The following is a 57,671-nucleotide window of genomic DNA, read 5'->3' as shown; positions in this document are numbered from 1 at the left end:
CACTACACACATATCTTACTGATGCAATCGCTAAGTTACAATCACTCATTGCTTACACACATAGTGATATTGAAGATGTAAAAGCGGCAAATCATGAAGTAGTTTTTGAACGCGGTGCTTTAAAAGCTTCAACAATTAGAGAGTTTGAGCTTGCAAAAAGCATGATAGACCAAGAGATGTTGCAGCTTACACAAAACAATCCGCATTTAAAATTAACAGAGATTCTAGATGAGAGGGCAAATACACTTCTAGCAGATATGCGTAAAACATTAGAAGAGTTAAAAAGCATTAATACGCATTATGCACGCATGGTTTTTGCAGTAAGTGAATTCTACACTTCTATTGCTGATAGACTTATCCCGCGTGAAAAAGCAGATTATAAAAGTCGCGTAGAACAAAGCCAACTATTAAGAATCCAAGCGTAAGGGGGACATTATGGGCGGTATTTTATCATCATTACACACAAGCACAACGGGTTTGCATGCACATCAACTTATGGTTGATGTAACGGGCAATAACATTGCAAATGCAAGTGATGAGTTTTATACAAGACAAAGGGTTATAGTCCATCCTGAAGCACCGCTTTATTTTCCAGATTATAATCTTGGTCGTGGGGTTAATGTTGATTCTATACAAAGATTGCACGATGAGTTTGTATTCTCTCGCTATTCAAGGGCAGCAACAGAACATAACTTTTTTGATACAGAGTTTGTTACCTTGCGTGAGGCAAGCACATTTTTCCCTGATGTAGAAGGTGTGGGAATCTATAATGATTTAGAAGAGTATTTTAACTCATGGAAAGATATAGCACAAAACCCAAATGATACCGCACAAAAGCAGGTATTAGCAAAAAATGCGATGATTCTCACACGAAATCTTAATGATACAAAAGAAAAGCTTTTAATCTTACAACGCAAAAAAAGCGAAGAGATGGAAGCACAGATTAATGATGCCAACAAGCTTGGGGCTCAAATCGCTGAAATCAATAAGAAAATGAAAGAAATGGAAGATAGCCTTACTTTAAAACAAGCAAACGAATTGCGTGATAGAAGAGATGAGTTGGAGTTTCGTTTAAAAGAGATTCTAGGCGGTAATGTTTTTAAAGGTAAGCTAAAGGCAAATAACCTTGTAGGCTCTCAAGCAGCCGACTTTGATGAAGATTATAACTTTAGCGTAGGGCATGGCTTTAGCTTTATTGATGGGGCAAACTTTCACCCTATTGTGCTAAATAAAAGCAATAATGCAGCAGGGCTAAATAGGCTTTATATACGCGGTTATGACTTTAAAGATGTAGATATTACTGATCGCATGGACGAGGGAAAAGTCGGTGCTTTGATTGACTTATATAATAATGGCTATGAAGGGACAAAAGTCGGTAAATTGCAATATTATATGAATTTACTTGATAGCTTTGCTAGAGGACTTATAGAATCTACAAATACGATATACGCACAGAGCGGGACAGATTCTATAAAAAGCGATATTTTAGAAATTGGTAAAAATGAAGCTTTGCGTGATACAAACTATAATATAAAAATGGGTAAATTTACACTCTATGCGTATAACGCAAATGGCGAGGTATTAGCAAAAAAGGACATTCACATTGATGTGCCAACGACTATGCACGATATAGTCAAGCAAATAAATGCAAACACTGATGATAACAACAATAATAACGCCCTAGATGACTTTGATGACTACTTTCAAGCATATTATGATGATGATGCAAGGCAGTTTAAAATCACTTCAAAGTATCCAACAAAAGGGCTTTATGTCGGCTTAAAAGATGAAGGCACAAATTTTACAGGTGCATTTGGCATCAATCGCTTTTTCTCTGGTAATGATGCTTCTAGCATTAATCTTGAGAGAGAGTATAGAAAAGACCCAACAAAGATTCGCCCATGGCTTATGCCAGTTAGTGGTAACTTTGATATAGCAAATATGATGCAACAACTCCAATACGATGAGGTTGAGTTTTATCAAAATAAACTTGATAAAAAGCACATGAAGCTAAATGAATTTTATCAATACACAACAGGTGCAGTAGCTAATCAAACACAAGAGGTAAAAATCACACTTGATACAAAGAAAAGTGTATTAGAAGCGATTAAAAAAGAGCATTTAGCAATCTCACAAGTAAGTGTTGATGAAGAGATGGTAAATCTTATAAAGTTTCAAGGCGGCTATGCAGCAAACGCAAAGGTAATCACTACTATTGATAGAATGATTGAAACCTTACTTGGTATTAAACAATAGTGTTAAGCAGTAATTAATGCGGATTCTATTTACACTTCATAATGTTGCATGCAAAGGTGGGAGTGAGAGAGTTGTTATTAATCTTTGTAATGCTCTTTGTGAGATTAAGGGCTATGAAATAAGCATTGTCTCATACTATACCGATACAAGTGAAAAAGAGCCTTATGCCTATCCTATTAATCCAAAAGTAAGCGTAAGCTATCTACATAACTTTGATGATATACATAAGGGTTATCGCGGATTAAAGCGGATTTTATGGCGTTGGATAAAGCCTTTAGTGATTAATTATCGTATGAATAGATACAAGGATTATGATATTATTATAGAATCTGATTTTGCTTTTTTCTATCCACGATTTAGAGTTAAAAACACAAAATATATTAAAATCGTGCATTCTGTGATTAAAAAATGGAAAAAGAAAAATAATCTATTTGACTGCATTGTATTTTTAAACGAACAAGAATTGCTAAAATGGCAAAGAAGCGGTAAGCATGTTGTAAAAATACCAAATTTTATTCCTATCCTGCCTTTTGAAGATACATTGCCTAAAGTTTTAGAATCTGTTATGAAAAAAGATGATATAGATAGTAACCTGCATGCTTTAATAAAATCACATTATGAAAGTCTATTAAATAAATCTTTCTATAACGACACACAAAGTTTTATTATAGCAAGGTCTATATTAAAAGCATGGAAATTACAGAATCTAGATTCTATAAATTGCACCCTAAACTCCGCAGCCCACCCAAATTTGGCTAGGAATCTAGAATCTTGTCATGTTGAGCGTAGCGAAACATCTAGCATAGGATCTAAACAAAGCCTAGATTCTATAAACACAGATTCTAAACAAGATTTTTCGCCTATGGCTCAAAATGACAACATTCTAGAATCTCAACCATTTGGGCGGGTGCAGGGCGTAGGGGTGCAAGATAATGAGAATTTAGAATCTACTAAAACTACAGATTCCATAAATAGCACAAACCAAACAATACAGAATCTAGAATCTAACAACCCTCACACCAAACACAAACTCATAGCCGTTGGACGCATGGATGCAGTAAATAATCATAAAGGATTCCCACGATTAATTGATGCGTATAGTAAAATCGCACATAAATTCCCCTCATGGCAATTAGAGATTATAGGGCAAGACCAAGGACAAAAGGCTTTATTAGAAAAGCAGATTCTAGACTTACAAATGAAAGATTATATCCTTTTAAAACCTTTTACTAGCGATATGGAATCTGTGTATTTAAACGCCGATATTTTTGTAATGAGTAGTCATACAGAATCTATGCCTATGGTTTTAATCGAAGCGGCAAGCTATGGACTACCTATTGTGGCTTATGATATAGGCACGATTAGAGACTGCTTTCATGATAATGGAATCTTAGTAAAAGATAATGATGAAAAAGCATTTTGCAAAGCCTTAAGCACTCTTATGGAAAATGAAGAAAAACGCATAATCATGGGGCAAAATGGCATAAAACTCGCAAAAGATACTTTTTCAAAAGAGAGGATTTTAAAGCAGTGGTTAGAATTATTTCAAAGTCTTACTCACATAAAAAGCTAAAGGTAAAATATGAAAATTGTTTTAAGTATAAGAAATCTTGCCGCAACAAGTGGGGTAGAACGCGTAGTTGTGAATCTTGCAAGTGCTTTGTGTGATTTAGGACATGAAGTAGAGATTGCATGTTATTATAAAGACGAACAAGACAGAATATCTACTTTTCCCGTTGATCCTCGTGTAAAGATTAGCTATATTTATCCATATCCAGATAATCATACGCAAGATAAAGGCTTAAGAAAAGTATTGTGGAAGTGGTTTCGACATCTTATTGTAAATCTTGCTATTAATGCAAAATATACTGATGCAGATATCTTTATAGAATCTGATTTTTTTCTTTTATTCCCCTATATCAAACGCAAAAATATGAAATATATTAGAATCATTCATGTAGAAATAGCAAAGTGGAAAAGAAAAAATAATCTATTTGATAAAGTCGTTGTGTTAAGTTCTAGCGAATATGCAAAATGGCAACACAAATCAAACAAACTTATTAGAATCTTTAATTTCATTCCCATGCCTTTTGATACAAAACTGCCACAGATTCTCCACACAGATTCTAATCCTTATGAGAGTATAGAAAATTTACTCAATGCAAAAAAGACTCTACTAGCACATAATATGCAAACACATAAAGACACTCCGCAAAGCACACCAGATTCTAAAACTTGCAAGATAATCGCAGTAGGGCAAATGCAATCGCACCAAAAAGGATTTCCACGCATGGTAAGTGCATATAGCAAAATCGCTAGAGAGTTTCCTAACTGCACGCTTGAAATCACAGGCAAGGGACATAAAGAAAGCCCTATGAATGATACGATAAAAGAGCTTGGCTTACAAGATTATATCAAACTAAACGCTTTCCACAACAAATATAGAATCTGTATATTTGCAAGGCGATATTTATGCGATGACAAGCTATTTTGAGGGCTTACCTATGGCTTTAATAGAAGCAATGAGCTATGGACTACCTATTGTGGCTTATGATATAGGCACGATTAGAGATTGCTTTGCTCCAAATCCAGAGATAAAAAATGGTGTAGCCTATCATAAAAATGGAATCCTTGTGCCAGATGGAGATGAGAATCTTTTATGCGAAGCGATGAGAGAACTTCTAAGTAATGAAGCCATGCGATTAGAAATGGGTAGGCAAAGCCTTATTCTAGCAAAAGAGAGATTTAGTAAAGAAGTCATCATGCAAGAATGGCAAGATTTACTTACTGCGTTGAAGCGATAGAATCTAAAATGATTTATTTTAAAAAAGATGAGATGATATAGACAGATAAATCTAATTATTCTTATTGCTCAATGAAAACAAAAACTATGTGATAAAAATATAATGGTGGAGCTGTGGGGAATTGAACCCCAGTCCGAAAATCCTATCCTACAGAGATTTCTACATACTTAGCAATGTTTTGTTATCTTAACACACCCCTTAAAACATGCAAAATGGAATGTATCAAAGCCTATAATCTTTTTGAGTATCACTAGGCAAAAACACTCAAGCAATCGGATTGATGACAGATTCTAAAATCTCCCGATAAAGACAGAAGAATCTGGCTCCAAAAGGAGATTAAACTTACGCTACTTTTGCGTAAGCTGGAGCGTAATTCGCGTTGTTTGCGTTTATTGTTTGTTGATAGTTACAGGTATCAGCTGGTATGCTTAAACTGCTATAAAACTTCCGTCGAAAGCCAAAACAGCCCCAAATCACATAGCCTGAAATTATAGCAAATTATTTGCAAATTGTATATTTATCTACAATGTGCAAATATAAATTTTACCAAATAACATACATTTAAGAGTGGATATATACCGACCTTCTGTGTGTAATAAGTCATTTAGTTTGCACAGAACCCACATAGCTTTGTGTTACTATGCTTAAAATACAAATGTATAATAAATTTTATTTACCTTGAGAGAATAAAATATCAACTTTAATTGCGTATGCAAATAATTTTAAAGGAGTTTGTGTGATTAGAAAAATCGCAATGAGTATCTGCTGCATATTTGCATGTATGCACGCAGAACCTATAAGTAATAGCACATTTACCGCAACACCACAAAATACAACATTACAAAACAATATGCAAGAAAATGAAATCACCTTGCGTTTAGAGAATGTTTTACGCAATGATTCTGGTGGATTAAGCCTTAAGGAACTACTCAATAGTGCAAATAATAACTATGCCCTGCAAGCCCAAGACTTACTTGCTAGACAAGCCGATAAAGACCATTTAGTGCAAATCATGGCATTAATCCCAACGCTTGATGCAAAATACAACTTCAATCATTCAAGTGCGAGTGTGCCAATGAGCTACACCACGCAAAATGCACAACTTGCGTTTAACATGAAGCTTGATTATGCTGATTATAATGCCATTAGAGAAAAGGGTGCAACTGCAACAAAAGCAAGCTATGATAGCAAATACACAAAACAGAGCATTTATCTGCAAGTTGTGCAACAATACTATACTTATTTTAGCAATGAATCAAAGCTTTTAACGCTAGAGCAAAAGCTAGAGCAAATAAACTCCGATGTAGATAGAGTGCAAAAGCTTTATAATCAAGGCTTAAAAACCATCGCCGATTTAGAATCACTCAAATCACAAGCAGCATTAACACAATATCAAATCGATGATGCAAAGCTTGCCTTAGAGCAAAGCAAACTCATGTTAGAGTATCTCACAAACACAAAGATAGAATCTCTAAAACGCGTGCAGATAGAATCCCCTAGCTTCAAACTCCAAGATAGAGATGATATTAAATCGCTTGAATATCAAGTGCAAGCACAAAAATATTTAAATAAGCAATTACATTATTTTCCTGTGCTAAATATCCAAGATAGCTATACTTACAATATTCAGATTCCAGACTTTGCAAAAGGGCTAATAAACAGCGGGACTTTACCGCCAAGCTTTCTTATGTCGTATGCTGACCATCAAAATACATTTAGCGTTGTGGTGAGTTATGGCTTATTTGCAAAGATAGGGCAGAGTATGCAAAAGCAGTCATTTCGCCTAGCCCAACTTGCAACAGAAAAGAATCTTGCTTACAAAAAAAATGAGCAAAAAAAAGATGAAGAGCTATACAGAAAAGCCATTGAAGTCGCACAAAATCAAATAAAAAGCGCAAAAGCAAGTCTTATATCCGCAAATCTCTCTTATGACAACATGAAAAAGCGATATGATGCAAACCTAGTTACTTTTACAGAATACTTACAGGCTTTAAGCACAAAATATGATGCAGAATCTACTTTCATTCAAGCTTTGAATAACTATGAGATTCAAAAAGCAAACTATATCTTTTATAGCGGACAAGAGCTAGAGCAGTATATCCAATAGGCAATGCTATGCAAACTTTGCTTTAGACTAGAAGTTAAATTCTAGTATTCATGCCCTGCAGCACAATTTAAACTCACATAAATGAAATAGAATCTAAAGTTTGTTTTGTTGCCATATTGAGTCTCTGAAAAAGGTGACATATCTTTTCTGGAATCCCTGTTAGATATTTGTGCTAACACTCAATACGACAAAGTTGCTTTTAGAATCTCTAGTCCCACATCAACTCATATAAAATAGATTCCAAAAATAAAAACTAAAAATAGAAGCTAGCAAATATGTTGTGAATAGCTATAAATCATACACTACCTAGAATCACTCTCTTTAAGGCATATTTCTTGTAAATAGTTAATTGTCTTTTCAGGGTTTTTGAATATATCATTCTTGCTTAATTCTTTGTCTGTTAAGACTTTGCCATTAAGACATTTGCTGAATATAGTCTCGCCATATCGCTTTGTGATTATGGCAAAAAGCTTTTTATCTTCTGTGTAGAGTTTCGTATCTCCATGCAATATAAAATTTAAAGCTGATACTTCTGCTTGCAAGTTTCCACCTTCATCATACATTTTTATAACGCCGTCTTGCTTACCATTTTTATATATCGCTTCTCCCCCTATATTGCCATTCTCATAATACCACCTTCTTATTCCTTCTGGCTTGTCGTTTTTAAATGGCATTTCGACAAAAATACTCATATCGCCATGATACAATCTCTCTACACCCTCTTTTTTACCATTTTTATATGGCTTTTCCATCCAAAGACGCCCATTTGAATGATAAATTTTCTCTACACAACCGCTTATTCTATCCGCTTCATTTTTACATTCTTTTAGTGTATCTGCATATAAAGTAGAAAGTGAGAGAAAACCTATAAACGCACTTTTTAGTAACATATCCGCCCTTTTAAATTGAGATAATAAAGCTAGAATCTAGCTTTAAAAATGGATAATGTGAGTAACATAAAGATTCTAAAAGCCATTATTGTGGCAATTTCTCTTCTTTATAGTTTTTGAAAATATCTTGTGTGATTTTATAGCTACAAAATTTTGGACCACACATTGAGCAAAATTCAGCGTCTTTAAAGACTTCTTGTGGCAGGGCTTCATCGTGGTATTCTTGCGCTCTGTCGCCATCTAGGGCGAGTTCAAATTGTCTATTCCAATCAAAGCTATATCTTGCATCACTCATCGCATCATCTCTATCTCTTGCACCAACTCTCCCTCTTGCGATATCTGCTGCGTGTGCGGCGATTTTATAAGCGATAATGCCCTCTCTCACATCATTTGCGTTTGGTAACCCTAAATGCTCTTTTGGCGTTACATAGCATAGCATTGCCACACCTTTCCATGCGGCTACACACGCACCAATGGCACTTGCGATATGATCATATCCTGCGGCAATATCTGTAACAAGCGGTCCTAATACATAAAATGGTGCTTCATTGCAATACTCTTTTTGCAATTCTACATTTCGCTCTATTTGATTAAGCGGGACATGACCGGGACCCTCAATCATGACTTGCACATCGGCTTCATACGCTCTTTTTGCAAGTTCGCCCAATACCTTTAACTCGGCAAATTGTGCCTCATCACTCGCATCAGCTAAACAACCCGGGCGTAAAGAGTCGCCTAGAGATAAAGACACATCATATTCTTGACAGATTTTTAGAATCTCATCAAAATATTCATAAAAAGGATTCTCTTTGTGATAATGTAACATCCAACTTGCCATAAGGCTACCACCACGAGAGACTATACCCATTTTGCGTTTTGAAACTGCTGGCATGTGTGCGAGTAAAAAGCCACAATGTATAGTAAAGTAGCTTACCCCTTGCTTTGCTTGTTTTCGTAATACACTTAGCATAGTTTCAATATCTAGTTTTAACACATCATTTTTCACATCATGTAGAATCTGATACATAGGCACAGTGCCAATAGGCACACTTGATGCCTGTATAATAGCCTCTCTAATCTTGTCTAAATCGCCACCTGTGGATAGATCCATAACAGTGTCTGCACCATACTTGATTGAAGTCTTAAGCTTTGTTACCTCTTCATCAATGTCTTCTACGATTTGAGATGATCCAATGTTTGAGTTAATTTTTGTTTTTAAAGCTACACCTATACCCATAGGCTCTAGATTCTTATGATTGATATTTGCAGGGATTATAAGCCTACCTCTTGCGACTTCTTTTCTAATGAGTTCTGGGCTAAGATTCTCAACATTTGCAACATATCGCATTTCTTCTGTGATAATGCCCCTTTTTGCGTAATAAAGCTGTGTCCTGATTTTATCATTTGCCCTTTTTTCTATCCATGTATTTCGTAAATTCTCACTCATGCAAATCCTTTATAAATAGAGTAATTTCAGTCTAAGTGTAATGCAAACTTGTGTGATTTTATCTATATCCCAATATAATTTTGAATCTAGTAACGATAAAATAGAGTTTTTGTATAAAATGGTAACAAACTTTACAGATTTATTATATAATGATAAATGTTTTTTGTATCATATCGCACTGGAAAATGAGATATGGTAACATTAAGTAAAGTTATTAGCATGTGAGTGAAGTTTTATAAAGTGTTTATTTTTTTAAGGAAAAATGATGAAGGATATAACGCTTATTATCATGGCAGCTGGAGATTCTGTGCGATTTTGCAGTAGCAGGGCAAAAGGCACATTACATGCAAATACACACTTTAATCACACATTTCATAATGAAAATATAGAATCTAGCAATAAACCATCTACAAAGAAACAATGGCTAAGGCTTGGGGCTACGCCTTTGTGGTATTTTGTAACACATGATCTTGCTTCACAAATCTTAGAGACACTTAACATATTACAGCAAGAGAAAAATACAAGATATACAAATACTTATAAAAACGAAAATGACACAAAATGTAACAATAAAAATAGCAAATCTAATCCAAACAAGTCAATAACCGCTGATACACAGAATCTAATCCAAGATTCTCAAACGCATTACACACAAACACCTTTACAAAAGATAATCATCACAGCTTCTAAAAAAGATATATTTTATATGAAAAAACTCATATCAAATACCCTGTATTTTCATATCAATCATAAAGAGTATAAAATCCCGCTTGAAATAGTTTGCGGTGGTAACACTCGCTTTCAATCTCTAAAAAATGCCCTGCAACATGTAGAAAGCACGCATATAATTGTCAATGATTGTGCGAGATTTGATACAAAAAGGCATGTATTGCATGATATGTTATCTTTATTTATGAATGAAGATTTTGACTGCATTGTGCCGTATTTGCAAGTGAGTGATACAACACTCATGTATGATTCTACAAATAACACACATAAAGCAATAGAGAGAGAGAAACTAAAGCTTATCCAAACGCCTCAAATCACAAAAACACAAAAGATTCTAGAATCTTTTGCAAAAGAAATTGATTTTAGCGATGAAAGCAGTGCAATACTCTCACTTAAAGATTCTAAGCTTGGCTTTGTTATCGGCAGTAAAGACATGACAAAGCTTACATACCATGATGACTTGCATTTATTAAAAAAGCTATATCACGCAAACGCACATAATAAAAGCGACACTCTCATAGGCTATGGTAGCGATATACATGGCTTTATAGATTCTAAAGATATGTATCTGTGCGGGGTAAAGATAGAATCTAGCATGGGTTTCAAAGCCCATAGCGATGGCGATGTGGCTATACATGCGATTATAGATTCTATACTTGGGGCTATGAACTATGGCGATATAGGTGAGCTTTTCCCTGATAGTAAGGACGAGTTTAAAAACATAGATTCTAAAATTCTATTAAAAGAAGTTTATGATTATTGCTTAAGCGTTGGATTAGAACTCATTAACCTTGATATTACAATCACAGCTCAAACCCCTAGAATCTCGCCCTATAAAGCACAAATGCAAGAAGTCCTAGCTAATATTCTTTACTTACCAAAAATGTGTGTCAGCATAAAGGCTAGCACGGCAGAGGGCTTAGGCTTTGTGGGAAGAAAAGAAGGCGTGCTAGTAAATAGCATAGCCCAACTTAAAGCAAGGAAGCTATATTAAACCCATGAAATTAAATAAAGTTTAAGAAAGGAAAGTATGCAAGAAAGATTTTTATATGACAAAGATTCTAAATAACAAGAAATTTTAAGCAAAAAGAATCTTATTGCTAAGAAAGATCCCTAAAACTTTGAAAAAAGGATATGTATGAATGTTTTGATTATTGAGAGTGAAACCTATTTAGCCCAAAGTATAGCAAGTAAATTAGCAGATGGTGGGCATGTATCATTTATCACTTCTTCACTTGAAGAGGCAATAAATCGCACGGGATATGACATTGTGCTACTCTCTACAAGCACCGCAGATTATAGAGACATTATTGAAACACATAAAGATGCCATAATCATTCTTATGGTATCCTATGTCAGCGATGATACCGTGTCAAAGCCTCTTAAAATGGGAGCAAAAGACTATATTATTAAGCCTTTTATAATGGACGAGTTAGTAAGAAAAATCGAGCATTACAAAGGCTTTAAAGAACTTGCTGAAGACATTAGATTCTTTAAAAACTACTTCACTTTCATACAAAATGAATTACAAACGCCAACCCTGCCCCAATACAATCCGCCGATTCTAATCAAAGCAAGTTCGCAAAGAAGTGCGGATATTTATGCGATGAAATATGCGATTGAGAGAAAGCTAAGGTTTGAGTTTATAAGCCTGAAGAGTATCTCATGGAGTGATTATGAGTTTCAAAAAAATAAAGTCTATTACATTACAAATTGTGAGAATCTAAAAAAGCAAGAAAAAAAAGATTTTTTGGAAAAAATGGCAAACTATCGCCTTATTATCTCAATGATTTCTGATGATTTAGTATCCTTTCCGCATATTGTAGATATTACAAATATGGCTAATAATCTTGAAATTGGCAGTGAGATTCTATCCATTAAAGAATATGAAAGGATTGTGATTACAAAATTTGAGGGGCGATATCCAGATGTGGAGTTAGCAAAAAAACTTGGCATGAGCCGCAAAAGCTTATGGGAAAAAAGGAAGAAATATGGCATCTCAAGAAAAAAATAAACAACTCTATATCGATAAAGAAGCGATTTCAGTCCTAAATCTCGCACAAGAGGGCTTACTCTATCCTGTAACAGAGCTTATGAATGAAGCACAGATGAAAGCAGTCAATACAAGCGGTGTCTATAAAGACCAGAGCTATCCTTGCCCTTTTCTCTTAAGCCCTAGTGGCAGACGCAATAGTGAAGTCTTACAAAAGGCAAAAAAGGGCGATAAAATCGAGCTTATAACAGATGGCGAGACTTCAGGTAGCATTATCGTAGATTCTGTGTTTAGCATTAATAAGCAAGAGCGGATAAATAAGATAATGGGTGGTGATTTTGCCTCCAAACGCATACAAGATATAGAATCTAGGATAGGCGAAATTTGCGTTAGCGGTAAATACACACTCACAAATAACGACATTATAAAGCACAAAAAACGACTAGCCCAACGCATAGCTACACTGAGTGCGAAAAATATCGCAGGTATTGTAATGAGTGCTTCTCCCCTGCATAGAATCCATGAAAAAATCATGCGAGATGCCCTAGAAGAATGCGATCTATTAGTCGTATTCTTACTCAAACCACATAAAAGCGACTTAATAGAATATAACTTGCGTTTAAAATGTATGGAATTTTTGATAGATAATTATCTTATGAAAGAGCGGGTTATCATTATCCCGCATGATGATACCTATCTGTATGCAGGGCAGAATCGCATGATTATGAATGCCATTGTAGCAAGGAATTTTGGTTGCAATAAACTGCTTGTTGGTGAGAATAATCGCGGCTTATCTGTGTATTATTTAGATAATGAAGTGCATTCTATCTTTGATTCTCTTACCGGTATGAATATAGAAGTTGAGATTTTACCAGAATATGTATATTGTGATGTGTGTAAAACGCTTGTCTCAATCCATACTTGTCCGCATGGACATCATCATCATATTAACTATAATGCAGAATCTTTTGTCGAGTTCTTTAGACTAGGGCTTTTACCCCCTGCTATGCTTGTGAGAAGGCAGATTTCAGCAATATTGCTTTCATCTTTATTCCCACACAGATTCAAGGATTTAGATAGATTGTATTATGATATTTTACCATCAAGCGGGATTATACAAAATAGCGGTGAAGAGGAGTTTTACCTAAAGCTTATGCAGCTTTATCAAACAACCTCACTCAATTAATGTTGTTTCATTTATAAGGCATACAATGAGATTATTTCATCTTTATATTTTTGATAAGATAAAGCCTTTAGTATTGCAAAAAATCATTGTAAATATTTTGGGCTTTATTATTATTTATCCCATCACTTTGCATAATAAAGAGACCGCATTATTACTTAGTCTCTTTTTGGCAGTATATCTTTATAAAAATATGCAAGATTTAGAATCTAAACAAAATCTAGATTCTAAAACAGCTTGTCATGTTGAGCGTAGCGAAACATCTAAAAACTTAGAAATTAATCATAAGGACTCTAACCCAAACATAGATTCTAATCTTAACCCTACAAATAACACAGAATCTAATCCTATAAATAATGCCAACTTAACACAAGAATCCAGCAACACACAAGATTCCATAAACACAAACCAAGCTAAACCACTCATACCACACGACTTTGCTATAATCCAGCTTATGATAAGCCTTTTTTGTGCGTGTTTATTTGTCTTTGCAACATGGCAAATGTATATCTTAGAAGCCTTTATTGGCTGCATTTTTATACGAATTTATGATTATTACAAGCCAAGTTTAATAGGTAGATTCTATAACCTAAAGCCAAACAAAATACTAGGCAGCATTCTAGGGGCGATTTTGCATGGCGTATTAAGCGGTGCAAGTGTTATGATACTCTATTATATTTCAGTAAAATTTTCTTAATTTGCAAATATGCTAACTAAACTTTATTTTAAGCATGATTAAAAGACTAATATGTATTTATACACAAGATTCCGTGATTTGAGTAATTTTGTAAAAATATCATAGTTTTTACAAAAAATAGTTATAAATATTACATAAATCGTTTTTTTTTTTTGAGTTGTGTTACAATAATTCACGCATTTTACAACAAAATGCAAATATTTTAAGTGATTAAAAGGGGTTTATCATGTATAAACGATTTGGAAAAGTAGCAATAACACTAGCACTAATCTCTACGCCAAGCTTCATGTTGGCTGATGAGGGTGATGGCAATGGCTTTTTTGCTGGGATTAATACGGGCTATACCATTGGTTTTAGCAAGGCGGTAACAAATGAGCAAGGCAATCAAGGCACAACAACTGATACAACCACCGCACCAAGCCATATTAATATCGGCGTGCAGTTGGGTTATAACTATATGCTGACTGACTTCTTTGGTTTGCGTGGCTATTTGGATTATAACTATGGCTTTAACCACAATCATACAAAAACAACAACCACAGAAACAGGACAACAAAATCAAATCACCGATACAACCACACTGGATTCATCTCATGCGATTAGTGTAAATGTCGATGTTTTGCTTAATATCCTAAGCTCTGATACCTTTGCATTTGGAGCGTATGCGGGTATTGGACTTGGCTATGCGACAATGAATAGCACCAGCAAAGCAACTGATGGCGGTGTTATAACAAACACAACAACACCGCAAGGCGATGGCTTTATCCTACCTATAAATCTAGGGCTAAGTCTCACTGCAAATAATCATCATCGCTTTGAGTTGGGCTTTAAAATACCAACTTTAGGGATTAAGCAAATAGCCCCAGCTCAAAACGGCAATCAACAAAACAACAACGAAACAACCACGACACGAAATCTCATCACAACAATAGGATATAGCTACATTTTCTAGCATGTAGCCTTTGTGTGTGATACTCTTTGCAACCCACCGCATAAACACACACTACTATCTTTATGATAGTAGCTATATCTCTCACTCAAATCTATAGCAAATTTAATCAAACTGAGCATATCCCTTGCATAATAAAGAGACCACATTATTACTTAATCTTTTTTGGTGATACATATTTATGGGAATATACAAGATTTGAATTCTAATGAGTGGGCTGCAAGGTTAAAGCTATAGTTATTGGAAATTAGAACGACTTGTCGCACTAAGTCTTTAGATGAAGTTCTAGTATCGAATCCCAACAAGATATTTCGTGCCTACGCACTCAATATGACAAGATTCTAGATTCTTATCCAAATGGGTGGGTGCAGGGGCGTAGGGGTGCAAAATTGTAAGATTCTAGATTCCATAATCGCCTTGCAAGGCGACTAAAAATAGCATTAATTCACAATCAAACGATTAAAAATCTCTTGAGATGGACGCGCATTTGAACCTGTAATATCACGCATAGAATCAACTTGACTTTGCGTTATAGTCATCGTTTGCTTTAGCACAATCCATCTCACACCTTGTGAGCATGGTGGTGTTGTGAGTGAGCCATCAAACTGATATGAAGCGAGATCGCTTGGTAGTAGCTTATGAATATCAATATTTGCGATAAAGTTTGCTTTATCTGGTTGTGTAGGCAGGTTTTTCACCAAAGATTCAATGATAGGATTAGATCGCCCTTCCACAAAAAAAACGGCAAGTATCACCTTATGTCCCTTAGAATCTTCATGCAAAAATTGTGCTTCAAGTATGCCGCGAAGTGAATCGATCGCATTTTCACCGGGTGTTTTAAAATATATTTCTTTTAGCTGATAGCGATTGCCATTCATTTCTAAAAAGTTTCCTTGCGGATAAATCATCTTAAAGGTATAGTTAGAGAGCATGAGATTTACTCCCTTTGCCACGCTGTATTTAAGCTCAAATTGTGCTGCACCCTTGCTTACATTTTTTGTAACGATATTTATGGGTGATTGCTGATTGCCCTCCGCACAGCCCAAATAAAGTGGATTAAGATTTGCCCAATACTGCGGTGCAGTATTATCTTTATAACTCCAGTTTTGCTTGTTTTGTGCGTATATAAACTGCGTAAGCGATAAAAGCACAAGGATATAAAGTCTCATATTTACTCCTTATATAGAATCTCGTGTAGAATTATAAACTCTAAAAAAGAAGTTTTAGTCTTACCACACTTAGTTTCTACCCCTATCCTCCCCTATATTTCAAACTTCAGATTCTAAGATATCCCCTAAAACACAACCCTACCACCAATATTAAATCCTAAGCCAAAGTTTTTATCAAATACACTGCTTTGTAAGCTCAAACTTCCATTTAAATACCATCTACCAAAGCTATATTCTCCACCACCTGTAAGGAATACATAAGACTTATAGCCTTGAGCTTTATATCTCATATTAAAGTTATTTACAGAATCACCTATATTGCCTATACTTGTAGTTGTAGTCCCACTAGAATCTACATTATTTTGTAAAATGATTGCATCTTGTTTTAATTGTGCGACTATAAAGATATAGCTTTGATTTGCAAAGTATTTACGACCATCTATGCCTATATTTACACTTATAGTTTGTCTTATATTATCATCTGTATTCATAGCAAATATAGGTTTCGTATTATCATCTCTTTTAAAATTAGTTGAGCCTAATACATAATACGATAATCCTGCAAAAGGTTTTACTATATAGCCCTTTTTCATTAAAAAGGCATAACCATAAGTTGCATTTAACTCTACATTAGAAAGAGTATAAGCATATCCATCACCAAAGAGATTAAGTAAATCAAAGTTAGGAATTTGTGATCCTTGTCTCTCGTTTGTAAAGCTAAAGGCAGTATTAAGCGTTACATCTATCTCATGGTTTTCAATGAAAGTCCTTGTATAGATTCCAGCAAACACATTATTTGAGTTATTTGAAGTAAAGCCATTATTATTTCCATTAAATGTGCCATAGCCATAACCACCATACGCACCAAATGCAGTTTGGAGTTTATCTACAAAATAATCATATCCTGCATTAAAGCCATAAAGTTGGGCTGTCCCTGTTTTTGAGAAGTTAAGATTCCCTAGCATATTAACCCAAGCATGATTTGGATATTCTTCTCTATTATTAAATCTCATGATTAAATCTGCTAAGGTATCAAACCATACTTCATTTGAATTGTTATCAGTTGTTATATCACTTTGTATATCTGTTACTCCATTGTTTGCATTTTGTGTGTTTTGCATAGCATATTGTGTATTATTTTGCACCCCATGCCCTATGTCCGTTTGTATATCTGTTGCCCCTTTAGGATTTGAGCTACTTGCTAGAGTAGCTACACTGCTTCTATAAACTGCATTACTATTTGTATTACCACTTACTATATTATTAATAGCTGCTATTCTTGTGTTTGTATTAGAATCTAGACTTGCTAGTTTTAGTTTCTCTGCTTCCCTCAACGCTGCTTCTAAATTCTTTTGATAGTTCTGCATAGCAATATAGCTACTAGCACTCCCATGAATGCTAGCTACTCTTGCTAGACGATTTAGCTTTGCACTCTCCATTGATAGTGTAAGTGTATGAAGTGTTGATGCTTTATTCTCTAGGTTTGAGACATGATCTATTGCTGTATCTAGAGTCCTTCCTACTTCTAGGAAATAATCTAGATTTCTTGAAGCAGCTAGAGTTTGGTCTAGGTTTATTAAAAACACAAGTGAAGATTTATCATCATAGAATAGATTTTTTAGAATCTCATAGCTATTTGCACTCTCTTTTTTAATAGCATTTATCCATGAGTTATTCCCACCTGCTTCCATATACAAGGCACAATCAAATGTGCTAGATTCTGCATTACATAAAGGCTTTTCTGTATTGCCTTCTATAAAGTTATTAATATCTACTTTATTGATTTTAAAGCCTATCTCTTTATCTGTTACCACTTTTTCTATATCGATATATTTACCATCTATGCTACCACCTTTATAAGTGAGTGAAAAGCTATTTTTCATCTTTTGCTGTGCGTAGTCATAGCCTCTGTCTGCTTCAGTAGCATTCTTATCATTACCAAAGCCGCAATAACCATCTTTCTTGCATTCTTCTTGTTTATCTTGCTGGCTTGGCTTTTGTATGAGATTGCCTTCATTATCAGTAGAGCCTATGCCATTTTCTACTACATTGCCATTAGAATCTGTTTGGGCTTTATCCATATCCCATGGATTATCTTTGCCATTTGTTGTGAAGTCGGTTTCTTGTTTTGTATTGCCATTGCTTCCTGTTTGGCAGTTATTGTTCTTGCAACCGCTGTTGCCGTCTTTATGTGTTGTGCTTATGGTTGTTTTATCTTTGTCTTTTTCAAAAGTAGTCGTATAATCCCCTTGTGTGTAGGTGTAGCTTATGGATTCTGCTGTGATTAATTTGTATTCTACACCTTTGTCGCCTTTGTTATTAAGCTGACTGCTTATACTTGCTAAAGTCTTAGAATCTGCTATATCTGCTTGTAATGCCCCTGTGCTTCCGGGTGATATGTCTAGTGTTGCTTTACCAGTAATTTTCATACTTGCATTTTTTATTTCATTATTAGAATCACTTGGATTTGCTTGAATGCTAAAAAGGATTTTACCTTTGTTATTAAAGTTTCCTGTTACTTCTATATATGTCCATTTGCTCCCATATCTATTGTATTATAGTTATTGAGATTACCTGTGAGATAGAGTGTCGGTTTATTTCCATCTACAAAGCCATCATCTATGAGAATCTTTCCATAGTTATTTAATGCACCTTTTGTGAGTTCGGTTTGCTCTATTAAGATATTACCACCATTTGCAACTTGCCCTGTGCTATTTTGAATATTCTCATTTGTCATAATATCTGGTAAGACTAGATAATGTTTGCCATCACTTGTTGTGATATATGTGCCACTTGCGTTTTTGTAGTCTTCTGCTTTAGTGCCATTATTGTTTGCACCGCCGTTTGATTCGGCTTTTTTAATGATTTCAGCTATTTCACTCCCACTCATATTTTTTAAATCTTTAGAATCTATGCCAACATTTAGGTATTTGTCAAATTCCTGTTTTATCTCTTCACTGCCATTTAGCTCAATTTTCATAACACCACTATGCTTACTTGAGTCTTTTAAGTGTAAAAGCTCATTGACATTTAGGGCGTTAGCCGTGATTTTTGAAGCGCCGTTTGTGATGATTGTCTGTCCTTTTTTGTTTGTAATGGTGTTAAAGATACCGGTTTTCATGTAAATATCAGCTTCCATTGCACTCAGTTCATTGATATTTACTTGTTTAATATCCCCAAAGTTTATATAGCTTGTAGGTCTTGCAGCAACGAAGTTGATATTTAGGATATCACCGCCACCTTTAAACCACAAAGCCGCAGAATCTGCTGTATGACTTGTGCCTATTTCCATTGACAGATTATTGATGAAGCTTTTACCGATATTTTCACTCACGGTTGTATATGCACTGCCATCAGTTGGATGCTCAAAGCCTACACGATTTGCATTTGCTTTCCACACAGTGAAGTTATTAAAGTGAAAGTTTTTTGCTTTGAGTGTGCCATTTCTAAATTGCAAATCATCAATGAAAGTAGTGTTTTTTACACCTGTCAAGTCAAGATAGCTATTATTTAGCGAAGTAACCAAAGAGATTGCTTCCACTTTACCAGCATAGAAGTTATTGCCTTTGATTTGAAGTGTATTAAATGAGCCAATACCGCTTTCATTCGCTGTGCCACCAGTTACACTTTTTACGATGACATCACCCTCTTTACTATTTAGCTCTATCCAACCCGCACAAGCTTGAGTGATACAAATATCAACGGCAAAGCCGACATTCCCTACCACTATATCTTTTTTTGTATTAACAAAGATATTAGAATGTCCCATGCCTTTAATGCTATCTGAAGTAAAACCACCATTATTTGCATTAAATCTTATCTCACTTTTTGGAATCACCGCAAAGCCACCAACCCCATCAATACCATCAAAATACACATCTTTTGCAACAATGTTTTCCTCTGCATAGACGTTTAAAACCTGCGATAATCTACCAGCAGCTTTACCAATCGTAACATTTTTTGCATTTAGGTTGATTTTACCTTGAGAACCAGCAAGTCCATTTTGATTAAAAGATACTCTATCTATTTCTAAATTTTTTGTAAATTGTACCGAGATAGCAGTGGGATTTTGTCCGCCTAGTTTCCCAACACTCACTTCTCGCCCCACATTCACGGTTAGGGTTGTGCCACCACCCGCATTATTATGTGCTAAACCACCGATTTTTGTATTCGCATTAATACTAACACTCCCACCAAAACCTACTGCACCAGTATGAGAAGTGTAGAGATCATCTATCGTGATTGTTCCATTATGAGGGTTATGTGATTCAATAGTAAGTCCCCTTTCCCCTCCAAAATTATTTGTTTCTAACTTTATGCTTGAAAAATTATAGCTACCGGTTCCATCCCCACCGTAAATGCTTAGTTTATCATATGCAGACTCTCCACCAAGATGACACGCAAAACTATGACAAACAACAGTCCAATCGCTTCTTCCACCAGCTTCCAGCCACTTCTCCTCTGCATACCCCACATTACACAGCAATAGCGTAGTTCCAAATACAGAGACACATAAGTATTTTGTCTGCACCCGTTTTAGCAAAATACCACTTAATATAAAAGCTTTGCCCTTTAATTTCATTCCCCAATTTTTACCACTCATTACACTCACTCCAAAAAAGATAAATATTTGCAATAGCAAATAAAAATACTCATGTGATTTTAACAAAAAAAACAAACAAATTCAAGCAAATTTTGTAAAAAGTAGGTAGTAGTTACAAATCATTGAAACATTAAAATATGTATATAGAATCTAGCTTTTACCCAATGTTTGCAATATGGCTTTTACCATATCATTTGGTGGCATTTGCAATATCTCATTGCTTAATCCTTGCAGGGCTTGTGTGATTTGCGTATCTTTAAAGCCTAGTGCAACTAAAGCTTCATGGGCTAATTGCACATTTACATTATTTGGGGTTTGTATGCTTTGAGTATATCCGGCTAATTCAAGCATGATTTTTCCAGCAACCTTTGCACCAATGCCTTTTACACTCTTTAATGCAGCAAGGTTATTTGTCTGCACAATAGCAAGAAACTGCTCCACAGAATAGCTTGATAGAATCATTAAGGCAATTTTTGCGCCTACACCATTGACCTTTAAGAGTTGCAAAAATACCTCTCGTTCTCTGCGTGTCTCAAATCCATACAACAAATGGGAGTCTTCGCGGATAATCTCAGCAATCTCAAGTGTTACATGTGTTTTATTCTGTAAAGCAGCACTTGTAAGCAATGAAATCTCAACCATATAAGTAACGCCAGAGACTTCTAGCTCTACACCCGTTGGCAAAAGCTTTTCTATATTTCCCTTTAACCTTACAATCATTATGTATCCTTAGCCATTGTGTCTCACATTACATGTAGGCGAAAAATCAAGCGTATTTATACAAGATTTTGTATCTTAGAATCGCAACAATAGATTCTATTTTTAAGCTAGGCTCATTTCGCAATAAGCCCAAAACTTTAAATTAAATGGGTAGTTTTAAGCAAACATTGGTGCAACAACAAAGCCCAAAGCCACCGCAAACACGATAGCTATAATACCCGGAAGTATGAAGCTATGGTTAAAGACAAATTTGCCAATGCGTGTAGAGCCGGTGTCGTCCATTTGCACCGCTCCAAGTAGCGTTGGATAGGTAGGAAGCACAAATAACGCCGACACAGCCGCAAAACTTGCTACCAAAATATACGCAGAATCCGCATTTGTAGCGGTGATACCGAGTGCAGCAATCACAACTGGCATAATCGCCTTAGCCGTAGCCGCTTGTGAGTAAAGCAACATACTCGCAAAGAAAAGGGCTACTGCCAAAAGTGCGGGATAGCCACCCTCTTTAGGATTTACAAGCTTACCGGCTAACTCGCCAATCTCTGTTTTGTAGCCATCAACAAAAGTATTGCCAAGCCAAGCCACACCTAAAACGCACACACACGCTGTCATTCCAGCTTTAAATGTGCTTGCATCAAGCAGTTTGCCCGTTTCTACCTTGCAGAAAATCACAATCAAAGTCGCAATCATCAGCATAAAGCTCATAATCGCCCCATCGCGTGGTAATCGCACAGGGTCAATATAGTTTTTCACCATTGCAGACAAGTTTGCTAACATTCCATCTTTTGCCGCAAAGTCTGGCAGGATAGAATCTAGCTCATTACTTAATGAATCTAGCTTAGATTCTATTAATGCAATGGCTTTTTCATTCTGCTCATTTTTAGTGATAGAATCTATCTCGCTTTTTGCAGTGGCAAAGGCATTTTGAAGATTTTGCACTTCATTTGGATTTGCCTTAATGGCAGGGATAGAATCTATATAGGCTTTTTTCAAAGATTCTAGCGGTGCGATAAGGTTTTGCTTTTCTAGCTTTGCTTGTTCGCTATCTTTGAATGCTAAAAGTGAAGTAGCTTCTTTCTTTATAGAATCTAGCTCTTTATCCACATATACCGGGATATTTTTGCTAACAGAATCTAGCATAGGCTTACGCACGACATCAGATATTGAAGTGGCATAAATCACCACGCAAAGCACACCTACAAGGAAGATCCCAACACTTAGCTTTGCCCCCTTTTTTAGCTCAATGTGTGCCGCACCATTTGCTGATTTCACAAGCCCAGCCTTTAGTCGCTCTTGATACACAGGATCTTTACTCAAATCAAGCGGGAAAAACTTGCTCACCACAAAGGCAGTCAGCATACACGCACTAAAAGTTGTGATAAGCCACACTAAAAGCAAAGTAGGATAGCTCCAGCCAAAACGCTCTAATTCGCCGGTCATATACACCACCGCCGCACTCACAGGACTTGCGGCAATGGCGATTTGACTAGAGACAACAGCGATTGAAAGGGGGGCGGAGGGCTTAATATTTTGCTCCTTTGCCACTTCCACAATCACAGGTATCATAGAAAATGCGGTATGTCCAGTCCCTGCTAAAAATGTCAAAAAGTAGGTAACGGTGGGGGCAAGGTAGTTAATGTATTTTGGATTCTTTCTTAGAATCTTTTCAGCCACCTGCACCATATAGTCTAGCCCACCAGCAAGCTGCATTGCCGCAATCGCCGCAATAACTGACATAATGATAAGGATAACATCCCAAGGAATAGCCCCGGGCTTCATACCCAAAAAGAGACAAAGCACAACGACACCAAATCCACCGGCATAGCCTATCGCCATACCACCAAGCCGAATACCGATAAAAATAGCTCCAAGCAGCACGGCAACTTGAAGTATAAGCACTAACATTTCCATTGTAATCCTTTGTTTTGTATTTCTGCGTTGTCTTTTTGGCTAGAATCGGCGATTACTTCGCCTCGTGCTTCGTCATTTATGTTTAATAAACTCCTTGCACTCGGCTCGTAAAGCCCCGATTCTAACTCAAAAATACTTCCGCAATGTTTCTTGTTTGGTATCTATGTGCAAATTCCAAATGCCTTGTAAGTAATTTACGCTTAAGGTACGCCCTTAAGCGTGTTAAAATAAAATCGCGTGAAACGCAAACCTATAAAGCGTTATCGGGTGGGGGATTTTTAAGGGGGAGGGGTGATTTCGCAATTCAAACCCCTCCCCCTTAAAGAAAAAATAAAATAAAAAACCAAGTTTTATTTTTGCACCCTAAACCCTGCACCCACTCATAATAGAATCCAGATTCTATAAACACTAAACCTAACCCAAGCTACTTACGCAAATGGCGAATTTTTTTGAAACTTCGCTTTATCTTCTGCACTCATATGAGGATTAAGCATATTTTGTGGTTGGAAAATCTCATCTAACTGCTCTTTACTTAAAAGTTTTCTTTCTAATGCGATTTCTTTCACCGGCTTGCCTGTTTGCAAAGATTCCTTAGCGATAGACGCAGAGTTTTCATAACCGATATATGGATTCAGTGCGGTAACGATACCTATGCTGTTATACACAAAATCACTACATACTTTTTCATTTGCTGTGATTCCATCTACACATTTACTTGCAAGGGTAAGCATTGCGTTTCTCATCATAGAGATAGAGTTAAAGAGTCCATAAGCAATCACTGGCTCAAATACATTGAGTTGTAATTGTCCGCCTTCACTTGCAAAGCTTACAGTTACATCATTACCGATAACTGCATAGCACACTTGATTCACCACTTCTGGAATTACCGGATTTACTTTTCCGGGCATAATAGAGCTTCCGGGCTGCATTTTAGGGAGATTGATTTCATTTAGCCCAGCACGCGGTCCAGAGCTTAAAAGTCGCAAGTCATTGCATACCTTAGAGAGTTTTACCGCTACTCTTTTTAGCACGCCGCTTACTTGCACATAAGCACCCGTATCTTGTGTCGCTTCAATCAAATCATCAGCGGTTTTGAAAGGGTGTCCTGTAACTTCGCAAAGATATTTTTGCACGATTTTTGGATAGTCTGGGTGAGAGTTTATCCCTGTGCCAATGGCTGTGCCACCCATATTGATTTCTGTTACAAGGCTTCTTGCCTCTAGCACTCTAGCAATGTCTTCACCCATCATCACCGCAAATGTATGAAACTCCTGCCCTAAAGTCATAGGCACAGCGTCTTGGAGCTGTGTGCGTCCCATCTTTAGCACATTTTTAAACTCTTTTGACTTATTTTCAAAGGATTTTTTAAGCACTTCCATATCTTTAGCAAGGGCTGAAAGCTCATCATAAAGGGCTACGTGGATAGCTGTGGGATAAGAGTCGTTTGTAGATTGAGAGAGATTCACGTGGTCGTTTGGGTGGCAGTGCTGATAATCACCCTTTTTATGCCCCATAATCTCTAAAGCAAGGTTTGCTACCACTTCATTGGTATTCATATTTGTGCTAGTTCCAGCCCCGCCTTGAATCATATCTACGACAAATTGATCGCGTAATTCCCCAGCGATAAGCCTATCACAAGCCTTACAAATAGCATCTTTTTTTGTATCATCAAGTAGTTTTAACTCATTATTTGCTAGAGCTGCCGCCTTTTTTACCTGTGCGAAAGCCTTAATAAAGCTTGGATAGCCACTGAGTTTATCACCTGTAATATTGAAGTTTTGCAAAGCCCTAAAAGTTTGCACTCCATAATACACATCATCAGCAATTTCTAGTTCGCCTATAAAATCGTGTTCTACGCGTTTTCCCATAATAAACTCCAAAAAATGAATTTCGCAATAATTGCTACTGCTTCAGCGGATTATAGCAAAAAAAGTAACAAGTATCTATGCTTTTAGCAATATTTAAGCCATTAAGGCGTAATAATCTGTGTTTTATGTAATAGATTCTCTGTTTTAGAATCTCATTTGAAATAATTTTTAACAAAGCAAAATTTTAGTTGCCATGCAACCTAAATTTCAGTATTGCTTTTTGAATGTGTTGGCAAAATGCATAAAAATATGAATTTATGGTATCTCTACAAAAAATGTAATTTAGCTATTTTTATGCTACAACTTTTCCTCGATTTGCATGCATGTCGTGCAATAAAATCCTAATAATTTTCAATGCGATTGGCCGTTTTATAGCTTGTTGCATTTCTTTATAATCTTTGTGTAATTTATTTTCTTTAGATTGTTGCAGTATTTTTATTGTATCTATCATATTCTTATTGTTAATGATTGTTTATTTCCATATTCGATAAAAAAATTTGCAAGAGAGGCTTAAAATCTCTCACTGAAAAAAATACAAACAAAAGCAATAAAACTCTTCATAGATTCTATCCTTTTACAAAATCTTGCTACTTCTTAGTGTGTTGCATATTAAAACACTCAAATAAACACCCAAAAATGCTAAAATACCAAACGAAATAAATAAAAGGATTTAAGTGCTAAAGATTCTAAACTTTTATGCTTTTTGTTGTGCTGCTATTATTATGCTATGCTCTTTTATAAAGCATAATAATATCAAGCATGAGATATATTCCCCTTTCTTTATCACACAAACTAAGATCACACAAGCTACACATAATACACCGGATAAAAACCTGTCCTTTATTGCTACACAATCGCTATTGCCAAACAAAGAGTTAAGCGCACATGCAAGTGCGATAGTCTCAAAAGATTCTAAGCTTATGACGCTTTTTTATGCGGGGACTAGAGAGGGGGCATTTGATGTGAAAATCTATCAAAGCTTTTTAGACACAAAGACATTAGATTCTAAATGGAGTGAGCCTTTGGCTTTGCTTACACCAGAAATGCTTACAAGCCTTAGTGGGAGATATGTAAAAAAGCTAGGCAATCCCATTGTATTTAAAGATTCTAGAGACAGAGTGCATTTGTTTGTTGTTGGGGTTAGTCTTGGCGGATGGGCTACTTCCAGAATCTATCAGTTTTATTTTAGCGATGATTTAGCACAAATACATTATGTGCGAGAACTTCACCTAAATCCATTTGGCAACTACTCTCATCTTGTCCGCACACCAGCCTTGCCGCTTGAAAATGGTGGTTTTATCCTTGCTTTCTCACATGAAATGTGGCATAAATTCCCACTTATTGCAATCTTTGATGAAAATGGCAATATGCTAACCACAAAGGCTATAAATCATCTAAAAGCACAACTACAACCTAGCATTATCGCCCTAAATGAGAAAGAGTGTGCCGCATTTTATCGCACAAATAACCGCTACAATACAAACACTTACTATCAAACTTGTGAGAATTACGCAAAAACTTGGCATAACATAGAAACAAGCAATATGAAAAACTATGATAGCTCGATACTGCTTGTAAAGCTTGGCGATGAAGTCGTGCTTATCACAAATGATGGCAAACATAATCCTATATGGCAGAACGATACAAAAAAGGGTGATAGACAAAGCCTTAGCCTTTATTATTTACAGGATAAAATCAAGGGGCAATTTGTCTATATCGATACGATTGACACAGCTAAAAAGGGCGGCGAAGTTAGCTATCCTGCGGCAATACTCGATAATAATCTCTTGCATATTACCTATACTTATAATCGAAAGACAATCAAGCATACCGCACTAAATATTAACGCAATACTAGAAAAGATAGAATCTATGAGAAAAGATTCTATGCAGCAGATAAAGGGGGGCAAATGATAGTTACAAGTATTTGTGTGCTTGGGGTCTTATTGCTACTCTCAAATGGTGCGTGTAGATTGAGTCTAAAAGATTCTAAGACTTCTTTTAGTTGTAAAGTCCTTATTGTATTTAGCTTTTTGAGCCTTATATGCTTTTTACCTATAATAGAGAATGTTAGCATTGTAAAGCATGTATATTCATATTTTGATTCACCAAGCTTTTTTGCTATGACGCTCATTTGTGCGGCGTGTTTGAGACTTGTAGATTTTAGGGTGCGAAATAATAAAAACCAGAATCTAGAATCTAGTCAAAATTGCACAAGACACCCTGCACCCACCCAAGTGGTTGAGAATATAGATTCTATAAATTGTCATACTGAAGCGTTAGCCGAAGTATCTAGAAACATAGAATCTAAACCTGTCATTTTGAGGAAAAGCGAAAAATCCAAAAACACGGAATCTAAAAAAGATTTTTCACCTTTTTCAAAGGCTCGCACGAGCGAAGCTCTTGCCCACACTTGCAAAAATGATAATAAACAGAATCTAGATTCTATAAATTTTGCACCATTGCACTCTGCACCTGCCCATTTGGATAAAAGTCTAGATTCTGTAAATTACGCCCTAAACCCCGTAGCCCACCCAAATTTGGTGGAGAATATAGAATCTAATCATTATGAGCGAAATGCGGAGTTTATCACTCAAAATAGAAAGAATTTAGAATCTAATATTTGTCATGTTGAGCGAAGCGAAACATCTAAAACTTTAGTTGATAAAAATAATAATCCAGCCTTAAACATTCAAAACAAAACGACTAAAGATTCCAACAATAGCACTCAATTAACGCTCCACACTTACAACGATATCAATCAAGATTCTACACCACATCAAAACAAGCACTGCATAGAATCTTTTAATATAGGATTTAATATCTGCACCGCCCTTATACTTTTTATATATGGTGCTATTTTATATGGTGGCTCTCTTGGCATGATAGATTTTTACTTGCAAGAATTGGCTATTCAATCATCTCATTTGCAAGACTTTGACACACACGCATTTAATCCACTTAATATAAACATATTCAGCACACAAGCATTTGACATATATCACGCAACACTGCTTAATCAAGCCCTAATTAGCTTTGTGCTACTTGTGCTACTTTACATAAGCAATAAAGAGATTGGAATCTTAGCCCTTTTTTCATTCATCTTATTTTACATATTTAGTGGCGAAAATGCTAGTCTATTAGAATGCTTCATCTGCCCTTATCTATGGCTATATTCTATTTTTTATATTGTTTATAGAATCTTGCTTAGATTCTATAGGTTTGTATCCATCAAAATACATGATAACTGCATATAAATCTAGTTAATTTTTTTGTTTCCTTTTTATTGACTATTTGTTTTTTTTTTTTTGTAGAGTCGCCGCATTGCAATATAACATACATATAAGGTGCGGACACTATGGAGCAATATTATAGCGATGTGAGACAATTGGCATGGTGGATACCGGGCAAGAAAACCCGCCATGCAATGAGAAATGTATTATGTCATTTGGGCAATCTAAGCAATCTAGATTCTATAGCAAGTGAAACGCAAAAAAGAGCAAATGCTATTCTCGCAGATATGATGCTATATAAAGATAAGCCAAAGGTATTTTTATTGCAAACTCCAGAATATGGCAATATAGGCGATCAAGCAATTACACTTGGGACAAGAGTATTTTTAGAAACCTATTTTCCAAACATGGCGATTATTGAATATAGTTTAAATGATCTTGTTTTATGTGGTGATTTGATAGCAAGATTTATTGCCCCACAGGATATAATTTTCCTGCAAGGTGGCGGGAATATGGGAAATTTATGGATGGATATAGAGGAAGCTAGAAGAAAGCTTTTGAGTGAGTTTCCGTATAATCGCATTATTATATTTCCTGTTTCTGTTAGTTTTACTGATGATTGTGATGGCAAACAAGAGATTCTAAACTCTAAAGCATATTACAACGCACATAAAAGTCTAAGCATTATGACAAGAGATTCTAAAAGTTATGAGATAGCTAAAAAGCATTTCACGCACAATAATATCGTGCTTATTCCAGATGTTGCTTGTTGTCTTACTGGGCACTCTTCTTTATTTACACAAACACAAAGAAGCAAGGATATTATGCTTGTTTTTCGCAATGATAAGGAAAAAGTGTTAGATAATGAAATGATAAATAACATAAAGGCATATTGCAATAATAGCAATCTTACTTACAATGAAATTGATACATGTATTGAGAATAACAATATTACACAGCATATAAGGCATTTTGTAGTGCAGCAGATGTTAAATAACTTTGCTTCATGTAGGCTTTGCATTACAGATAGATTTCATGGTATGCTTTTCTCATACATTACAAAGACCCCTTGCATTGTGTTCCCTTCACTTGATCATAAAATTTCGTATGGATATGAGTGGCTACAAGAGCTAACATGGATTTATAAGGTAAATCCAAGCGATAATATACATGCAATACAATCAAAAATTATGCAATTTTTAAATATAGAATCATGTGAGGATACTATAGATCTTGCAAATGTTTTTTACACAACATTCAATCAATTTTATAAAGAAGGAGAGATTTCATGTATATAATTCATTTTTCAGTTGATGACTGCATGGATATGTTTAAAGATATAACAATGAATAGCTATACAAGCCTTTTTCAATCTCCATATTTTTCTTTTCTAAAAGAACTACATAAGAAATATAATGCTTGCATAAGCCTTTTTTGTTTTATTGAATATAATAATTTTAGTTTGCAAAAGACTACAAATAAATATGTAAAAGAGTTTTTAGAAAATAAGCATTGGTTAAAATTTGGCTTTCATGGGAAGAATGAGAGTAGCAGATATAATACAGAAACAGAAAATATTGAAAAAGATTATAGAATCTTTTTGCAAGAAATAGAGCGTATAACAGGACACAAAGAAGTATGTTTAGCACTTAGGCTTCATTGTTTTTCGGGGTCAAAAACAGCTTTAGAATCTTTAGGGAAGTTCGGCATTTCTGGTTTCTTAACACGAGATATAGCGGTCAATGGAGAAAATAAAAGCTATTATTTAGATTCCAATCAAATCTACTTCATCAATAAGAATCAAAGTTATAAAGACATAGACACAAGCATTTCTTTTTACAAAAGTTTTACGCGTATAGAATCTTTAGAAAAGAAAGATATAGAAAAAGAAAATCTCGCTAGACACCTTATTCTATATACACACGAATGCACTTTACTAGACAAACAAACGCAACAATTTTTACACGACATTTACACTCAAACGCAAACTACACATACGCCAAACTTCCCAGAAGTTTTACACGATATAGAATTAAAAAGCTTTACAACAGATTCTATAAAAACATTTTTTGATGCTTATATTCCCATTACTTCTTGTAATCTTAAATGTCAATATTGCTATATCACACAGCAAAATCTTTGGTTTAATAAGCCGCCTAAATTTGAGTATAGTCCAGAACACATTGCAAAAGCCTTAAGCAAAGAGCGTTTAGGTGGGACATGCCTCTTTAATATGTGTGGCGGTGGTGAAACTCTTTTGCATCCGCATATCATTGATATAATACAGGCAATATTAAACGAGGGACATTATGTATGGGTTGTAACAAATGGCACATTGACAAGTCGATATAAAAAACTTGCTGCATTGCAAAAAGATTTGCTTTATCGACTTGCCTTTAAGTTTTCTTTCCATTATTTAGAGCTGAAAAGGACAAAAAAGCTTATGACTTTTGTTGATAATGTAAAGCTTATGCAAGATGTTGGTTGCTCTTTTAGTGTGGAGATTACACCACATGATGAGTTGATAGACTATATTGATGAAATCAAGGATTTTTCACTTAACACTTTTGGAGCATTACCGCATATCACTGTGGCAAGAGATGAAACTAATAATAAGGCTATTTTAACCAAATATACAAAAGAAGAACATGAAAAGATTTGGTCAGGCTTTGATTCTGAACTTTTTAGATTTAAACTCTCAATATTTTTGCAAAAACGCAGGGAATATTGCCATGCAGGGAAATGGGTATATACTTTTAATATGGGAAATGGTGTGATGAGACAATGTTACTCAAGCAATAAATCTCAAAATATTTTTAGCGATATAACTTCTGCCCTAAATCTTCCCTGTGTTGGTGTAAAGTGTGAAGAGCCACATTGCTATAACGGACATGCCTTTCTCACTTTGGGTGCTATTCCGACACTAGAGACACCAACCTATGCCCTTATGCGTAATCGAGTGCAAAAAGATGGCAGAGAGTGGCTAAATCCTTATATGAAAGCATTTATTTCACATAAACTCCATGAAAACAACACAAAAGATTCACTGCATAAAAGATTAAAGGGGCATATAAGAAATTTTAGCAAAACACTTTTTACACGCTAGAGTGATTTTACAAGAGGGTGATTTTACAAGCCCACTGAATATAGTGTGATAAAACCATAGCAAATATATTTCAACTTCAACTCTTCTTTTAACTTATTTGATAGAGGGTGGCTATGATTGTATTTTCTATCAAATAGCATGTCGTTTCTGCTATTGAAATCTCTTAACAAATCGCACAGCAGTTATGAAAACATCATGGATATTACAAAACATTAAACAATATGTTACAATTTGTAGTTTTCCCTTGATTTGTTTTTTTTTTTTTGATATAATGCCGACGGCGAGGTTTCGAGCTTAAATTTAGTATTATATAGCGTGATACAAATTTATTTATCATAAAAGATTCTGAAAGCAATGTAGTGAGGCAACCTATATTACACCTTTTACAAGAACCTTTGGCTTTTAGTATGTAAGTTCTAACCTTTAGCAGTTTTCAACTCCTTTACTTTGGATAGGTTGTCTCACCACATTGCTTATGAGTTAAATTTACATATACATTTCTTACCCCATATCTTAACCCTTTGTGATTATCCGAGTTGTGCTTATTAGATTTAAACCCAACAAACAAGCTATTTCTAAAGGCAAAATGGAATTTTGCTATAATGTCAAGTAATTTTTAGAATCTAACTTTTAAATCTAGCTTTAGAATCCATGTTGCAAAAGGAAATAAATGAATTTTCATGATTATCTTTTATTGCTTAGTGCGGCTTTTTTTGCCTCTCTTTCTCATTGTGTCGGCATGTGTGGTGGGATTGTCGTGGGGCTAAATATGCGGCAGTTTGATAGCTCAAAGATACTACAAGCCCTTGCAAATATACTCTATTTTTTTGGGCGAATGTGTAGTTATATGTTTATTGGCTTGTGCTTTGTGTTTATTGGAAAAAGCTTTGGATTCAGTCAAACTGCAAAGGCGATTATTTTTATTGTGCTTGGGATTTTGCTATTTATCACCGCCCTTATTATCACTTTCTATCCTAAAATGCTTGGGAATGTAACCCCTAGCGGCAATTACGCATGGTATAAAAAGGCTTTTCACAATGCCCTGCATTCAAAAAGTATTGCGGGATTCTTTGTTATTGGAATCTTAAATGGCTTGCTGCCCTGCCATCTTGTGTATATGTTTGCTATTAAAGCCGCAGATTCTCTAAGTGTATGGCATGCTATGCTTAGTATGTTTATCTTTTCTCTTGGGACTTTTTTGCCCTTATTTCTTGTGGGCTTTTTTAGCCAACAACTTTTCCATTCTACAATGCGGCGTGTGTTTTTGTATGTTGCATTTATCATTATGAGCTATTTTGCATTTAGTAATGTCTATAAAGGCGTGCAACTACTGCAAGGGCATAATCCTATGCACCATGAAAGCCACGACAGCATGTCGCATGAAAAGCATAATGACACACAAATGCCAAATATAGATTCTCATAGCCATTCACATCACAAAGCAAACAATTAACGCTTAAACTTCTTCTTAAATCTTACATAACTTAACACAAAGCATACACAAAAGATTAAAGCTAGGGCATAGAAATTTGGCATGATATTATGCAAACTATCGCCCATTTGATTGAGCCGTATAAAGCCATTAATACCATGATATGCAGGGATAAGATTCACAAGCCATTGTAAGACTTGCGGCAATAGCATAACAGGATAGATAAAGCCCATCATAAACACAAGCGGTAGCGATGATATAAGTATAATCTGCGTTGGCAAGGCGCTATCACTTATAAAAGTGCTAAGAAACATACCAAATGCCGCACAACTTGCAATAAACATCAATCCAAAGAACCAAAAATCAAAAGGATTCGCAGTCGTATGGATACCATAAATCTTAAAAAACACACCAAAATAAAGCAAAAACAGCACGACATAAATACCGCTAAACACAAAGATTCTAGCCCATAAAACATAGCTTAAAGGTGCGGTGTTAAAGTAGTGTTTCTCGTGATTTTCATGGGCTTTATTTTGACTTGCCCCTTGTATCATAATCCCAGCGATAAGCGTTTGATGTAGGATAAATACCAAGATAGCCGCTAAAGCGTAATTAATGTAGCCTACTGAAGGATTAAAAAGCGGTATAGAATCAAACCTTACAAGTGTCGTATCATCACCAATGTTGATTTCACCCTTTAGGGCTTTTGCTTTGAGTTTAATCTCATTGCTCCAGTAATTTCCCACTTCATTTAAGCCCTCAATAATCGTGCCATATATCAAAAAATAGGACGCATTCGCACGATATAAAAGTGTAGTTGGCACACCTTTATACATATTAGATTCAAAACCTTTGGGGATACTTAACTGCCCATAGACTTCACTTCTCTCAAGCATGTCTTTTGCCGCTTTTAAAGAATACACGACATGTTCTACTTGCAGATTCTCACTCGCATTTACAAGGAAAATGAAATCTTTTGAAAGCTTTGTATTGTCTAAATCAAGGACTACAATTTTTTGCTTACGCACCACATCTGCATAATAGGGTGTAGGATATAAGAATACATAAAGCAGTGATCCCACAAATACCACAAAAACAATCGTGATATTGCTAAATACTGCCTTTAATTCTTTACCAACCACCTCTAAAAAAGTCATTTTTCTGCCTTTAATTCTTTTGCATGCTTCTCTAATGCCTTTTGTAATTATGCCTAAAACTACGGCTTTCGTATGGAGCATGGATTTTAAGTAAGAATATTTTGTTTAACCTTACAATAACAAAAATCCAAAATTGCCCTATGTTTTATATGCCGTTATGCCAACCTGTAGTGTTCCCAAGCAATACAGGTTTAAAGGATGGTGGATTATAACAAATCTTTTTAAATGCTGGTATTTATAGGTTTAATGTATTCATTGTATTAAAATAAGGAAGGCAAAACAATTATTTTGCAAGTTAAAACAACCCCACACACTTTTCGCAAAAAAAAAAAAACAAAATAAGGCGATAGCGTAAATACACAATCGCTAGAGCATGTTAATAATAACATGCAACAAGCAAAGACATGAATTTTAAACCCTCTATGAATATGCATTAAAATGCTACAATATAAGTTTCTAATTTTATCTCCATTACAGATACAACCAAAGAAGTAAGCACACAAAGGAACTCTATGGATAATACCCTGCAATCACAACTACAAAAGATTCCAAATGAACCCGGAATCTATCAATACTATGATAAAGACGATAAATTACTCTATGTGGGCAAAGCAAAGAATCTTAAAAAAAGAGTGAAAAGCTACTTCACAAAAGAATGCAGTCCAAATCCAAAAAATAGCCTTAGAATCCAGCACATGGTCGCACAAATCGCACACATTCACACAATCATTGTAGCAAACGAACATGAAGCCCTTATCCTTGAAAACTCATTCATAAAATCACAGAATCCAAAATACAACATTCTCTTACGCGATGATAAAACATATCCCTATATTACGATTAATCTTAATGACTGCTACCCTAGATTTAGTATCACAAGGCGTATCATAAAGCATAAAGATACACTCTATTTTGGTCCATATCCAAAGGGTGCAAAAGAGATATTACAAAGCCTTTATGAGCTTTTCCCCATAGTCCAACAGGCAAGTTGTCTCAAAGGCAAAAAACCATGCCTTTATTATCAAATAGGCAAATGCCTTGGCGTATGCAGCATAAAAGATTCTAACACAAAAGCAGAGTATGACTCATATATACAACAAGCCATAATACTTATGAAAAATACAAGTAAAATGCAAAAGATTCTAGAATCTAGCATGCTTTCATTTGCAGAAAAAGAGCTTTTTGAACAAGCAAAGATATGTAAAGATTGCATTGATGTCTTACAAGAGACTACGAAATTTTGTGCGGTGGATATGAAAAAGCTTTATAACGCTGATGTGTATAGCTTTGTATTGCAAGGCAGTAATGCGATATTATTTAAGCTATTTGTAAGAGATGGTAAGGTCGTAAGCACACATCATCAGTTTGTAAAACCAAATATGACAAATGACGCAGAAAACCCATCGCAAAAAGAGTTGATAAGAGAAGAGTTGGCATGTGAGATTTACACTCAAGCTTTACTAAAGATTCTAAAAGAAGGCACACTTTGTGATGACATTATCCTTGCTGATATTAGCACAGAGAGTTTGCAAACACTAAAAGATTCTATACCAGAGTTTGCTAATAAGCTATTTGCCCCGCAAAAAGGTGAAAAACTCCGTCTTGCCACACTTGCACGCACAAATGCCCTGCATATACTCACACATAAGACAAATCTATATGCAAAGCAAGAGCAAGTATTGCAAGAGATTAAAGAGCTTTTTTCACTAGACCATGAGATTACAAGTATTGAGGTCTTTGATACAAGCCATCATGGCAGTAGTTTTATCGTAGGCGGTATGGTAAGCTATGTAGATTATGATTTTTATAAACCCGGATATAGACACTATAATCTAAGCGGTAAAGATGAATATTCGCAAATGAGAGAAATGCTAACAAGACGCGCTAAAAGCTTTGATGAGAATCCAGCCCCAAGCCTATGGCTACTTGATGGTGGATTAGCTCAAATTAATCTCGCTTTAGAGATTCTAGAATCAAGTGGGGCTAGAGTGAGTGTATTAGCCATAGCAAAGGAAAAAAGAGATTCTAAAGCTTATCGTGCAAAAGGACATGCAAAAGATATTGTCCGCTCAAAGCATGTAGAGTTTAGATTACAAGCCAATGATCCCAGACTTCAATTCTTACAAAAGCTACGCGATGAAGCTCACAGATTTGCTATTACCTTTCATCGTAACAAAAAGGTTGGGGATATTAGAAAGGGGTAGATTCTAGATATTGCAATTTTGTCTTTTAAATTGTTTCAACATAAAAAGTCATTATAATCCAGTAATTGCTATGTTGTGCGACAGCAAAGAATCGTTTTAGAAACTAATTTCTCCCTATCATATAACCTACTTATTTAAACATAAAACACACAAAAAAGCGTAGAATCTATATTGTAATTCATTTTTTTGTAGTATAGAATCTTTGCTTCCATAAAACTCACATTCTATTTGAAAAACATTAACACACATAATGCTTTATTTAAAGTTAGATTCTTAATTTTACAAAATCATATTAAAAGATTAATTTTCTAAAAATTTAGAATCTCATTTTGTGCTGTTTAGAGTCTAAGAGTGAAAGATTAATCTCTTTTCATATCCGCTAGATTATATAGCCACTCAAGCATATCGTGTAGCACTTCTTCCTTATTGATTTCTTGGAAAATCTCATGTCGTGCTTCCTTGTATAGCTTTAGCGTAACTTCAAAGCCAGAATCCTTTAAAAGTTGTGCCATTTTCTGCACACCATTGCCAAAATCACCACATGAATCACTTGCCCCACTGATGACATAAATAGGTGGTTTTGGCAAATCCTTACTATTTAACGCACTCTTTTCGCAAAGCACTTCTTGCAGCCATAATGTCCCTTTAAAAAGTGCGATAAAGCTATCAAGCGAAAACACAAACTGACACGCCGCATCGGAGCGATACGCCTTAACACTCTCTATATCCCTACTTAGCCATGCAAACTCACCTGTGCTATATTTTGCATTACTATCCTTTTTCGCAAAAGGTCTATTGAATCCACCAAATGAAAGATTATTAATAAAGTTTTTACCCCATTCTTTTGCACCAATGAAGCGTAAGAATGACGCCATACCAATACCTGTTTTAAGCAATGGATTATACGCAGGTGAGCCAGAGAGAATAAGCCCATCTAACATCTCACCATGCTTTTTAAGATAACCTCGTGCAAGCAATGACCCCATACTATGCCCAAGCAAAATAAAGCGATGTTGTGGAAACCTAGCGCGAAGCATTTGCGTAAGGCTATATAAATCACCTATTGCTTTATGGAATCCATCTTTATCATTTGTCGCTTCAGTGCCACCCATCTCCCCCCAAACATGCGTAGAAGAAATGCTTTTGCCATGCCCCCTATGATCACTGATTGCCACAACATAGCCATGTAGTGCTAACTGAGCGCAAAGCCAGATATAACGCTCTTTATGCTCTACCATACCATGTGCGATTTGTATGATAGTGGGCTTTGTCGCATGTAGATCCCGTTGTGCTTGACTTTGCTGTGTCTCTTGTGGGAGATAAATATCATAGTAAATATTTAAATTATCACTTTGTGAAGTAAAGCATAGATCTTTTTCTATATTGATATTTTGTGGGATATTGTCTTTTGTTTCCATGTAGATTCCTTAGTCTAGTCGCATTTTTGTTATTTTAGAACAGAATCTTACTAAGAGATTCTAAAGATTGAATGAGAAGTTACTTGTTTTTTAATTTGCTTTGTGAGATATCCTATCATTATGAAATGTTTTAGTCTTTCTCCTTTTTAAAAACCTTTCTTATAGTCCTTTCAATGCCTTTTATGGAATCATAAATATTAAACAAGGGTTTTAGTCTATTATATTTTGCTGGATTTGTGATGCGGAGTTTATGACGATATTTAAACTTTTTTTTAAGGTATGGCTCTATCGCACCCATTTTAGTAATAATATCAAGGGGATCGTGCGAAAAAGCAACTAAAGATTCACAATATGAAGCATAAAATGGCAGAAAATTCTCCCTTATACGCAACTCATTACATGGCTTTTTGTCTAAAAACTCAACAAACTCAAAAAACATGAGCAGCATACTGCCTTTTTTGTGGTATTGTCTTGCCATTTCTTTATCGCTAAAGGCTTCATAAATATGTTTTGCGTAATGTGGGACGGGTAGGTTTGGATCGGCATTTGTAATACTATTTTCTCTAATCCTATATAGGTATAACTTGTCTTTTAACACATAAATATTTTCGCTTTGTAGAAACAATAGACAACCAAAATTATGGTCTTCATGTATCACACCCTTAAGAAAATATAATCTTATGTTCTTAAGAAATGCAAAATCAATTAAGCCAGACCATGCAAAATAAAAGCTATTAATTTTTTTCTCTATACAACAATCTAACCATTCCTGACCACTTAGTTTTACATCTTCTTGAAACTTAAAACACTCCTGCATGGTTGCTCCCCACTCCTTATTGCTGTCATTCTCATAAAACGGCAAAAAATCAAACCACACAATATCTACACCATCTGAATGCTTTATACACTCTTCTATGCAATAAGGTTTCCAATAGTCATCAGAATCTAAAAAGATAATATAATCTATTTTTTGTGGTTGGAGTGTGGAGTTATTGTTGTTTGTGGTGTTTATTGTATGGGTAATGTTTGTATTGTGTATGGATTCTGTATGTTGTGTTGCATGAGTGCTAGCAGTATAGATTTTATAAATGTTATATGGGTTTTCATTTGTAATGTTATAGGAATAGAGTGTTACCCCCCCCCCCCTACATTCTTATTCATGTGATTTATAGCAATACAATTTCGTTGAATAACGCTAGAATCTAGATTCCCTTCTATGTTTGTATGGACTGTGGAGTTTGAATTGGAATCTAGCCCTTGCTTAGAATCTATGTTAAATATTTCTCTACATTCAACATGACACCTATTAGAATTTTGCTTTGCTTTATCTTGACATGCAGAGTCTGTCGTAGGCGCGATGTTAGATTCTAAATCCATACTAGAATCTAGTTTTGCTTCATACTTTTCACTAAACCATGCAATGCCTACATTTCTAGCACTAGATAGCCCACCATTCTCTTTATCTATAAGTATAAATCTAGAATCTTTTGCTACATATTCTTTTGCTATATTTAGACTTTCATTATTATCTGTGCTACCATCATTGACTAAAACAATGCTTAGATTTTTATATGTTTGATTGATTACAGAATCTAGACATTCTCTTAGATACTCTGCTACATTATAGATTGGTATTACAACGCCTACTTTTTTGTTTTGCATGGTGGTTTCCTTTTTGGTGTGAGTGGCATCCATCAACAGAAATTATAAGAGATTTTGTGTTAATATGTATTTGTTTTGACCCATCTGACATTCTTTTATCGCTTATTTTTTCCCACATATTGTCTTATACCCCTCTCAATACTTTTTATAGAATCATAGATTGAAAATAATGGCCCTAATAGCTTATATTTCTTTGGATTTGTGATACGGAGTTTATGGCGATATTTAAAACCTTTTTTGAGATAAGGTTCTATTGCTGGTAGCTTGGGAATGAGATTTAGGGGGTCATGCTTAAAATCAAAAAGTTTTAGGCTGTGTTGTATATAATATGGAAAAAAGAGTTGTTCTATTGTTTCATTATCTTTGTTTGGATGATCTTTTAAAAACTGAATTAATTCTAAAAGCATGAGAAACCAGCTACTAGCAATATGATATTGTTTAGCTAATCTTGCATTATTGAAGGCTTGATAAATATGTTTGCAATGCGGAACTATATGAGGATTTTTAGAATCAAAACGAGTGGTACTAGCAGAACCTATCCTTACACAATATAAAGTTTCACAAAAAACAAAGATGTTCCTGCACTGCAATATAAGCAATAACCCAAAATTATGATCTTCATGGATTACACCGTCATAAAAGGTAAGTTGCAGTCGTTTAAGAAAAGAAAAGTTGATAAGCGCACACACAACGATCCAGAAACTTTTCACATTGTTATCTTTACAACTTTGTATGAAGTCATTTCGGCTCTGCATTGCGCTATGCAAAAAACCGCACATATGCTGCAAACTTGCATCGTCTGCAACACAGTTTCCTAAAAAACATTCCGACTCAAACCACACAATATCTACACCATCTGAATGCTTTATACACTCTTCTATGCAATAAGGTTTCCAATAGTCATCAGAATCTAAAAAGATAATATAGTCTATTTTTTGTGGTTGGAGTGTGGAGTTATGATTGTTTGTGGTGTTTATATTGTGTTTTGTGGTGTTTATATTGTGTATGGATTCTGTATTGTGAGGTGGGCTATCTTTGTGATGATTTATGTTGTTTATTTTATGCTGAGATTCATCTGTGTTGTTTTGGGAATTATTGGATTTTAAAGTTTTAGAATCTGTGCTAAATTCTTGTTGTGTCGTGGTTGCATGAGTGCTAGCAGTATAAATTTTATAAATATTATATGGGTTTTCATTTGTAATGTTATAGGAATAGAGTGTTACCCCCCCCCCCCCATTGTTGCTATTTATTCTATTATTGTAGTTTGTGTTTTGTGTAGAGTTCAGATTCTTGTTATTTTTAGTCATAGGTGAAAAATCTTTATTTGAATCTATTTCAGAATCTAAGTAAAAATTTGATTCCATGTTGGATACTTCACTCAAAGGCTCAGTATGACAAGTTGCTTTCAAATCTGGTTTTACTTTATCTTTATATTGAAGCGTGGAATCTATTGTATATGTTGTGCTAGATTCTAAATTTATACTAGAATCTAGTTTTGCTTCATACTTTTCACTAAACCATGCAATACCTACATTTCTAGCTGTGCTTTGCCCACCATTTTCTTTATCTATAAGTATAAATCTAGAATCTTTTGCTACATATTCTTTTGCTATATTTAGACTTTCATTATTATCCGTGCTACCATCATTGACTAAAACAATGCTTAGATTCTTATATGTTTGATTGATTACAGAATCTAGACATTCTCTTAGATACTCTGCTACATTATAGATTGGTATTACAACGCCTACTTTTTTGTTTTGTGGAGATTGTGTTGTTGTAGTGTTATGTTGCATGGTGTTCTCTCATGTTTATGTATATTTGAGTTTATCTCTCAAACAAACTTGCTATTATAGCAAATTAAATGATGTATACATTGCGAGCGTTATGAAATTTTGATTAGCGTTGTTTGTTTTGACATGCTTTATTGTGTAATTTAAAGATCTTGCGTATATTTCTCTCAACACTTTTTATGAAATCATAACCTGCAAATAGAAGCTTTAGTCTATTGTATTTCTTTGGATTTGTGATACGGAGTTTATGGCGATATTTAAAACCTTTTTTGAGATAAGGTTCTATTGCTGGTAGCTTGGGAATGAGATTTAGGGGGTCATGCTTAAAATCAAAAAGTTTTAGGCTGTGTTGTATATAATATGGAAAAAAGAGTTGTTCTATTGTTTCATTATCTTTGTTTGGATGATCTTTTAAAAACTGAATTAATTCTAAAAGCATGAGAAACCAGCTACTAGCAATATGATATTGTTTAGCTAATCTTGCATTATTGAAGGCTTGATAAATATGTTTGCAATGCGGAACTATATGAGGATTTTTAGAATCAAAACGAGTGATGCTATTTGGACGCAACCTCACGCAATAAAGACTTTCACATAAAGCAAAAATGTTATTACATTGCAATATAAGCAATAACCCAAAATTGTGGTCTTCGTGGATTATGTTGTCGAGAAAATATAATTGAGCATTGTATAAGAAATGAAAATCCATAAATCCCATTGTAGCTAAATAAAATGCTGCTGTCTCATGTTGTCTTTTAGCCCGAATTAACTCTGTTTTGGTAAGCATTTGACTTGTAAAAATACCATATTCATTATGTAAATCACCGCAATCAACTATTTCGCCATTCAAAAAACATTCCGACTCAAACCACACAATATCTACACCATCTGAATGCTTTATACACTCTTCTATGCAATAAGGTTTCCAATAGTCATCAGAATCTAAAAAGATAATATAGTCTATTTTTTGTGGTTGGAGTGTGGAGTTATGATTGTTTGTGGTGTTTATATTGTGTTTTGTGGTGTTTATATTGTGTATGGATTCTGTATTGTGAGGTGGGCTATCTTTGTGATGATTTATGTTGTTTATTTTATGCTGAGATTCATCTGTGTTGTTTTGGGAATTATTGGATTTTAAAGTTTTAGAATCTGTGCTAAATTCTTGTTGTGTCGTGGTTGCATGAGTGCTAGCAGTATAAATTTTATAAATATTATATGGGTTTTCATTTGTAATGTTATAGGAATAGAGTGTTACCCCCCCCCCCCCATTGTTGCTATTTATTCTATTATTGTAGTTTGTGTTTTGTGTAGAGTTCAGATTCTTGTTATTTTTAGTCATAGGTGAAAAATCTTTATTTGAATCTATTTCAGAATCTAAGTAAAAATTTGATTCCATGTTGGATACTTCACTCAAAGGCTCAGTATGACAAGTTGCTTTCAAATCTGGTTTTACTTTATCTTTATATTGAAGCGTGGAATCTATTGTATATGTTGTGCTAGATTCTAAATTTATACTAGAATCTAGTTTTGCTTCATACTTTTCACTAAACCATGCAATACCTACATTTCTAGCACTAGATAACCCACCATTCTCTTTATCTATAAGTATAAATCTAGAATCTTTTGCTACATATTCTTTTGCTATATTTAGACTTTCATTATTATCTGTGCTACCATCATTGACTAAAACAATGCTTAGATTCTTATATGTTTGATTGATTACAGAATCTAGACATTCTCTTAGATACTCTGCTACATTATAGATTGGTATTACAACGCCTACTTTTTTGTTTTGTGGAGATTGTGTTGTTGTAGTGTTATGTTGCATGGTGTTCTCTCATGTTTATGTATATTTGAGTTTATCTCTCAAACAAACTTGCTATTATAGCAAAAGATATATAGTCATGATTGATTCTAATATCTAAAACTACTGCCTGCTTCCGGGTTTATACGCAACGGAATCTTTACAAAGCGGGCAAGTCTTGGCGTCGTAAAGCTCAAAGTCAAAGTCAGCTAATGCAAATAGTGGGATATTTTGGCTCAATTTACACACCTCTTTGCTTTTACCCATAGAATATGTGCCATCTGTTTTTGTGCGTCTGCAAAGCCCACGATTTGCTAATCCTGCAAATGCGACTATAACTCCACCGGCACTCTTTACACATTCTGCACTCTCCATTGCACTCCCACCGGTTGTGATGATATCTTCACAGATTAGCACTCTTTCATTCTTAGCTACTTCAAAGCCCCTGCGTAAAGTCATCTTGCCATCAACTCTTTCGGTGAAGATAAATCTCACATCAAGCGCCCTTGCTAACTCATAACCAGCTAAAATGCCACCTAATGCAGGGGAGCATACACAATCAAGCACTATGCCATAATCTAGAATTTGCTTTGCTAACTCTTTTGCTAGAATCTCGGCTGTCTTTGGATTCTCTAGCACTTTAGCAGACTGCAGATAAAACGCACTATGATTGCCACTACTCAGTAAAAAATGCCCCTCAAGCAAGGCATTGTGTTCTTTATAAATAGATTCTATATCTAATGCCATGCTTTTATACCTTCATTACTTCTTCTTCTTTTGTTTTTACCATGTTATCAATCTTTTTAATATGCTCATCTGTGATTTTTTGTATCTCATCAGCACCTTTTTTGCTTTCATCTGTGGTTATTGCCTTGTCTTTCTCAAGTTTTTTAATCGCATTATTAGAATCTTGTCGAATGTTTCTTACTGCAATCTTTGCTTTCTCGCCCATTGCCTTTGCTTGTTTGGCGATGTCTTTTCTTTGGTCTGAAGTCATCGGCGGGAAAAAAAGCTTGATACACTCGCCATCTGCGTTTGGATTAACCCCTATGTTTGCCTCTTGTATTGCCTTTTCTATTTCTTTTAATAAGGGCTTTTCCCATGGATTAATGATAATTGTCGTTGCATCTTGGGCTATCACACTGCCGACTTGGGCTAATGGTGTAGGTGTGCCATAGTAATCTACGCGGATATTATCAAGGATATTCACACTCACTCTACCGCTACGCAATGTTGCAAAATCTTTCTGCAATGATTGCAAACTTTTTTGCATGTATTCTTTTGTATTATTATAAATATCTTGCAACATTATTTAACTCCTTGTGTAGTAGCATTAGAATCTGTTGGGGTAGATTCTGTATTGAGTGAAGGCGTGAGTGGTGCTTGTGGTGTGAGGGCTGGTTGTGTGCCTTGTAAAAGCGGACTAGATAAGGGTAGCGTGCTATCTGTTGGTGTTAGCGGTAATGCTTTTGGAATCTCTACGCCATCAAGCACACTCGAACTACGACTTGATTTTGTATTATAGAGATAGCCTAGTGCAATGGTGTTTATAATGAAAAGCAAACCTAAAAACATTGTGATTTTTGCCATGAAGTTAGCTGGACCTTTTGCACCAAAAAGGCTTTCATTACTCCCACTATACGCACCTAAACCTATGCTAGAACTCTTTTGTAATAACACAGCTATAACAATAGCAATGGTTAATATCACTTGAAAGACAATCAAAACACTTGTCATAAAAACTCCCTAAAAAATGAAAAAGATTCTAAACTCATATTAAAGCCATAAAAATATAAAAGCCGACATTATAGCAAAAAATGCTAAATAGCGTATAATTTGGGCGAAAAGTAATAAGTGCAAACACTAAAAATACAATATTATTTAAACGCTATAATTATTTCTTAGGGATAGTATGAAAAGTGCGTGCATGGCAAAAATATGTTTGAAAGATTCTAAAGACTTGTGGTGTATTTTCTAGTAATGCGTTGTCAATTTGTATATAGTTTGGTGAAAGGGCGATTGTATGGCGTTTTATGCCTTTCTCTAAAAAAGTCATAACCATAAGAATACCATCTAGATTGTATGCGTTTGGATTGTGAATATTTAGATTTTGAGAATCTAAACTTTGAGTATTTAATCCTTGAGAATTAAGCACAAATTGCTTTTGTGCTTTCTTATTTGCAGGCTTTAGCACGAGATTCTGTAATCGCAAAAGATTGTCTTTGTATTGTGTGGTGGTGAGTTCTAATTGTATGCCAAGATTCTCTACCTCATCGCTATGTAATGTATTTTGCATAGCGATTTGCTGTGGGATACATGCTGTGTTTAGTTGCATGTTTTTTTGTATCACTTCATGTATGAGATTGCGTAAAATCATATTTTGGGGTTTGGAATCTATGCTAGATTGTGGTATGCTTGTATCTATATGCGGTGCATCTAGGCGTGGTATATCAATATGCGGCAGGGTGGGGTTTTTTGGCGTATTTATGGTTGGGGCTTGTGGCACCTTTAATTGATTTGCAAATAACTGATTAGATAGTAACAGATAAGGGAGTATAAAATATAAAACTTTCATAATCTTTTCCTTGCAATATTACGCTATTTTAATATGTGAATATTTTAGAATCTTAGCAAGAATATCAAAAAAGGTATTATCAATGGCTGTGAGACTCTCAAGCTCATAAAGCGATAAGATAAGATTCTCACTTCCCTTTATGCGTAGCGATAGACTTTGATTTGGCGTTGTAGCGATTGCGATGAGTTTATGCAGGACTTTTGTTAAACCCTGCTGTTCTTGTTTTGAAAGATTTGCTTGTTTATTAATCGCATTTAGAATCTCAAAAGATTTTTGCAAAAACGCTAAATAATCCTTTGTTAATATAGAATCTTGCATAATGCGATAATCTCTATCATCTTGTGAAGTTGTGCTAGTGGCGATATGCTGCTCTCTTTTGTATAAGTCAAATAGAATCTCATTTAAATTTGTGCTTTTTATCCATATTGTCGCATTGTTTATGGCTATTTTATAGTCTTTCTGCCATGTCTCATCATCTTGGTGTTGCAAGGGCTGTCTAAATCGCTCATGTTCTAAAAGATGTGCTTCAAGTAGGCTATTTGCAGTATTATACATGGGGTGTGTGGTAATAAAGTTTGCATGTGCTACAATGTGATATGCGCTAGATTGCATGGTGCATTCTGTCGTGGCTTGTATGCTTTTATCGGGTTTATCTTGTGTGAATTTGGACTTTTCAACACAGAGTATTGAATCTGGTATAAGTGCAGTGAGATTATAGCCCTCAAAGTTAAGATTTTGTGTGTGAAACTCAAAATAACGATGTTTTAGTAATGTGTCTTCGTGTAATTCAAGTATATATTGAAATTTTTTTGCTACTACACCATCTATCCATTCTACATTTTCTACATTGCATACGACTTTATACTCTTCGTTTTTACACTCTATATCTGGCGATATTTCATAGGTTTGTGCTTGTGCGTATTGAGTAAGAGTGATCGCTAAACACGCATTAATGCTAAACACACAAAGCAATATTACATGGCATAATCTCATACAAACCTTTCAAACACTAGTCCCAAGTTGAATCAAGTTGAATAAATCTTTAATTTTCATTAAACCTTTAGCATTGAAATATTAGCACAAAAAGAAGTAAAAGACTATTACTAGCAAGAGAAACTTACCTTAGCACATATTTAATTTTAAGCTTTTCTTTTTAATCCCATTACATATAGTATTTATTTAGAATCTAAATTTAATGCTACAATGCTATAAAAAACAGAGAGTTTCACACATGCAACCATTACAAAGTTATCTACTACAAGGGGCTACTAGCTATTTAGAATTTTTAGAGCAAACAAATCAAGGCATAGAAGAAATACATATACTTCGTATCCGCATGGAAAAGTATGATACGCTATTGCTAGAACTAGATCGTATGCTATTTGGCACAGATTATTTACAAGTCTATATACAAGATTTTATAATCGATATAGACTCATTTGAAGAAAAAAGCTTTAATGAACCAACTAAAACATTGAGATTAAAATTTTCAGATTCACTGCTTACCACCTTACTTGATGAAACTACACAAAATAATAAAGAAGTAAGGTTAAGTAAAGATTCTATAATATCTTATTTGCTTGGTGATAATTATAAAAAAGAAGTGCCAAAACATTTGCGAATTTTTAATGATTTAAAATTTCTTGTAAAAAATATACGAGATTTTCTCAATAAAGATTCACTAAAACTAGCCCTGCCAACAACAAAGCCAATAGAGCTAAAAATCGCGCTAGATTCTCACATAAGCAAAGAGCAACAAGAGGCAATCAAAGGCATTTTCACTCACCCTATAAGCTATGTTTGGGGGATTAGCGGGAGTGGTAAAACACAAGTTGTGCTTTTTAACTGCTTATTAAATCTTATCACACAAAATAAAAAGACATTGATACTAGCCCCGACAAATACCGCATTAGAGCAAATCTTTATCGCCCTTATCACGCAAGGCGATAGAAAGGGTTTGCCGCGATATAAATTCCTGCGTTTAGGTATGCCAAGCAGTGATTTTTTACAAAATTTCCCTGATGTGTGTTTGCAAGCTGATGAGAAAGATTCTAAAGAAGAGTTAGAATCTAATAATGAATTACAAAGTCTATTTAAGCCACAAACACTAAAAGAAAGACTGCAAGAATGCCTTGTTATAGGCGTTACACTCGATAGCTTTGTGAAGCGTTATGCCCAGCTTTGTGAGTTAGAGTTTTCACATATTTTCCTTGATGAATGTGCCTTTTCACCACTTATAAAGCTTATCGCCCCACTTACACTTAACACGCCAATAACCCTTTTAGGCGATCATAAGCAATTAATGCCAATCTGCCACATGCAAGATTCTGACATTCAAACCAAACACTTTGAAGTGTGCGTATGGAGTTTAAACACACTCTTTTTAGAAATGTTTTTTAATAATCATGCGATACTACACGCACAGCATAACTACGATGATATTACATTTAACTCTATCGCCCATTATAAGCTTACAACTACGCACCGCTATGGCAATAATCTAGCCCATGTGCTAGATAGACATGTCTATCATAATGGCTTAAATGGCAAAGGTTTGCCAACAGAGATTTACTATATCGATAGCACAAGCTTTGGACCAAGCTATGAGTATAACGCACAAAATAATCGTAATGAAAGTATGGGCGAGGCAAATGCAATTACTGCATTAACCCAAATACTTATAGATGAATATGCGATTCTAACCCCATTTAGAGACCAGCAAAAGCTTTTAATCTCAAAGCGTATCCCTAAACATAGTGTTTTTACAATCCATAAATCACAAGGAAAAGAGTTTGATACTATCATTTTTTCGCCCGTGAAATTTAGTAAATATATGACAGATTCTTACAATAAAGCCGCATTATTCGCACTCAATGTAGCAGTTAGCCGATTGAAAAAGAAGCTTATTATCGTATGTGATTATTCCTCTTGGATACGCAGACAAGGGCAATTTATCACTGCTTTACTGCAAAATGCAAAGCCTTATCCACTCTCACATAGACAGCCCATAAAGCCTAGTGAATTGCCGTTTTAAGATATAGAGTCTTATATGCAACATTAAAACAATACGCATATAGAATCTTTTAGATTACTTTTAAGATTCTATATTGCTTATGCGGAGTTAAACGCAAAAATATGTTCTTAGAAGCCACAACTTTGGGGTAAATGCAGGTTGAGATGCAAAAGGGATTTTAGAAACCAACATAACAATCCATCATGTTAGCGAAGCCAAAACATCTAACACTAGAGAATCTAAATTTAAGCGACTTGGAATCTCATTTGTGTAAAATCTAAAAATCTAATAAAATTTAGCTATACCACTTTGGGTGACTGCAGGGTTTAGGGTGTAAAAAATAAAAACAAACATGCAAAAAAGCAGGACACAAAACAAAAAGATTCCACAATCTTAGAAATCTAGTGTGATTCTACAATAATCTCTGTATCAGTGCTAAGATTTTCGCCGCTGATTGCTACCATTTTAGAATCCGAAATGCCTATATTTATCGGTATAGACTTTGGGATTCCGTCTTCTAGTATCCATATTGAGCCTTGCTTTGTGTTGTTTGTATTTGTAGTCGTGTTTGCTTGTTTTTGTCGTCTTGGGGGAGAAAACATAAGTGGGTTTGATGATTTTTTAGAATCTGGCTTTGCTTGTTGTGCTTGTGGATTATAAAATATCGCTGCGATTGGGACTAAAAGCGTATCCTTTTCATTTGCTACTTGTATGAAAGCGGTAGCGTTCATGCCCGGTTTTAAAAGTAAATTTTCATTATTTACATAGATTGTTGTCTCATAGCTTGTGATATTATCTGTCGTTGTAGCGGCAAAATTCACTCTATCTACCTTTGCTTTAAATGTTTGATTGGGATAGGCATCGACACTAAAGCTTACTTCTTGGTCTGACTGCACCTTGCCTATATCAGATTCTGAAATATTTACGACTAGATTCATTTCCTTTAGATTCTGTGCGAGTTTAAAAAGTGTTGGCGTTTGAAAGCTTGCAGCAACGGTCTGCCCTAAGCTTATACTCCGCTCTAGGATAATGCCATCTATTGGGCTTTTTATAATCGCATTTTGGAGATCTATTTTTGCGGATTTTAGATTGGTTTGGATTTGGGCTATACTTGCTTGTTTGATTTTTATATCAGCTTTTGCGGAGAGATAGTCCATTTTTGCATTTTGTAGTTCAAGCTTTGAGGGAGTTTTGCCCCCTGTTGCTTCATAGAGTTGTTGCTGTTGTTCGTAATTCCACTTTTTTTGCTCCAACGCTACCTTTGAGGCTTCAAGATTTGCTAGGGCTGATTGGAGTTGGGCTTCATAGCCTTCTTTTGTTTGATTGAGTTTATTTGGATTGATTTCTGCTAGAATCTGATTTTTCCGCACAGAGTCATTTACATCTACATATAGCTTATAAATCGTGCCAGAGATTTGACTGCCTATTTCTACTTCATTTGTTGGCGAGAGTGTGCCAGTAGCTGACACGCTTTGTGTAATATCGCCCTTTATAGGCTTTATAGTAGTATAAGTAATGTTTTTAGAATCATGCAAAAAGAGATAAAAAAGGATAATAGCAAGTAGCACTACTGCAATAATGGCAAGTATAACAAACTTCTTTTTTGCTACCTTTGGCGTGATAGTATCATATATTTCTTTTGTGCTTGGCATATTTTTCCTTTTATTGTTTATAAGTCATTTGCTGGGTCATTGGTGTCTTCTTTTGTTTTATCTATTTTTGGAATTTGGGCGGCTTGTAAGATTCCATCTTTTAGTTCATTTGGAGCAAAGTCACCACCAAAGGCTTTATAAAGGGCTATTACTGCTTGATTTTTGCTTAGATTTGCACTTGCAAGGGTGTTTTTTGCACGCAGATAGTTATTCTCATATTCAAGCCTTGAGATAGAATCTATAAGGTTTTTTTGATAGCGAGATTCCATAATGCTTAGTGTATCTTTATGTATATTGTAGTTTTCTTGTGTGTGCTTTAGTGTCTCTTGTGTGATGAAGACATATTTTGCTGCATTTTCTATTTCTGCTAGGGCGGTGTTAAGTGTATTTTGCAATGAATAAAAGGCTTGTTTTGTATTCTCTTTTGCGATAATGTAGTCTTGTGTGAGTGCTTGACGATTAAGAAGAGGGGCTGCAAGTGAGCCTGCCATCTGCCATACCATATCGCCGATACCAAGCTGTGGTGAAAACAGAATCTGCCCTAGATTCCCACTTAGATTCACACTTGGTAATAATGCCATTTTTTTATTATAGCGTTGATACAGGGAGCTATTGAGTGCAAATACACTTGCACGCACATCGGGGCGGTTAAATAAAACATTTGTTGGCATGGAATCTACATGCGGGATTTGTGGGGTTTTAAAGGTGTAGTTATCTGTGTTTATATCAAAGTTAAGTGTATTGGCATTTAGTAGCACTAGCAGGGCGTTTTTATTTTGCTCTAGCGTGTATTCAAGTGATAGGGTTGTATTTTTTTGCGTGAGATAGTTGCTCTTTGTCGTTGCTACGCTATCAAGCCCCACAAGCCCTAGATGGTATTTTTTCTCTGTGAGTTTGTAGATTTCTTCAAGGTTTTGTGTGATTTGTTTATTAAGTGTAATGGCTTCTCTTGTTTGTCTTATGATAAAGTAGTAGTTTGCAATATCGCCTAGCAAAATAACTTGTGCGGCTTGTAGATTGTATATTGACTGCAGAATCTGCTGTTTGCTAGATAGTCTCAATGCGTTTAATTTGCCAAAGAGATCAACCTCCCAGCTAAAAGATAGGCTCATATTTGTCGTATTTTGCGTGATATTTGTCTGAATCTGCTTGTAGTTATTATCGCTATAATTGTAGTTTAGCCCAGCATTTGCTTTAGGGAAAAGATTCCAAGTATGTATTTTTGCGGTTGCCCTTGCTTGTTTAATATTTGATTCTAAGGTTTTTATATTCGTATTTTTTTGCAAGGCGTGATTTGCAAGTTCGTTTAATACAGAATCATCAAATAGCATAAAAAATGTGCTTTTAAAGTCCTTGTATTCATTATCTTTAGTCGTAGCGATACTTTCTAATAAATCCTTATTTGCAAACACTCTTGGCGTATGCGTTTTTATTGCTAAATCACTCTCTTTAGGAAGCTTTACGCAACCTATACAATAAAAACATATAAAAGGGATAATAATAAAACTTATGCGTAAGATATACCGATAAATCATAACTATCAAATAACCTATATATTGAAATACAACAGAATAACAAATTTGAAAATTACTATTAAGATTGTAATTATATGAAATATTGTTAAAGTTTGTGCGATTTCATGTCTATACGCAATAATATTCCATATAAAAATACTATTTTACACATTTACATATTGCATTATCTCCTAAACTTTCCTTAAAATGTTATAATGGCGGTTTTAACTCTATTTTAAAGGAATGATAATGACGACTTACAATAAACTTGGACTAAACATCATAATTGCTGGGGCAGTAACTCTAGCCATAGCTTTTGCAGCAAGTGCTATCCCAAGCGATAAAGAACTATTGCAAAAGGCAAAAGATTCTAGTTTAGATCCAATGCCAACAGGCAAGGAACTAGCAGCCTTTCAACAACAAAAGATAAAAGAAACCGGTGTTGCAAAAGGTTATAGCCCATTGCTTACAAAAGAGCAAATTGAATTAGGTAAGAAGCTATATTTTGACCCACGATTATCAAGCTCAAACCTTATCTCATGTAATACTTGCCATAACTTAGGACTTGCTGGTGCTGATGTCGTGCCAGCAGCTATCGGGCATAAATGGAGTGCAAATCCGCATAATCTCAATAGCCCAACTGTGCTTAACTCTGTATTCAATGATGTGCAGTTTTGGGATGGTAGATCAGCACATTTAGGCGATCAGGCACAAGGACCAATCCAAAATCCAGTAGAAATGGCAGCCCAACCAAAGCTTGTTGAAGAAAAAATCACTTCAATACCAGAATATGTCAATGAGTTTAAAAAAGCGTATGGAAAAAATGTGAAAATAGACTTTAAACTCATCGCAGATACAATTGCATTGTATGAATTTACGCTTACAACGCCAAGCCGATATGATTCTTTCTTAAGAGGGGATACAAATGCCCTTACAAAGCAAGAAAAAGAGGGGCTAAATCTATTTATCGATAAGGGTTGCACCTCATGTCATAATGGCATAAATCTTGGTGGGAATATGCAGGCATTTGGCGTTATGGGGCAGTATCAATACGCAAATATCGGTGATTTTAAAGGTAATGAAGATGGTTTAGTAAAAACCCCAACATTAAGAAATGTAATGCAAACTGCACCATATTTTCATAATGGACAATACTGGGACATTAAAGATGCGATTAAGGAAATGGGTAAGATTCAATTAGGCATAGATTTAAGTCAAAAAGAGATAGAATCTATTGCTACATTCTTTAAAGCCCTAGATGGTAAAATGCCAGAAGTTATCTATCCTGTGTTGCCTGTGGCAAGCTCTAAAACGCCAAAGCCAACTTTTTAATCTAAAACTTACCTAGTTAGATTCCTTAAGATTATCGCCTTTTAATAACAATCATGTTATTAAAAGAATCTTTAAGGTTAAGTCGCCTCATAATAACTACATGCATTTACACGCAACACAGAATCTATTCTACATATTGCCATAAATCTAGTATCAGCATAAAACCACTTAAAAATAGCAAAACACAGCGTATTGTAACTTCGCTAAATTTTTGCTATGATTGCACGAATACTTCGAAACTATGGAACTTTAATCATGAATTTTGTCTTAATAATACTCTCTGGTGTGTTTGATATTTTTGCAAATCTTGCATTGCAAAAATCCGATGGATTCCGCAAGATATGGTGGGGGATACTTGCCTTAGTGCTTGTGGGTTCTGCGTTTTTACTACTCGCTGTTGTTGTTGATAATGGCATGTCTTTGCCTATTGCCTATACGCTTTGGGGGGCTATTGGGATTTTGGGCAGTGTTGCTGGGGCATACTACTTTTTCAAGCAAAAGCTAAAACCTATTGGTTATGTCGGCATTGTTTTGGTAGTTATCGCTGTGGCTTTATTGCAGTTAAAATTCTAAATGAGACAAAATCATAAAAGCGGCTTTTTAAGCATAGATATTGCTTTCTCTCTGCTTATCCTATCATTTGCTTTTATTCTACTTTTACAAGCCCAAAATACAATCACAAAGCAGTTAAACACACATGATATGCAGAATCTTTATAAAGCAAATGAAACACTTTTTTACAACCTAAAACACAATATATGCAAAAAACACACATTAAAAACACAAAGCAATCACACCTATAATGCGTGTATGCTTACAGGAAAAGCAAACGATGAAATCACTCTGCATTACTATGCAATACAATAATTTCATGCAAGATAAATATTTAGAATCTAAAGACATGGTTTAAAGATATAGTCAAAAATTAGCATATTTAGTGTGGGATTATGGAGTTTTTGCGTGCGGTTTTTTGGAGTGAAAAAAGAACTAGAAATATAAGTATGGTATATAGTATGCTTAATGCCACTACGCTTGGACAAGTGCAAGTTTTATCAGTATCTGCGATTTTTCCTATCAAAGGGTGAATTATGCTAGGATATTTTATCAGCACTATAAAAAAACCCATATAAGAAGCAATAAGTAATATATATCTACCGATAATCAAGGATTTGGTATAGACTAAACTAATATATAATCCAACAAACAATGTGTTAATAAACAATGAGTATCCATAATCTTTATTTAAATCTATAATTTTCCCACCAAATCCAACCAATAATACATAAAAAGCATAAGCAAAAAAGAACGCAAGGATTAAACTTTCTATCAAATACCATAAATCTTTTATGAGTATTTTTAAAAATGTAATGAAACTCTTAAATGATTGCCGTATATTACAATGAAGTCTTTTGTAAAAATTCAATTTTTTAAAACAAAATCTAATAAAATAAATGAAAAAATTTTTATAGATTTTACATAGTATCAAAATACTTCCAAGGACTATAAAAATAATAAGTCCCAAATTAAAATAAAACTCAAAATTATTAGAAATTTTAGATAATATGAACTCTTCGCTTATGTTTTCAATTTTAGCATTATGCAAATACGCGATACCCTTAAAAAATAAAGCATACAAAACGATGAGCAAAAAAACCTTTAAAAAATCTGTATGATGCTCACATAGCTTTCTATAAAATCCTAGCAGCAAGCAGTCTATATAATCTCTAAATTTATGGGTATTTCTTTTTATATCAGCTTCAGTTTCAGCAGTTTTGCCCTGCTTATGCCATATTTGTTCTAGCTCTATTTCTTTGCAATAGAGTTCGTATTTGTGGAAGTTTGAAGCGTCTAGGAGATTATTATCTTTTACCAAAGCATTTTTGATAATCCTAAAAGAATCTCTAAAATCATTTGCAACTTTACTTGAAAAAGTTTTATCATCATTTTCTATTAAGGCTTTTAAATCTTTAAATTCAAAATTGCATTTCACATTCACAAAGTTTAGATTCTCTTTGAAAATAGCTTGTGAAAAATTAAGAATTGCTTTATTGTGAAAAGTTGCCCCATAAAAACAAGCGGTTTTTCAAATTCACACTCGTGAAAATCAGCAAAATCATAAAAATGGGAATTGTTAAAATAGACATTATAAATATGGAATTTTTAAAAAATAATTGTTTAAATTCATTATTTTTAAAATAAACACTATCAAAGAAATTACAATTTTCAAAAAAGGCAGTCTCAAAACTACAACTTCCAAACATATTTGATTTTTCTGTGTTTCTGTCATCAATTTCTTTGCCAAAATGGACTTCTTTTTCAAAGGTAGAGTTTTCAAAAATTGCTCCTTTTAAAAACTTAACTCCAAATGCTTTAAATATTCCTTTAAATTCACATTGTCGGCAATCAATGTTGTGTTTAAATGTAACATTGAAAAAAAATATTTCATTGTTAAATATACTAAATGCAAGATTCAAAATCTTTTTAAAAGTTACATTTGTGAAAATAAGTTTGTGTTTAAATTGTTTTTCATACCCAATTACACTTTCTAAAAACTCACATTTATGAAATTTCAAAGGATAATCCAACAAATCATCAAATTGTATATCTTTATTAAATTTGATAACTTCAAGGCTGTTTTCGCTTACGCAATTTTCTATAACATAAACTTTCTCTCTATCATCATAACGAACATATTTCTCACTTATTTCTAAAATTTGAGCTATATTTTTGGCGGCTTGTTTTGTGTCATTTCTCATTATTTTCCCTTTATTATTTCTATCTCATCGTTTGTGAGATTGTAGAGTGTATAGACTAAAGAATCAATTTGAGATTCTAACTTGCTTGTGTCAAGGGTAGAATCTTTTGCTTTAGATTCTAGGATTTTATCTACACATTTTATAATCTCACCACACAAGGGGTTTATTGCTAGATTCTAGCCTTTCATAACTTACTATTTTTTAAACAATTTGCTATGACTCCCCACACGCAAGGCATTAAGCTGCAAAATATCATCGCATAGCTCATAAATGAGTAATAAGTCTGGTTTAATGTGGCATTCTCTAAAGCCTTGCAAGTTTCCATTTAATGCGTGGTCTTTGTGTTTTGACTCTAGCTTCTCTCCTTTAGCTAGTGTGTCTATAATCTGCATCGCTAGGATTCTATCTGCTTGATTTAGGGCTTTTGCGTCTTTTTTAAAACTTTTTGTCAAATGCACTTTATACATTAGAGTAAGCCCTCTTTTTCAAACGCTTCTTTCGCACTGGCATAAGTCTTTAGTGTGCCTTCCCTTTTCTCTTTTTCAAGTTCTGCTTTTGCCTTTAGAATCTCTTTTTCAAACTTTGTAAGCTTGGGCTTTTGCACCTTGCATTTTGCGTTATCAATCTTTGCTAGGCTTTTTATCGCAGTGTAAAGCTCTTTACTAGCATTTTCTATAATCAGTGTCATTTGTTATCCTTTGGGCTTTTGTGTTGCTTAAAATTCTAGCATTAGTTTTTTATGTTTTGGAATCTATTATTGCTATCTCATCGTTTGTGAGATTGTAGAGTTTATAGACTAAAGAGTCAAGTTTAGATTCTAGTTTGCTTGTGTCATTTTTAGTATATTCTACTTTGTCATTTTGAGCCTTTGAAAAAGGCGAAAAATCTTTTTTAGATTCTGTATTTTTAGATACTTCGGCTAACGCCTCAGTATGACAAGCTTTAATTTCTAGGATTTTATCTACACATTTTATAATCTCATCGCACAAGGGCTTATTAGATTCTGTGATTTGTGGGATAGGGAGATTTCCAACACTTATGGTATCAAACCCAAATGCTCCCCCTTGCATATGTGAAGCAAAATATTTTTTTGAATAAAAATAACTCATTAATTTACTATTAAGTATCCCCAATAAAAATCTTTTATCAACCTTGAAATTATGCAATATATTAACCTTGCCTCCATAATATCCCTTTGAAGCAATGCAGCAACGAATAAAATTTGTCATTCTTGCCATAAAGATAATTTCAGAATCTTCAAATATTTTTCTTTTATCCCCTGAATAGTATGTTTGTGTGTTGTCAATATATTTACCGCCATTAAAACTATATCTATGAATATCAGAAGATTCTAGAAATGGATTATTATCTTGTCTGTGCTTATACGAAACATTTGCCCTAAATCCTGTAACAGATAATCCACAAAAAATATCACAGCAATTAGATAATTTTATGTGTTGAATATTGCTTATTCTAAAAGCAATGGTGTCAAGTTGCACAGAAAGATTTTCAATTTGCACTTGTGGTAATTTTTTAAACTCCATAGAATCCAGAGAATTTTCATCGTTTGCTATCCCAAAATTTATGGTATTTATATTTGTATTTTTATGGCTAAAATGGTTTATACAGGTATATGTGGAAGCTGAATTAAATACCTTGAAATTTGAAACATCTATCATTGACAATAAAGTTAAA

44 protein-coding genes, 1 other RNA gene and 6 pseudogenes (2 of these 51 cut by a window edge) are annotated in these 57,671 nt (G+C 34.7%); 21 read left to right on the top strand and 30 right to left on the bottom strand.

What is annotated here, in order from left to right; genetic code table 11:
• The 5 genes in view from XJ32_RS05665 to XJ32_RS05645 are tightly spaced (at most 16 nt apart) and all read left to right on the top strand, a layout consistent with a single transcriptional unit that may run on beyond the window.
• Window positions 1-425 carry the 3' portion of a hypothetical protein gene (locus XJ32_RS05665; protein WP_004086064.1) on the top strand. 16 nt of this gene lie to the left of the window's left edge, so only the last 425 of its 441 coding nucleotides appear in the window; its start codon lies off the left edge, out of view; its stop codon occupies window positions 423-425.
• Window positions 426-435: 10 nt separating this feature from the next.
• On the top strand, window positions 436-2,256 hold the full coding sequence (gene flgK, locus XJ32_RS05660) for a flagellar hook-associated protein FlgK (protein ID WP_077388625.1): 1,821 nt from the start codon (window positions 436-438) through the stop codon (window positions 2,254-2,256).
• A 16-nt stretch (window positions 2,257-2,272) separates the two neighbouring features.
• Window positions 2,273-3,829 (top strand): glycosyltransferase, encoded by a 1,557-nt coding sequence (locus tag XJ32_RS05655; RefSeq protein ID WP_077388624.1) that lies wholly within the window; start codon window positions 2,273-2,275, stop codon window positions 3,827-3,829.
• Window positions 3,830-3,838: 9 nt separating this feature from the next.
• Window positions 3,839-4,750: a glycosyltransferase gene (locus XJ32_RS05650; protein ID WP_077388623.1), complete on the top strand. Its 912-nt coding sequence runs from the start codon at window positions 3,839-3,841 to the stop codon at window positions 4,748-4,750.
• On the top strand, window positions 4,734-5,060 hold the full coding sequence (locus XJ32_RS05645) for a glycosyltransferase (protein ID WP_077388622.1): 327 nt from the start codon (window positions 4,734-4,736) through the stop codon (window positions 5,058-5,060). Before XJ32_RS05650 ends, XJ32_RS05645 begins: the two co-directional genes overlap by 17 nt.
• A gap of 103 nt (window positions 5,061-5,163) precedes the next feature.
• On the opposite strand, the gene ssrA is transcribed toward XJ32_RS05645, so the two are convergent.
• Window positions 5,164-5,530, bottom strand: a transfer-messenger RNA (tmRNA) gene (gene ssrA, locus XJ32_RS05640).
• A 266-nt stretch (window positions 5,531-5,796) separates the two neighbouring features.
• On the opposite strand from ssrA, the gene XJ32_RS05635 reads away from it, so the two are divergent.
• Window positions 5,797-7,167 carry a TolC family protein gene (locus XJ32_RS05635; RefSeq protein ID WP_077388621.1) on the top strand — a complete coding sequence of 457 codons (1,371 nt, stop codon included), beginning with the start codon at window positions 5,797-5,799 and terminating at the stop codon, window positions 7,165-7,167.
• A 302-nt stretch (window positions 7,168-7,469) separates the two neighbouring features.
• On the opposite strand, the gene XJ32_RS05630 is transcribed toward XJ32_RS05635, so the two are convergent.
• Together XJ32_RS05630 and thiC are read right to left on the bottom strand one after the other, a co-directional pair.
• Window positions 7,470-8,057: a toxin-antitoxin system YwqK family antitoxin gene (locus XJ32_RS05630; protein WP_077388620.1), complete on the bottom strand. Its 588-nt coding sequence runs from the start codon at window positions 8,055-8,057 to the stop codon at window positions 7,470-7,472.
• 85 nt (window positions 8,058-8,142) lie between these two features.
• Window positions 8,143-9,504, bottom strand: coding sequence for a phosphomethylpyrimidine synthase ThiC (thiC, locus tag XJ32_RS05625; RefSeq protein WP_077388619.1), 1,362 nt, complete (start codon window positions 9,502-9,504; stop codon window positions 8,143-8,145).
• A gap of 262 nt (window positions 9,505-9,766) precedes the next feature.
• Here thiC and ispF point away from each other — a divergent pair, with 262 nt between their 5' ends.
• From ispF to XJ32_RS05600, 5 genes are all read left to right on the top strand, one after another.
• Window positions 9,767-11,227 (top strand): 2-C-methyl-D-erythritol 2,4-cyclodiphosphate synthase, encoded by a 1,461-nt coding sequence (gene ispF, locus XJ32_RS05620; RefSeq protein ID WP_254422508.1) that lies wholly within the window; start codon window positions 9,767-9,769, stop codon window positions 11,225-11,227.
• A 144-nt stretch (window positions 11,228-11,371) separates the two neighbouring features.
• Window positions 11,372-12,247 carry a response regulator gene (locus XJ32_RS05615; RefSeq protein WP_005219648.1) on the top strand — a complete coding sequence of 292 codons (876 nt, stop codon included), beginning with the start codon at window positions 11,372-11,374 and terminating at the stop codon, window positions 12,245-12,247.
• Window positions 12,225-13,412: a hypothetical protein gene (locus XJ32_RS05610; protein ID WP_004087558.1), complete on the top strand. Its 1,188-nt coding sequence runs from the start codon at window positions 12,225-12,227 to the stop codon at window positions 13,410-13,412. Before XJ32_RS05615 ends, XJ32_RS05610 begins: the two co-directional genes overlap by 23 nt.
• Before the next feature lie 25 nt (window positions 13,413-13,437).
• Entirely contained in the window at window positions 13,438-14,106 is a 669-nt protein-coding gene (locus XJ32_RS05605) for a hypothetical protein (RefSeq protein WP_077388617.1), read from the top strand.
• A 226-nt stretch (window positions 14,107-14,332) separates the two neighbouring features.
• Window positions 14,333-15,058 (top strand): outer membrane beta-barrel protein, encoded by a 726-nt coding sequence (locus tag XJ32_RS05600; protein ID WP_077388616.1) that lies wholly within the window; start codon window positions 14,333-14,335, stop codon window positions 15,056-15,058.
• A 437-nt stretch (window positions 15,059-15,495) separates the two neighbouring features.
• On the opposite strand, the gene XJ32_RS05595 is transcribed toward XJ32_RS05600, so the two are convergent.
• From XJ32_RS05595 to XJ32_RS11840, 8 genes and pseudogenes are all read right to left on the bottom strand, one after another.
• Complete coding sequence (locus XJ32_RS05595; protein WP_077388615.1) at window positions 15,496-16,224, bottom strand: carbonic anhydrase family protein; 729 nt, start codon at window positions 16,222-16,224, stop codon at window positions 15,496-15,498.
• Between the two features lie 125 nt (window positions 16,225-16,349).
• Complete coding sequence (locus XJ32_RS12800) at window positions 16,350-18,653, bottom strand: autotransporter outer membrane beta-barrel domain-containing protein (RefSeq protein WP_254422507.1); 2,304 nt, start codon at window positions 18,651-18,653, stop codon at window positions 16,350-16,352.
• 92 nt (window positions 18,654-18,745) lie between these two features.
• Window positions 18,746-20,827, bottom strand: a complete 2,082-nt coding sequence (locus XJ32_RS12795) for a hypothetical protein (protein WP_254422506.1) — start codon at window positions 20,825-20,827, stop codon at window positions 18,746-18,748.
• Window positions 20,828-20,977: 150 nt separating this feature from the next.
• Complete coding sequence (ruvA, locus tag XJ32_RS05585; protein WP_004086172.1) at window positions 20,978-21,547, bottom strand: Holliday junction branch migration protein RuvA; 570 nt, start codon at window positions 21,545-21,547, stop codon at window positions 20,978-20,980.
• Window positions 21,548-21,703: 156 nt separating this feature from the next.
• Window positions 21,704-22,291: pseudogene (locus XJ32_RS13310) on the bottom strand (anaerobic C4-dicarboxylate transporter family protein); the annotation flags it as partial.
• A gap of 402 nt (window positions 22,292-22,693) precedes the next feature.
• Window positions 22,694-23,458 (bottom strand): annotated as a pseudogene (locus tag XJ32_RS13305) (anaerobic C4-dicarboxylate transporter family protein); the annotation flags it as partial.
• A 428-nt stretch (window positions 23,459-23,886) separates the two neighbouring features.
• A complete protein-coding gene (aspA, locus tag XJ32_RS05575; protein WP_005216754.1) occupies window positions 23,887-25,326 on the bottom strand; it encodes an aspartate ammonia-lyase in 1,440 nt (479 codons plus the stop codon).
• Between the two features lie 34 nt (window positions 25,327-25,360).
• Window positions 25,361-25,501, bottom strand: a complete 141-nt coding sequence (locus XJ32_RS11840) for a hypothetical protein (RefSeq protein ID WP_155761462.1) — start codon at window positions 25,499-25,501, stop codon at window positions 25,361-25,363.
• A gap of 499 nt (window positions 25,502-26,000) precedes the next feature.
• Between XJ32_RS11840 and XJ32_RS05570 the strand changes: the two genes are divergently transcribed.
• From XJ32_RS05570 to XJ32_RS05550, 5 genes are all read left to right on the top strand, one after another.
• Complete coding sequence (locus XJ32_RS05570) at window positions 26,001-27,239, top strand: exo-alpha-sialidase (protein WP_254422505.1); 1,239 nt, start codon at window positions 26,001-26,003, stop codon at window positions 27,237-27,239.
• Window positions 27,236-28,582, top strand: a complete 1,347-nt coding sequence (locus XJ32_RS05565; RefSeq protein ID WP_077388613.1) for a hypothetical protein — start codon at window positions 27,236-27,238, stop codon at window positions 28,580-28,582. The genes XJ32_RS05570 and XJ32_RS05565 overlap by 4 nt, the downstream gene beginning before the upstream one ends.
• Window positions 28,583-28,683: 101 nt before the next feature.
• Window positions 28,684-29,856 (top strand): polysaccharide pyruvyl transferase family protein, encoded by a 1,173-nt coding sequence (locus XJ32_RS05560; protein WP_077388612.1) that lies wholly within the window; start codon window positions 28,684-28,686, stop codon window positions 29,854-29,856.
• Window positions 29,847-31,664, top strand: a complete 1,818-nt coding sequence (locus tag XJ32_RS05555) for a radical SAM protein (protein ID WP_217332057.1) — start codon at window positions 29,847-29,849, stop codon at window positions 31,662-31,664. Before XJ32_RS05560 ends, XJ32_RS05555 begins: the two co-directional genes overlap by 10 nt.
• Window positions 31,665-32,334: 670 nt before the next feature.
• On the top strand, window positions 32,335-33,117 hold the full coding sequence (locus XJ32_RS05550; protein ID WP_254422504.1) for a sulfite exporter TauE/SafE family protein: 783 nt from the start codon (window positions 32,335-32,337) through the stop codon (window positions 33,115-33,117).
• On the opposite strand, the gene XJ32_RS05545 is transcribed toward XJ32_RS05550, so the two are convergent.
• Complete coding sequence (locus XJ32_RS05545; RefSeq protein WP_077388611.1) at window positions 33,114-34,253, bottom strand: ABC transporter permease; 1,140 nt, start codon at window positions 34,251-34,253, stop codon at window positions 33,114-33,116. The two genes, XJ32_RS05550 and XJ32_RS05545, sit on opposite strands and share 4 nt — an antisense overlap.
• 512 nt (window positions 34,254-34,765) lie before the next feature.
• On the opposite strand from XJ32_RS05545, the gene uvrC reads away from it, so the two are divergent.
• Entirely contained in the window at window positions 34,766-36,457 is a 1,692-nt protein-coding gene (uvrC, locus tag XJ32_RS05540) for an excinuclease ABC subunit UvrC (protein WP_077388610.1), read from the top strand.
• Between the two features lie 359 nt (window positions 36,458-36,816).
• On the opposite strand, the gene XJ32_RS05535 is transcribed toward uvrC, so the two are convergent.
• The 10 genes and pseudogenes from XJ32_RS05535 to XJ32_RS05490 form a co-directional block, all read right to left on the bottom strand.
• A complete protein-coding gene (locus XJ32_RS05535; protein WP_077388609.1) occupies window positions 36,817-37,875 on the bottom strand; it encodes an alpha/beta fold hydrolase in 1,059 nt (352 codons plus the stop codon).
• A 130-nt stretch (window positions 37,876-38,005) separates the two neighbouring features.
• Window positions 38,006-38,779, bottom strand: a complete 774-nt coding sequence (locus XJ32_RS05530) for a hypothetical protein (RefSeq protein WP_254422520.1) — start codon at window positions 38,777-38,779, stop codon at window positions 38,006-38,008.
• A gap of 485 nt (window positions 38,780-39,264) precedes the next feature.
• Window positions 39,265-39,537 (bottom strand): annotated as a pseudogene (locus XJ32_RS11835) (glycosyltransferase family 2 protein); the annotation flags it as partial.
• A gap of 1,493 nt (window positions 39,538-41,030) precedes the next feature.
• Window positions 41,031-41,333: pseudogene (locus XJ32_RS11830) on the bottom strand (glycosyltransferase family 2 protein); the annotation flags it as partial.
• 1,527 nt (window positions 41,334-42,860) lie between these two features.
• Window positions 42,861-43,158: pseudogene (locus XJ32_RS05515) on the bottom strand (glycosyltransferase family 2 protein); the annotation flags it as partial.
• Window positions 43,159-43,257: 99 nt separating this feature from the next.
• Complete coding sequence (gene pyrE / locus XJ32_RS05510; protein ID WP_077388605.1) at window positions 43,258-43,881, bottom strand: orotate phosphoribosyltransferase; 624 nt, start codon at window positions 43,879-43,881, stop codon at window positions 43,258-43,260.
• Window positions 43,882-43,885: 4 nt separating this feature from the next.
• Window positions 43,886-44,443: a ribosome recycling factor gene (gene frr / locus XJ32_RS05505; RefSeq protein WP_005216765.1), complete on the bottom strand. Its 558-nt coding sequence runs from the start codon at window positions 44,441-44,443 to the stop codon at window positions 43,886-43,888.
• A gap of 20 nt (window positions 44,444-44,463) precedes the next feature.
• Window positions 44,464-44,871 (bottom strand): annotated as a pseudogene (gene secG, locus XJ32_RS13410) (preprotein translocase subunit SecG); the annotation flags it as partial.
• Between the two features lie 157 nt (window positions 44,872-45,028).
• Window positions 45,029-45,709: a hypothetical protein gene (locus tag XJ32_RS05495; RefSeq protein ID WP_077388603.1), complete on the bottom strand. Its 681-nt coding sequence runs from the start codon at window positions 45,707-45,709 to the stop codon at window positions 45,029-45,031.
• A gap of 18 nt (window positions 45,710-45,727) precedes the next feature.
• On the bottom strand, window positions 45,728-46,702 hold the full coding sequence (locus tag XJ32_RS05490; protein ID WP_077388602.1) for a hypothetical protein: 975 nt from the start codon (window positions 46,700-46,702) through the stop codon (window positions 45,728-45,730).
• A gap of 238 nt (window positions 46,703-46,940) precedes the next feature.
• Here XJ32_RS05490 and XJ32_RS05485 point away from each other — a divergent pair, with 238 nt between their 5' ends.
• Window positions 46,941-48,743 (top strand): AAA domain-containing protein, encoded by a 1,803-nt coding sequence (locus tag XJ32_RS05485; RefSeq protein WP_167619987.1) that lies wholly within the window; start codon window positions 46,941-46,943, stop codon window positions 48,741-48,743.
• Between the two features lie 380 nt (window positions 48,744-49,123).
• Here XJ32_RS05485 and XJ32_RS05480 read toward each other — a convergent pair whose 3' ends face one another.
• Window positions 49,124-50,374: an efflux RND transporter periplasmic adaptor subunit gene (locus tag XJ32_RS05480; RefSeq protein WP_077388600.1), complete on the bottom strand. Its 1,251-nt coding sequence runs from the start codon at window positions 50,372-50,374 to the stop codon at window positions 49,124-49,126.
• Window positions 50,375-50,391: 17 nt separating this feature from the next.
• Complete coding sequence (locus XJ32_RS05475; protein ID WP_077388599.1) at window positions 50,392-51,909, bottom strand: TolC family protein; 1,518 nt, start codon at window positions 51,907-51,909, stop codon at window positions 50,392-50,394.
• A 228-nt stretch (window positions 51,910-52,137) separates the two neighbouring features.
• On the opposite strand from XJ32_RS05475, the gene XJ32_RS05470 reads away from it, so the two are divergent.
• The 3 genes from XJ32_RS05470 (at window position 52,138) to XJ32_RS05460 (ending at window position 54,087) form a co-directional block, all read left to right on the top strand.
• Window positions 52,138-53,220 (top strand): cytochrome-c peroxidase, encoded by a 1,083-nt coding sequence (locus tag XJ32_RS05470; protein WP_077388598.1) that lies wholly within the window; start codon window positions 52,138-52,140, stop codon window positions 53,218-53,220.
• 255 nt (window positions 53,221-53,475) lie between these two features.
• Window positions 53,476-53,793 (top strand): DMT family transporter, encoded by a 318-nt coding sequence (locus XJ32_RS05465; RefSeq protein WP_005216778.1) that lies wholly within the window; start codon window positions 53,476-53,478, stop codon window positions 53,791-53,793.
• Entirely contained in the window at window positions 53,794-54,087 is a 294-nt protein-coding gene (locus XJ32_RS05460; protein WP_004086154.1) for a hypothetical protein, read from the top strand.
• A gap of 67 nt (window positions 54,088-54,154) precedes the next feature.
• On the opposite strand, the gene XJ32_RS12785 is transcribed toward XJ32_RS05460, so the two are convergent.
• The 6 genes in view from XJ32_RS12785 to XJ32_RS05435 are tightly spaced (at most 49 nt apart) and all read right to left on the bottom strand, a layout consistent with a single transcriptional unit that may run on beyond the window.
• On the bottom strand, window positions 54,155-55,216 hold the full coding sequence (locus XJ32_RS12785) for a hypothetical protein (RefSeq protein ID WP_254422503.1): 1,062 nt from the start codon (window positions 55,214-55,216) through the stop codon (window positions 54,155-54,157).
• Between the two features lie 49 nt (window positions 55,217-55,265).
• A complete protein-coding gene (locus XJ32_RS12780) occupies window positions 55,266-55,976 on the bottom strand; it encodes a hypothetical protein (protein ID WP_254422502.1) in 711 nt (236 codons plus the stop codon).
• A complete protein-coding gene (locus XJ32_RS05450; RefSeq protein ID WP_254422501.1) occupies window positions 55,976-56,134 on the bottom strand; it encodes a type II restriction endonuclease in 159 nt (52 codons plus the stop codon). Before XJ32_RS05450 ends, XJ32_RS12780 begins: the two co-directional genes overlap by 1 nt.
• Before the next feature lie 36 nt (window positions 56,135-56,170).
• Entirely contained in the window at window positions 56,171-56,443 is a 273-nt protein-coding gene (locus tag XJ32_RS05445; protein ID WP_077388596.1) for a type II toxin-antitoxin system YafQ family toxin, read from the bottom strand.
• Window positions 56,443-56,664, bottom strand: a complete 222-nt coding sequence (locus XJ32_RS05440; RefSeq protein ID WP_002955605.1) for a hypothetical protein — start codon at window positions 56,662-56,664, stop codon at window positions 56,443-56,445. Before XJ32_RS05440 ends, XJ32_RS05445 begins: the two co-directional genes overlap by 1 nt.
• A 49-nt stretch (window positions 56,665-56,713) precedes the next feature.
• Window positions 56,714-57,671: the end of a type IIG restriction enzyme/methyltransferase gene (locus tag XJ32_RS05435; protein ID WP_254422500.1), read on the bottom strand. Its footprint extends 3,173 nt past the window's final position; only the last 958 of its 4,131 coding nucleotides appear in the window; its start codon lies off the right edge, out of view; it ends in the stop codon at window positions 56,714-56,716.

The sequence above is a fragment of the Helicobacter bilis genome (genome assembly GCF_001999985.1).
Taxonomy (GTDB): Bacteria; Campylobacterota; Campylobacteria; order Campylobacterales; family Helicobacteraceae; genus Helicobacter_A; species Helicobacter_A rappini.
The sequence above is the reverse complement of the archived record's forward strand: the minus strand, read 5'-3'. Positions and strand labels throughout refer to the sequence as shown.

Excerpts from the sequence above, each read along its gene's own strand:
- flgK (WP_077388625.1), top strand. The coding sequence starts at position 436 with ATGGGCGGTATTTTATCATCATTACACACAAGCACAACGGGTTTGCAT.
- XJ32_RS05655 (WP_077388624.1), top strand. The coding sequence starts at position 2,273 with ATGCGGATTCTATTTACACTTCATAATGTTGCATGCAAAGGTGGGAGT.
- XJ32_RS05650 (WP_077388623.1), top strand. The coding sequence starts at position 3,839 with ATGAAAATTGTTTTAAGTATAAGAAATCTTGCCGCAACAAGTGGGGTA.
- XJ32_RS05645 (WP_077388622.1), top strand. The coding sequence starts at position 4,734 with ATGACAAGCTATTTTGAGGGCTTACCTATGGCTTTAATAGAAGCAATG.
- XJ32_RS05630 (WP_077388620.1), bottom strand. The coding sequence starts at position 8,057 with ATGTTACTAAAAAGTGCGTTTATAGGTTTTCTCTCACTTTCTACTTTA.
- thiC (WP_077388619.1), bottom strand. The coding sequence starts at position 9,504 with ATGAGTGAGAATTTACGAAATACATGGATAGAAAAAAGGGCAAATGAT.
- ispF (WP_254422508.1), top strand. The coding sequence starts at position 9,767 with ATGATGAAGGATATAACGCTTATTATCATGGCAGCTGGAGATTCTGTG.
- XJ32_RS05615 (WP_005219648.1), top strand. The coding sequence starts at position 11,372 with ATGAATGTTTTGATTATTGAGAGTGAAACCTATTTAGCCCAAAGTATA.
- XJ32_RS05610 (WP_004087558.1), top strand. The coding sequence starts at position 12,225 with ATGGCATCTCAAGAAAAAAATAAACAACTCTATATCGATAAAGAAGCG.
- XJ32_RS05605 (WP_077388617.1), top strand. The coding sequence starts at position 13,438 with ATGAGATTATTTCATCTTTATATTTTTGATAAGATAAAGCCTTTAGTA.
- XJ32_RS05600 (WP_077388616.1), top strand. The coding sequence starts at position 14,333 with ATGTATAAACGATTTGGAAAAGTAGCAATAACACTAGCACTAATCTCT.
- XJ32_RS05595 (WP_077388615.1), bottom strand. The coding sequence starts at position 16,224 with ATGAGACTTTATATCCTTGTGCTTTTATCGCTTACGCAGTTTATATAC.
- XJ32_RS12800 (WP_254422507.1), bottom strand. The coding sequence starts at position 18,653 with ATGAAAATTACTGGTAAAGCAACACTAGACATATCACCCGGAAGCACA.
- XJ32_RS12795 (WP_254422506.1), bottom strand. The coding sequence starts at position 20,827 with ATGAGTGGTAAAAATTGGGGAATGAAATTAAAGGGCAAAGCTTTTATA.
- ruvA (WP_004086172.1), bottom strand. The coding sequence starts at position 21,547 with ATGATTGTAAGGTTAAAGGGAAATATAGAAAAGCTTTTGCCAACGGGT.
- aspA (WP_005216754.1), bottom strand. The coding sequence starts at position 25,326 with ATGGGAAAACGCGTAGAACACGATTTTATAGGCGAACTAGAAATTGCT.
- XJ32_RS05565 (WP_077388613.1), top strand. The coding sequence starts at position 27,236 with ATGATAGTTACAAGTATTTGTGTGCTTGGGGTCTTATTGCTACTCTCA.
- XJ32_RS05560 (WP_077388612.1), top strand. The coding sequence starts at position 28,684 with ATGGAGCAATATTATAGCGATGTGAGACAATTGGCATGGTGGATACCG.
- XJ32_RS05555 (WP_217332057.1), top strand. The coding sequence starts at position 29,847 with ATGTATATAATTCATTTTTCAGTTGATGACTGCATGGATATGTTTAAA.
- XJ32_RS05550 (WP_254422504.1), top strand. The coding sequence starts at position 32,335 with ATGAATTTTCATGATTATCTTTTATTGCTTAGTGCGGCTTTTTTTGCC.
- XJ32_RS05545 (WP_077388611.1), bottom strand. The coding sequence starts at position 34,253 with ATGACTTTTTTAGAGGTGGTTGGTAAAGAATTAAAGGCAGTATTTAGC.
- uvrC (WP_077388610.1), top strand. The coding sequence starts at position 34,766 with ATGGATAATACCCTGCAATCACAACTACAAAAGATTCCAAATGAACCC.
- XJ32_RS05535 (WP_077388609.1), bottom strand. The coding sequence starts at position 37,875 with ATGGAAACAAAAGACAATATCCCACAAAATATCAATATAGAAAAAGAT.
- pyrE (WP_077388605.1), bottom strand. The coding sequence starts at position 43,881 with ATGGCATTAGATATAGAATCTATTTATAAAGAACACAATGCCTTGCTT.
- frr (WP_005216765.1), bottom strand. The coding sequence starts at position 44,443 with ATGTTGCAAGATATTTATAATAATACAAAAGAATACATGCAAAAAAGT.
- XJ32_RS05495 (WP_077388603.1), bottom strand. The coding sequence starts at position 45,709 with ATGAAAGTTTTATATTTTATACTCCCTTATCTGTTACTATCTAATCAG.
- XJ32_RS05490 (WP_077388602.1), bottom strand. The coding sequence starts at position 46,702 with ATGAGATTATGCCATGTAATATTGCTTTGTGTGTTTAGCATTAATGCG.
- XJ32_RS05485 (WP_167619987.1), top strand. The coding sequence starts at position 46,941 with ATGCAACCATTACAAAGTTATCTACTACAAGGGGCTACTAGCTATTTA.
- XJ32_RS05480 (WP_077388600.1), bottom strand. The coding sequence starts at position 50,374 with ATGCCAAGCACAAAAGAAATATATGATACTATCACGCCAAAGGTAGCA.
- XJ32_RS05475 (WP_077388599.1), bottom strand. The coding sequence starts at position 51,909 with ATGATTTATCGGTATATCTTACGCATAAGTTTTATTATTATCCCTTTT.
- XJ32_RS05470 (WP_077388598.1), top strand. The coding sequence starts at position 52,138 with ATGACGACTTACAATAAACTTGGACTAAACATCATAATTGCTGGGGCA.
- XJ32_RS05465 (WP_005216778.1), top strand. The coding sequence starts at position 53,476 with ATGAATTTTGTCTTAATAATACTCTCTGGTGTGTTTGATATTTTTGCA.
- XJ32_RS05460 (WP_004086154.1), top strand. The coding sequence starts at position 53,794 with ATGAGACAAAATCATAAAAGCGGCTTTTTAAGCATAGATATTGCTTTC.
- XJ32_RS12780 (WP_254422502.1), bottom strand. The coding sequence starts at position 55,976 with ATGAGAAATGACACAAAACAAGCCGCCAAAAATATAGCTCAAATTTTA.
- XJ32_RS05445 (WP_077388596.1), bottom strand. The coding sequence starts at position 56,443 with ATGTATAAAGTGCATTTGACAAAAAGTTTTAAAAAAGACGCAAAAGCC.
- XJ32_RS05440 (WP_002955605.1), bottom strand. The coding sequence starts at position 56,664 with ATGACACTGATTATAGAAAATGCTAGTAAAGAGCTTTACACTGCGATA.